At 71.2% G+C, this 55,282-nt stretch carries 54 protein-coding genes and 1 pseudogene (1 of these 55 cut by a window edge); 36 read left to right on the plus strand and 19 right to left on the minus strand.

Annotated elements, in window-relative coordinates:
- Positions 1 to 301: 301 nt before the first annotated feature.
- From AB3M81_RS00005 to AB3M81_RS00020, 4 genes are all read right to left on the minus strand, one after another.
- Positions 302 to 1,765: an amino acid permease gene (locus AB3M81_RS00005; RefSeq protein ID WP_412901848.1), complete on the minus strand. Its 1,464-nt coding sequence runs from the start codon at positions 1,763 to 1,765 to the stop codon at positions 302 to 304.
- Positions 1,766 to 1,871: 106 nt separating this feature from the next.
- The gene (locus AB3M81_RS00010) at positions 1,872 to 3,296 is read right to left on the minus strand and encodes an FAD-binding oxidoreductase (protein WP_412901849.1); all 1,425 of its coding nucleotides are present in this window, start codon (positions 3,294 to 3,296) and stop codon (positions 1,872 to 1,874) included.
- 168 nt (positions 3,297 to 3,464) lie between these two features.
- On the minus strand, positions 3,465 to 5,561 hold the full coding sequence (locus AB3M81_RS00015) for an MMPL family transporter (RefSeq protein WP_412901850.1): 2,097 nt from the start codon (positions 5,559 to 5,561) through the stop codon (positions 3,465 to 3,467).
- A gap of 176 nt (positions 5,562 to 5,737) precedes the next feature.
- Positions 5,738 to 7,387 carry a phosphoenolpyruvate--protein phosphotransferase gene (locus AB3M81_RS00020; RefSeq protein ID WP_412901851.1) on the minus strand — a complete coding sequence of 550 codons (1,650 nt, stop codon included), beginning with the start codon at positions 7,385 to 7,387 and terminating at the stop codon, positions 5,738 to 5,740.
- A gap of 164 nt (positions 7,388 to 7,551) precedes the next feature.
- Here AB3M81_RS00020 and AB3M81_RS00025 point away from each other — a divergent pair, with 164 nt between their 5' ends.
- From AB3M81_RS00025 to AB3M81_RS00055, 7 genes are all read left to right on the plus strand, one after another.
- On the plus strand, positions 7,552 to 8,508 hold the full coding sequence (locus AB3M81_RS00025) for a 1-phosphofructokinase family hexose kinase (protein WP_412901852.1): 957 nt from the start codon (positions 7,552 to 7,554) through the stop codon (positions 8,506 to 8,508).
- Positions 8,505 to 10,559 carry a PTS fructose transporter subunit IIABC gene (locus tag AB3M81_RS00030; protein WP_412901853.1) on the plus strand — a complete coding sequence of 685 codons (2,055 nt, stop codon included), beginning with the start codon at positions 8,505 to 8,507 and terminating at the stop codon, positions 10,557 to 10,559. Before AB3M81_RS00025 ends, AB3M81_RS00030 begins: the two co-directional genes overlap by 4 nt.
- 12 nt (positions 10,560 to 10,571) lie before the next feature.
- Positions 10,572 to 10,829 carry an HPr family phosphocarrier protein gene (locus AB3M81_RS00035; RefSeq protein ID WP_412901854.1) on the plus strand — a complete coding sequence of 86 codons (258 nt, stop codon included), beginning with the start codon at positions 10,572 to 10,574 and terminating at the stop codon, positions 10,827 to 10,829.
- 107 nt (positions 10,830 to 10,936) lie between these two features.
- A complete protein-coding gene (locus AB3M81_RS00040) occupies positions 10,937 to 11,377 on the plus strand; it encodes an OsmC family protein (protein ID WP_412901855.1) in 441 nt (146 codons plus the stop codon).
- A 49-nt stretch (positions 11,378 to 11,426) separates the two neighbouring features.
- Entirely contained in the window at positions 11,427 to 12,098 is a 672-nt protein-coding gene (locus AB3M81_RS00045; RefSeq protein WP_412901856.1) for a nitroreductase, read from the plus strand.
- Complete coding sequence (locus AB3M81_RS00050; RefSeq protein WP_412901857.1) at positions 12,095 to 12,958, plus strand: alpha/beta fold hydrolase; 864 nt, start codon at positions 12,095 to 12,097, stop codon at positions 12,956 to 12,958. The genes AB3M81_RS00045 and AB3M81_RS00050 overlap by 4 nt, the downstream gene beginning before the upstream one ends.
- A complete protein-coding gene (locus AB3M81_RS00055) occupies positions 12,955 to 13,704 on the plus strand; it encodes an enoyl-CoA hydratase-related protein (RefSeq protein WP_412901858.1) in 750 nt (249 codons plus the stop codon). Before AB3M81_RS00050 ends, AB3M81_RS00055 begins: the two co-directional genes overlap by 4 nt.
- 150 nt (positions 13,705 to 13,854) lie before the next feature.
- On the opposite strand, the gene AB3M81_RS00060 is transcribed toward AB3M81_RS00055, so the two are convergent.
- Positions 13,855 to 15,252 carry a hypothetical protein gene (locus tag AB3M81_RS00060; protein WP_412901859.1) on the minus strand — a complete coding sequence of 466 codons (1,398 nt, stop codon included), beginning with the start codon at positions 15,250 to 15,252 and terminating at the stop codon, positions 13,855 to 13,857.
- 71 nt (positions 15,253 to 15,323) lie between these two features.
- On the opposite strand from AB3M81_RS00060, the gene AB3M81_RS00065 reads away from it, so the two are divergent.
- From AB3M81_RS00065 to AB3M81_RS00105, 9 genes are all read left to right on the plus strand, one after another.
- Positions 15,324 to 16,295 carry an NADPH:quinone oxidoreductase family protein gene (locus tag AB3M81_RS00065; RefSeq protein ID WP_412901860.1) on the plus strand — a complete coding sequence of 324 codons (972 nt, stop codon included), beginning with the start codon at positions 15,324 to 15,326 and terminating at the stop codon, positions 16,293 to 16,295.
- Positions 16,295 to 16,963: a histidine phosphatase family protein gene (locus AB3M81_RS00070; RefSeq protein WP_412901861.1), complete on the plus strand. Its 669-nt coding sequence runs from the start codon at positions 16,295 to 16,297 to the stop codon at positions 16,961 to 16,963. Before AB3M81_RS00065 ends, AB3M81_RS00070 begins: the two co-directional genes overlap by 1 nt.
- A gap of 17 nt (positions 16,964 to 16,980) precedes the next feature.
- Positions 16,981 to 17,739 (plus strand): SDR family oxidoreductase, encoded by a 759-nt coding sequence (locus tag AB3M81_RS00075; protein WP_412901862.1) that lies wholly within the window; start codon positions 16,981 to 16,983, stop codon positions 17,737 to 17,739.
- A gap of 115 nt (positions 17,740 to 17,854) precedes the next feature.
- The gene (locus AB3M81_RS00080; RefSeq protein ID WP_412901863.1) at positions 17,855 to 19,363 is read left to right on the plus strand and encodes a long-chain-fatty-acid--CoA ligase; all 1,509 of its coding nucleotides are present in this window, start codon (positions 17,855 to 17,857) and stop codon (positions 19,361 to 19,363) included.
- Positions 19,360 to 20,169 (plus strand): SDR family oxidoreductase, encoded by an 810-nt coding sequence (locus tag AB3M81_RS00085; RefSeq protein ID WP_412901864.1) that lies wholly within the window; start codon positions 19,360 to 19,362, stop codon positions 20,167 to 20,169. The genes AB3M81_RS00080 and AB3M81_RS00085 overlap by 4 nt, the downstream gene beginning before the upstream one ends.
- Positions 20,166 to 20,840 carry an HAD-IA family hydrolase gene (locus tag AB3M81_RS00090; protein WP_412901865.1) on the plus strand — a complete coding sequence of 225 codons (675 nt, stop codon included), beginning with the start codon at positions 20,166 to 20,168 and terminating at the stop codon, positions 20,838 to 20,840. Before AB3M81_RS00085 ends, AB3M81_RS00090 begins: the two co-directional genes overlap by 4 nt.
- On the plus strand, positions 20,840 to 21,589 hold the full coding sequence (locus AB3M81_RS00095; protein ID WP_412901866.1) for an SDR family oxidoreductase: 750 nt from the start codon (positions 20,840 to 20,842) through the stop codon (positions 21,587 to 21,589). The genes AB3M81_RS00090 and AB3M81_RS00095 overlap by 1 nt, the downstream gene beginning before the upstream one ends.
- Complete coding sequence (locus tag AB3M81_RS00100; protein WP_412901867.1) at positions 21,586 to 22,617, plus strand: phosphotransferase family protein; 1,032 nt, start codon at positions 21,586 to 21,588, stop codon at positions 22,615 to 22,617. The genes AB3M81_RS00095 and AB3M81_RS00100 overlap by 4 nt, the downstream gene beginning before the upstream one ends.
- A 46-nt stretch (positions 22,618 to 22,663) precedes the next feature.
- Positions 22,664 to 23,350, plus strand: coding sequence for a TetR/AcrR family transcriptional regulator (locus AB3M81_RS00105; protein ID WP_412901868.1), 687 nt, complete (start codon positions 22,664 to 22,666; stop codon positions 23,348 to 23,350).
- A gap of 3 nt (positions 23,351 to 23,353) precedes the next feature.
- Here AB3M81_RS00105 and AB3M81_RS00110 read toward each other — a convergent pair whose 3' ends face one another.
- Genes AB3M81_RS00110 through AB3M81_RS00120 form a run of 3 tightly spaced genes read right to left on the minus strand, consistent with a single transcriptional unit; the run spans position 23,354 to position 25,538 of the window.
- Positions 23,354 to 24,052, minus strand: coding sequence for a nitroreductase (locus tag AB3M81_RS00110; RefSeq protein ID WP_412901869.1), 699 nt, complete (start codon positions 24,050 to 24,052; stop codon positions 23,354 to 23,356).
- Positions 24,053 to 24,054: 2 nt separating this feature from the next.
- Positions 24,055 to 25,056, minus strand: a complete 1,002-nt coding sequence (locus AB3M81_RS00115; protein ID WP_412901870.1) for an NADP-dependent oxidoreductase — start codon at positions 25,054 to 25,056, stop codon at positions 24,055 to 24,057.
- Positions 25,053 to 25,538 (minus strand): MaoC family dehydratase, encoded by a 486-nt coding sequence (locus AB3M81_RS00120; RefSeq protein ID WP_412901871.1) that lies wholly within the window; start codon positions 25,536 to 25,538, stop codon positions 25,053 to 25,055. Before AB3M81_RS00120 ends, AB3M81_RS00115 begins: the two co-directional genes overlap by 4 nt.
- Before the next feature lie 100 nt (positions 25,539 to 25,638).
- Between AB3M81_RS00120 and AB3M81_RS00125 the strand changes: the two genes are divergently transcribed.
- Both AB3M81_RS00125 and AB3M81_RS00130 read left to right on the plus strand, forming a co-directional pair.
- Positions 25,639 to 26,595 (plus strand): phosphotriesterase family protein, encoded by a 957-nt coding sequence (locus AB3M81_RS00125; protein WP_412901872.1) that lies wholly within the window; start codon positions 25,639 to 25,641, stop codon positions 26,593 to 26,595.
- A gap of 223 nt (positions 26,596 to 26,818) precedes the next feature.
- Positions 26,819 to 28,156, plus strand: a complete 1,338-nt coding sequence (locus AB3M81_RS00130) for a DEAD/DEAH box helicase (RefSeq protein ID WP_412901873.1) — start codon at positions 26,819 to 26,821, stop codon at positions 28,154 to 28,156.
- 18 nt (positions 28,157 to 28,174) lie between these two features.
- On the opposite strand, the gene AB3M81_RS00135 is transcribed toward AB3M81_RS00130, so the two are convergent.
- Complete coding sequence (locus AB3M81_RS00135) at positions 28,175 to 28,981, minus strand: alpha/beta fold hydrolase (RefSeq protein ID WP_412901874.1); 807 nt, start codon at positions 28,979 to 28,981, stop codon at positions 28,175 to 28,177.
- A 221-nt stretch (positions 28,982 to 29,202) separates the two neighbouring features.
- Between AB3M81_RS00135 and AB3M81_RS00140 the strand changes: the two genes are divergently transcribed.
- Entirely contained in the window at positions 29,203 to 30,063 is an 861-nt protein-coding gene (locus AB3M81_RS00140) for an alpha/beta hydrolase family protein (protein WP_412901875.1), read from the plus strand.
- 642 nt (positions 30,064 to 30,705) lie between these two features.
- Here the strand turns inward: AB3M81_RS00140 and AB3M81_RS00145 are convergent.
- From AB3M81_RS00145 to AB3M81_RS00160, 4 genes are all read right to left on the minus strand, one after another.
- Positions 30,706 to 30,978 carry a DUF7218 family protein gene (locus tag AB3M81_RS00145; protein ID WP_412901876.1) on the minus strand — a complete coding sequence of 91 codons (273 nt, stop codon included), beginning with the start codon at positions 30,976 to 30,978 and terminating at the stop codon, positions 30,706 to 30,708.
- Between the two features lie 36 nt (positions 30,979 to 31,014).
- Entirely contained in the window at positions 31,015 to 31,998 is a 984-nt protein-coding gene (gene metX, locus AB3M81_RS00150; protein WP_412901877.1) for a homoserine O-acetyltransferase MetX, read from the minus strand.
- Positions 31,995 to 33,284 (minus strand): bifunctional o-acetylhomoserine/o-acetylserine sulfhydrylase, encoded by a 1,290-nt coding sequence (locus AB3M81_RS00155; RefSeq protein ID WP_412901878.1) that lies wholly within the window; start codon positions 33,282 to 33,284, stop codon positions 31,995 to 31,997. Before AB3M81_RS00155 ends, metX begins: the two co-directional genes overlap by 4 nt.
- A gap of 90 nt (positions 33,285 to 33,374) precedes the next feature.
- The gene (locus AB3M81_RS00160) at positions 33,375 to 34,697 is read right to left on the minus strand and encodes an ATP-dependent 6-phosphofructokinase (protein ID WP_412901879.1); all 1,323 of its coding nucleotides are present in this window, start codon (positions 34,695 to 34,697) and stop codon (positions 33,375 to 33,377) included.
- Between the two features lie 200 nt (positions 34,698 to 34,897).
- Here AB3M81_RS00160 and AB3M81_RS00165 point away from each other — a divergent pair, with 200 nt between their 5' ends.
- From AB3M81_RS00165 to AB3M81_RS00180, 4 genes are all read left to right on the plus strand, one after another.
- On the plus strand, positions 34,898 to 35,839 hold the full coding sequence (locus AB3M81_RS00165) for an alpha/beta hydrolase (RefSeq protein ID WP_412901880.1): 942 nt from the start codon (positions 34,898 to 34,900) through the stop codon (positions 35,837 to 35,839).
- Positions 35,840 to 36,017: 178 nt separating this feature from the next.
- The gene (locus AB3M81_RS00170) at positions 36,018 to 36,620 is read left to right on the plus strand and encodes a TetR/AcrR family transcriptional regulator (protein ID WP_412901881.1); all 603 of its coding nucleotides are present in this window, start codon (positions 36,018 to 36,020) and stop codon (positions 36,618 to 36,620) included.
- Entirely contained in the window at positions 36,617 to 37,420 is an 804-nt protein-coding gene (locus AB3M81_RS00175; RefSeq protein ID WP_412901882.1) for a TIGR03084 family metal-binding protein, read from the plus strand. Before AB3M81_RS00170 ends, AB3M81_RS00175 begins: the two co-directional genes overlap by 4 nt.
- A 143-nt stretch (positions 37,421 to 37,563) precedes the next feature.
- Positions 37,564 to 38,322, plus strand: a complete 759-nt coding sequence (locus AB3M81_RS00180) for a hypothetical protein (protein ID WP_412901883.1) — start codon at positions 37,564 to 37,566, stop codon at positions 38,320 to 38,322.
- 15 nt (positions 38,323 to 38,337) lie between these two features.
- Here the strand turns inward: AB3M81_RS00180 and AB3M81_RS00185 are convergent, their stop codons facing one another.
- Positions 38,338 to 39,027, minus strand: a complete 690-nt coding sequence (locus tag AB3M81_RS00185) for a hypothetical protein (RefSeq protein WP_412901884.1) — start codon at positions 39,025 to 39,027, stop codon at positions 38,338 to 38,340.
- Positions 39,028 to 39,152: 125 nt separating this feature from the next.
- Between AB3M81_RS00185 and AB3M81_RS00190 the strand changes: the two genes are divergently transcribed.
- Both AB3M81_RS00190 and AB3M81_RS00195 read left to right on the plus strand, forming a co-directional pair.
- Positions 39,153 to 39,623, plus strand: a complete 471-nt coding sequence (locus tag AB3M81_RS00190) for a MaoC family dehydratase (RefSeq protein ID WP_412901885.1) — start codon at positions 39,153 to 39,155, stop codon at positions 39,621 to 39,623.
- A gap of 5 nt (positions 39,624 to 39,628) precedes the next feature.
- A complete protein-coding gene (locus tag AB3M81_RS00195) occupies positions 39,629 to 40,855 on the plus strand; it encodes an MFS transporter (protein WP_412901886.1) in 1,227 nt (408 codons plus the stop codon).
- 6 nt (positions 40,856 to 40,861) lie between these two features.
- Here the strand turns inward: AB3M81_RS00195 and AB3M81_RS00200 are convergent, their stop codons facing one another.
- Entirely contained in the window at positions 40,862 to 41,521 is a 660-nt protein-coding gene (locus AB3M81_RS00200; RefSeq protein WP_412901887.1) for a GntR family transcriptional regulator, read from the minus strand.
- A gap of 181 nt (positions 41,522 to 41,702) precedes the next feature.
- Between AB3M81_RS00200 and AB3M81_RS00205 the strand changes: the two genes are divergently transcribed.
- The 11 genes and pseudogenes from AB3M81_RS00205 (at position 41,703) to AB3M81_RS00255 (ending at position 52,679) form a co-directional block, all read left to right on the plus strand.
- Positions 41,703 to 43,856, plus strand: coding sequence for an acetate--CoA ligase family protein (locus AB3M81_RS00205; protein WP_412901888.1), 2,154 nt, complete (start codon positions 41,703 to 41,705; stop codon positions 43,854 to 43,856).
- Between the two features lie 31 nt (positions 43,857 to 43,887).
- Entirely contained in the window at positions 43,888 to 44,868 is a 981-nt protein-coding gene (locus AB3M81_RS00210; protein WP_412901889.1) for a Bug family tripartite tricarboxylate transporter substrate binding protein, read from the plus strand.
- A 73-nt stretch (positions 44,869 to 44,941) separates the two neighbouring features.
- Positions 44,942 to 45,463 (plus strand): tripartite tricarboxylate transporter TctB family protein, encoded by a 522-nt coding sequence (locus AB3M81_RS00215; RefSeq protein WP_412901890.1) that lies wholly within the window; start codon positions 44,942 to 44,944, stop codon positions 45,461 to 45,463.
- A 2-nt stretch (positions 45,464 to 45,465) separates the two neighbouring features.
- Entirely contained in the window at positions 45,466 to 46,998 is a 1,533-nt protein-coding gene (locus AB3M81_RS00220) for a tripartite tricarboxylate transporter permease (RefSeq protein ID WP_412901891.1), read from the plus strand.
- A gap of 7 nt (positions 46,999 to 47,005) precedes the next feature.
- Positions 47,006 to 48,166, plus strand: coding sequence for an acyl-CoA dehydrogenase family protein (locus AB3M81_RS00225; protein WP_412901892.1), 1,161 nt, complete (start codon positions 47,006 to 47,008; stop codon positions 48,164 to 48,166).
- The gene (locus AB3M81_RS00230; protein ID WP_412901893.1) at positions 48,163 to 49,182 is read left to right on the plus strand and encodes an acyl-CoA dehydrogenase family protein; all 1,020 of its coding nucleotides are present in this window, start codon (positions 48,163 to 48,165) and stop codon (positions 49,180 to 49,182) included. The genes AB3M81_RS00225 and AB3M81_RS00230 overlap by 4 nt, the downstream gene beginning before the upstream one ends.
- A 94-nt stretch (positions 49,183 to 49,276) precedes the next feature.
- Entirely contained in the window at positions 49,277 to 50,059 is a 783-nt protein-coding gene (locus AB3M81_RS00235; RefSeq protein ID WP_412901894.1) for an enoyl-CoA hydratase/isomerase family protein, read from the plus strand.
- Positions 50,056 to 50,949 carry an enoyl-CoA hydratase-related protein gene (locus AB3M81_RS00240; protein ID WP_412901895.1) on the plus strand — a complete coding sequence of 298 codons (894 nt, stop codon included), beginning with the start codon at positions 50,056 to 50,058 and terminating at the stop codon, positions 50,947 to 50,949. Before AB3M81_RS00235 ends, AB3M81_RS00240 begins: the two co-directional genes overlap by 4 nt.
- Positions 50,950 to 50,969: 20 nt before the next feature.
- Entirely contained in the window at positions 50,970 to 51,941 is a 972-nt protein-coding gene (locus tag AB3M81_RS00245) for an NAD(P)H-dependent flavin oxidoreductase (protein WP_412901896.1), read from the plus strand.
- A gap of 188 nt (positions 51,942 to 52,129) precedes the next feature.
- A pseudogene (locus tag AB3M81_RS00250) lies at positions 52,130 to 52,338 on the plus strand (toxin-antitoxin system, toxin protein, HicA family).
- The gene (locus AB3M81_RS00255; protein ID WP_412901897.1) at positions 52,335 to 52,679 is read left to right on the plus strand and encodes a type II toxin-antitoxin system HicB family antitoxin; all 345 of its coding nucleotides are present in this window, start codon (positions 52,335 to 52,337) and stop codon (positions 52,677 to 52,679) included. Before AB3M81_RS00250 ends, AB3M81_RS00255 begins: the two are co-directional and overlap by 4 nt.
- A 115-nt stretch (positions 52,680 to 52,794) precedes the next feature.
- Here AB3M81_RS00255 and AB3M81_RS00260 read toward each other — a convergent pair whose 3' ends face one another.
- The 4 genes from AB3M81_RS00260 to AB3M81_RS00275 form a co-directional block, all read right to left on the minus strand.
- Positions 52,795 to 53,457, minus strand: a complete 663-nt coding sequence (locus AB3M81_RS00260; RefSeq protein ID WP_412901898.1) for a potassium channel family protein — start codon at positions 53,455 to 53,457, stop codon at positions 52,795 to 52,797.
- On the minus strand, positions 53,457 to 54,347 hold the full coding sequence (locus AB3M81_RS00265) for a GIY-YIG nuclease family protein (protein WP_412901899.1): 891 nt from the start codon (positions 54,345 to 54,347) through the stop codon (positions 53,457 to 53,459). Before AB3M81_RS00265 ends, AB3M81_RS00260 begins: the two co-directional genes overlap by 1 nt.
- 184 nt (positions 54,348 to 54,531) lie before the next feature.
- Entirely contained in the window at positions 54,532 to 54,681 is a 150-nt protein-coding gene (locus AB3M81_RS00270) for a hypothetical protein (protein ID WP_412901900.1), read from the minus strand.
- Positions 54,682 to 54,794: 113 nt separating this feature from the next.
- On the minus strand, positions 54,795 to 55,282 hold the 3' portion of the coding sequence (locus tag AB3M81_RS00275; protein WP_412901901.1) for a hypothetical protein. It continues 271 nt past the right edge of the window; 488 of the gene's 759 nt are visible here — the last part of the coding sequence; its start codon lies beyond the right edge, outside the window — the gene reads right to left on this strand; the stop codon is at positions 54,795 to 54,797.

Genomic DNA, 55,282 nt, shown 5'->3' on the forward strand with positions numbered 1-55,282 from the left:
CAATCACCACCGACCCCACACCGGCATCGGCGGCCTCACGCCCTCAGACCGCGTTCACAACCTCACGGGGAACTACAGCTAGCGCTCGCCCGGCACTCGATCACCGGGGCGAACCCGGTGGTTGAGTAGCACGCGACGAAGGAGCGGCGTATCGAAACCACCGGCCCTCAGGCGTGATCTCGATACACCGGTCTCGCTGGCGCTCGCCCGGCACTCGATCACTGGGGGGCGAACCCGGTGGTTGAGTAGCTGGCGAGGAACGAGCGGCGTATCGAAACCACCGCACCTCACGCGGGCCGGGCTATTCGGCCACGCGGTCGGCCTGCAGGCCGAGTCGCGCGTGGCGGCGCCCGTAGAGGGCGTAGATCGCGATGCCCAGCACCATCCAGATCGCGAACCGCTCCCACGTCAGCAGCGACAGGTTCAGCATCAGCCACAGGCACGTCAGGATCGAGCCGCCGGCCACGAGGGGCGCGAACGGCACGCGGAACGGACGCTCGAGGTCGGGCCGCGTGCGGCGCAGCACCAGCACGCCCGCCGAGACCAGCACGAAGGCGAACAGCGTGCCGATGCTGACCAGGTGGCTGAGCTCGGCCAGCGGCACGAAGCCCGCCAGCAGCGCCACGAACGTCGACGTGATGATCGTGATCCGGTACGGCGTCCGGTAGGTCGGGTGGACCTTCGCGAGCGGCTGGGGGAGCAGGCCGTCGCGGCACATCGCGAACAGGACGCGCGACTGGCCCAGCAGCAGCACGAGGATCGTCGTGGTCATGCCCGCCACGGCGCCGAGCGAGATCAGGTTGGCGGCCCAGTCGATGCCGTTCGCCGAGAACGCCTCGGCCAGCGGTGCGCCGGTGTTCATCCGGTCGTCGGAGTAGTTGAGCATGCCGGTCACGACGAACGACACGGCCATGTAGAGCACGGTGCAGATCAACAGCGAGCCGAGGATGCCGCGCGGGACGTCGCGCTGCGGGTTGCGCGTCTCCTCGGCGGTGGTCGCGACGACGTCGAAGCCGATGTAGCTGAAGAACACGACCGACGCCGCGGCGATGATGCCCATGACGCCGAACGCGGTCGGCGCCATGCCGAACACCGCCTGGATGAGCGGCTGGTCCGAGCCCTTGACGAGGTCGAGGTCCTCGGCCGGCGGCACGAAGGGCGTGTAGTTCGCGGCCTTGACGAAGAACAGGCCGGCCACGATCACGAAGATCACCACGCCCACCTTGATGAGGACGAAGACGCTGGTGACCGAGCTCGAGAGCTTCGTGCCCGCGATGACGAGGAAGGCCAAGATGGCGACGATCGCCATCGCCGCGACGTCCACGACGGCCTCGTCCCCGGCGACCTGGGTGGGCAGCTCCAGCAGCTCCTGCAGGTAGCCGGACCAGCCACGGGCGACGACGGCCGCGCCGAGCGCCAGCTCCAGCAGCAGGTCCCAGCCGATGATCCACGCGATGAACTCGCCGAGCGTCGCGTAGCTGAACGTGTACGCACTGCCCGCGACGGGCACGGTGGAGGCGAACTCGGCGTAGCACAGGGCCGCGAGCGCGCAGGTCGCGCCGGCGATGAGGAAGCTGATGACGATGGCCGGGCCGGCGTGCTTGTGCGCCTCCTGGCCGGTCAGCACGAAGATGCCGGTGCCGATGATGACGCCGACGCCGAAGACCATGAGGTCCTTGGCGCTCAGGTCGCGCTTGAGCTGGTGCTCGGGCTCGTCGGTCTCGGCGATCGACTGTTCGACGGACTTCGTGCGGAACAGGCTCATGCCCCCGACTCTGGACCGGCGTGCAGGCACCTGCAAGTGACATCGGACGCGACCGAGCCCGCCGGGACCGTCACGGAAGGGTCTCGGCGGGCTCGGGCCCGGATGGTCAGCGCGTCGGCCGGCCGTTCTCGTACAGGCGCGGGATCGCATGGTTCGCCAGGCACACGCCGTCCGGGTCCACGGCAGAGCGGATCGCGGCCAGCTTCGGCCAGGCGTCGGCCGCGTAGCCCGTGCGGGCGTCGGTCGGCTCCTCGGCGAAGTTGAGGTAGGACCGGCCGTTCGCCCACGGCTCGAGCGCCGCGACGGCCTCCTCGCCGAGCGCGGCAACGATCGCTCCCAGCTCCGGCGTCGGGGCGATGCCGCCGCAGATGAAGGCGAACTCGCCCTCCAGGTGCGTCAGCGCGCCGCCGCCCTCGTGCGGGCGGCCGACCGCGCCGCCCAGCTGGCGCAGCTCGGCGACCATGAGCGGCGTCTCGACGCCCGGGCCGAAGAGGGCCAGGAACGCGTCCGCGCCCTCGTCGTCGAGCTCGCGCAGCATCGTGGAGCGCATGACGCCCGGCGCGGGCTCCTCCGGGTCCATGTGCAGGTGCACGAGGGTCTCGGTGGGGACGCGGCCGAATGTGTCGAGCTCGGGCTCGAGCGCCCGCAGCGGGGCCAGGATCTCGGAGGCGCGCTCGTCGGAGGCCATGACCGCGCCGTCGATCACGACGATCGTGCGGCCGCGGACGAAGTCGGGCATCTCGGGGATCGGGGGGATCCGCATGATGCGGAACGAGGTGGTGACCTCGTCGGGGGCGACGGGCGCCCAGGCGCGCCACATGTCGAGCACGCGCGGTGCCATCTCGACGTCCCACATCAGCATGCCGGCGTACGCGGTGCTGAAGTCGTACGCGCGGAACTCGAGGGCCGTGACGATGCCGAAGTTGCCGCCGCCACCGCGGACCGCCCAGAACAGCTCGGGGTTCGTCTCGGCGTCGGCGCGCACCAGGTCGCCGTTCGCGAGGACGATCTCGACGGCCGTGAGGCTGTTGGCGGCCAGGCCCAGCTTGCGGGCGTACCAGCCCATGCCGCCGCCGAGGCTGTAGCCGGCGATGCCGACGTCGACCGACGAGCCGTGCAGGACGGTCAGGCCGTGCTCGGCGGCCGCCTTCACGGCCGGCAGCCACACGGTGCCGCCGCCGACGCGGACGATGCGGCGGTCGGGATCGACGCTCACGTCGTTCAGCTCGCTCGTGCGGACGATGACGACGTCGTCGAGGTCGCCGGCCGCGAGCGGGCCCGCGTTGTGGCCGGTGCTCTGCGGCGCGACCCGCAGGCCGGCGGCGGAGGCGGCGCGCACGATGTGGGCGACGTCCTCGGCGGTGCGGGGGAGGGCGACCGCGGCGGGACGCTGGTCGACAGCCAGGTTCCAGGCGGTGCGCGCGGCGTCGTACCCGGGGTCGCCGGGCAGGTGGACGGCATCGCCGGCCAGTCCGCGCAGGCGGTCCGCCGGGCGCTCGAGCTGGTCCAGGGTGGTTTCGTGGAGGGACACGGTGATGCTCCTTGATGGGTGTTTCGCTTCCGGACTCCGAGAGCGGCGGCGCGGTCCGGTGATACGCCCCGAGACGGCGGTCACGTGGGCCGGCGGGACCGGGAACGCGAAGGTCCCGCCGGCCGCGCAGCGAGTGCGCGACCGACGGGACCCGGGTGTCGAGGGACGTCAGCGAGCGGCGACGACCGGCTCGGAACCTTCCACGTCGACCTGCGGCAGGGCGCGGTCGAGCCAGGCGGGCAGCCACCAGTTCCACCGCCCGAGCAGCGTCATCGTGGCGGGCACCAGGACCATCCGGACGATCGTCGCGTCCAGCAGGACGGCGGTCGCCATGCCGACGCCGAGCATCTTCACGACCAGGTCGCCCTCGGTCGCGAAGCCGAGGAAGACGACGACCATGATCGCCGCGGCGGCCGTGATGACCTTGCCCGAGGCCGACAGCCCGTGCACCACGCTGCCCGTCGGGTCGCCCGTGTCGAGCCACTTCTCGCGGATCCGGCTCAGCAGGAAGACCTCGTAGTCCATCGAGAGGCCGAACAGGATCGCGAAGATCAGGATCGGCACCCAGCTCGACACGGGGGCGGCGTGGTCGATGCCGAGCAGGCTCGCACCCCACCCCCACTGGAACACGGCCGTCATGACGCCGTACGCGGCGCCGATGGACAGCAGGTTCATGACCGCCGCCTTGAGCGGGATCACGACGGACCGGAACACGAGCGTGAGCAGCAGCACCGAGACCGCCACGACGAAGCCGATCACGACCCACAGGCGGTGGGACAGCATCTCGGCGATGTCGGCGAAGAGGGGCGTCTGGCCCGTCACCTCCACGCCGGCCGGCAGGTCGGCGCGCAGCTCCTCGACCAGGTCCGACGTGCGGGCGTCGGCGGAGCCGAAGGCCGGCTCGGCGGTCAGCACGGTGACCGCCCCGTCGGGCGAGGTGACCGGTGGCGAGACGGACACCAGGTCCTCCTCGGCCAGCAGAGTGTCGCGAACGGCCGTGACCTCCGAGGCGGATGTCCGCTCGTGGTCCACGACGACCGTGATCGGACTGGTGGCGCCCGGTCCGAAGGCCTCGGACGTCAGGTCGTACGCGCGCCGCGTGGTGGCCTCGGTCGTCTGGTTCCCGTCGTCCTGCGGCCACGTGCGCATGTCGAGCACGGGCGCCGCGAGGGCGATCATGACGGTCGCTCCGGCCAGGGCCCACAGCAGCGGCCGCCGCGTGACGCGCTCGGCCCAGCGCGCCGTCAGGGACGGGCCGGAACGGGTCCGGCCGCGGCGCAGGCCGCGCGCGAGCACCTTGCGACCCGCGAACCGGCACAGCACCGGCACGAGCGTCAGCGCCGTCAGCATGACGGCGACGACCGCGATCGCGGTGGCCCACCCGAACGTCGAGAACGTCGGCAGTCCGGCGAGACCGAGGCCGAGCAGCGAGATCAGGACCGTGAGCGAGGCGAACACGACGGACCTGCCGGCGGTCGCCAGGCTCCGCCCGGTGGCCTCCTCGACCCGGTGGCCCTGGGCCAGGAACTCGGCGTGCCGGCTCACCAGCAGCAGGGCGTAGTCGATGCCGACGCCCAGGCCGACCATCGACGCCACCATCGGCGCCGACGTGGACACGTCCATCGTCGCGGCGAGCAGGGTGATGCCGGCCGAGCCGACCGCGAGTCCGGCGACCGCCACCAGGACGGGCAGGCCGGCCACGACGGCGGAGCCGAAGGCGATCAGCAGGATCAGGAGCGCGGCGCCGACGCCGATCAGCTCGCCGTACCCCTTGATCGGTGCGGAGGCCGTCGACGGCTGGTCGCCGCCGAGCTCGACCTGGAGGCCGGCGTCGCGCGTGGCCTCGACCGCCTCCTCGAGGGGCTCGACGTCGCCCATGAGGTCGGGATGCGTGACCTCGACGTCGTACGCGAGGTGCACGACCGCGGTGCGCCCGTCGTCGCTGACGCGCGGCGGGGCGACGTCGGACACGTGGGCGACGTCGCGCAGCCGCTCGCCGAGGGCGGTCAGTGCCGCCGCCGGGATGGCCCGGTCGTCGTGGACGACCACGTTGGCCGAGGCGTTGCCGGCGTCGGGCAGGTGGTTGCGCAGCAGCTCGATTCCGTGCTGGGACTCGGCGCCGGGCACGTTCCAGTCGTCCTGGGTCGTGCCGCCGAACGAGGAGCTGACGGCGAACACGGTCGCGGCGACGATCAGCCAGCCGACGAGCGTGCGCCACGGGTGCAGGGCCGTCGTGCGGCCCCACCGGTAGAGCAGGGAGGACATGTGGGTTCCTTCGTGGGAGGTCGGTGTTCCGCGTCCCACGAGCTCGGGCCCGCCCGCGCTGATACCGCCGCCCTGCCCTCCCCGTCACCGCGAGTGGCGCAAGAAGGCCCGCCACTCGACGAGTGGCGGGCCAATCTGCGCCACTCGCGGAGCGGCGGACGGTCGGAGCGGCCGGGTCAGCCCAGGACGTCCTTGGCCGCGTGGGCGGCGGCGAGGTTGTCCGGGGCGGCGAGCGCGGCCTCGGCGGCGGCCTGGCACTGCTCGAGCGTGACCTGGGCCAGCTTCGCGCCGACCGAGCGCACCGCGGTGGCCGCGCACGACAGCGACGTGACGCCCAGGCCGGTGAGCACGCACGCCAGGAGGGGGTGCGCCGCGGCCTCGCCGCACACGCCCACGGGCTTGCCGGCGCGCTGGCCGGCCTGCGCCACGAGCTTGATCGAGGCGAGCAGCGCGGGCTGCCACGGGTCGGTGAGGTCGCTCAGCGTCGGGGCCATCCGGTCGGCGGCGAACGTGTACTGCGACAGGTCGTTCGTGCCGATCGAGACGAAGTCGAGGTGGCGGAACAGGCGGTCGGCCAGCAGGACCGTGGACGGCGTCTCGATCATGATGCCGGCCTGCATGCCGCGGGCCCGGACGCGCTCGGCGAACCACTGCGCCTCGGCCTCGGTGGTGACCATCGGGGCCATGACGCGCACGTCGGCGCCGGTGCGCTCGCGCGCCGCGGCGATGCCGTCCAGCTGCCGGTCGAGCATGTCGGGGTTCGCCAGGCCGATGCGCAGGCCGCGCACGCCCAGGGCCGGGTTGGGCTCGTCGGGCTGCGACGCGAAGGGAAGGGGCTTGTCCGAGCCGGCGTCGAGCGTGCGCACGATGACCTTGCGGTCGCCGAGCGCCTCGAACACCTCGGCGTAGATGTCGGCCTGCTCCTCGACGGTGGGCTCCGTGGCGCGGTCGAGGAAGCTCAGCTCGGTGCGGAACAGGCCCACGCCCTCGATGGGCTCCTGCGCGGCCGCGCGGGCCCCGGCGCCGTCCTGCACGTTCGCGAGGACCTGGATCGGGTGGTCGTCGGCGGTGCGGCCCGGGCCGGTCCAGCCTGCGGCGGCCTCGCGCGAGAGCCGGTCCTGCTCGACCAGCTCGGCGAGGCGCTGCTCGTCGGGGTCGACCGTGACCGTGCCCGCCGTGCCGTCGACGGCGACACGGGCGCCCGCGGGGACCTCGTCGAGGCCCGTCACGGCGACGACGCAGGGGATGCCCAGCTGTCGCGCGATGATCGCGGTGTGGCTCGTCGAGCCGCCCAGGCGCGTCGCGATCGCGACGACGGTGGAGGGGTCGAGGCCGGCGGTGTCGGCGGGCGCGAGGTCGTCGGCGAGCAGCACCGAGGGCTCCTCGGGCAGCGGGATGCCGGGCTCGGGCAGGCCGAGCAGCTCGGCGACGATCCGGTCGCGCACGTCGTAGAGGTCGGTGACGCGCTCGGCCATGAGGCCGCCCGCCGCGGTGAACATCGCGGCGAGCTCGTCGATGGCGGCGGTGGTGGCGGTGGCCGGGCCGGCGCCTTGGGCGGCGTGCTTGCCGACGAAGGTCGCCAGTCCGCGGTCCTCGGCGAGGCTCGCGGTCGCGGCCAGCACCTCGGAGGCGGCGCCGTTGGCGGCCTTGGAGCGCTCGCGCAGGCGGCGGGCGACCTCGGTCGCCGCGGTCGCGAAGGCGACGTTGGTGGTGGACGCGTCGGCGGCCGGCTCGTCGGCGGGGGCCTCGGGTCGCGGGGCCGGTCGGACGACCGGTCCGACGCCGATGCCGGGGACGACGGCGGTTCCGGAGTACTCGGTGCTCACCCTCCGACGGTATCCCGGAGGCTGGAAAGACAGCACAGGCCCATTGACAACGTCCCGCAATGTGACATAAAACCAATGCAAGCAACACCCGAAGTCACACGAAACCACACGGCGAGCAGCGCCGGACCGTGTCACTGTGGGAGCAGGCGCCGGAAGGAGTCGACGTGATCGTCACCGTCACCGCGAATCCCGCGACCGATCGCCTCGTGGGTCTGCTCGAGCCGCTGGAGCGCGGCTCCGTCGTCCGCAGCGAGGCCGCGCACGACGACCCGGGCGGCAAGGGCATCAACGTCGCCCGCGTGCTGCACGCCGCCGGTGTCCCCGTCACGGCCGTGCTGCCCGGCGCGGCGGACGAGCCCCTGCTGGCGGACCTGGATGCGCGCGGACTTCCCCACCGCGCGGTCCCCGTCTCCGGCCGCCTGCGCGTCAACCTGACGCTCGCCGAGCCCGACGGCACCACCACCAAGGTCAACTCGCCCGGCCCGCGCCTCGACGCGAGCGAGGTCGACGCCCTGGCCGAGGCGGTCCTGGCCGCCGCGACGCCCGGCGGCTGGGCCGTCCTGAGCGGCTCGCTGCCGCCCGGCGTCCCGTTCGACTGGTACGCCACGACGACGACGCGACTGCAGCAGGCCGGTGTGCGGGTGGCCGTCGACGCCTCCGGCGCCGCGCTGTCCGAGGCCGTGCGCCACGCCTCGCCGCAGCTGCTCAAGCCCAACGCGGACGAGCTGGCCGAGCTGCTCGGCTGCGAGGCCGACGAGATCGAGCAGGACCGCCACGAGGCCGTCCGCCGCGCGCAGGAGCTGCGCGAGGCCCACGGGGTCGAGACGGTCCTGCTGACGCTGGGCGGCTCGGGCGCCGTCCTCGCCACCCCGACCGGCTCGTGGTTCTGCCCGCCGGTGCCGATCACGGTGCGCAGCACCGTGGGCGCGGGCGACTCGTCGCTCGCGGGGTACCTGATCGCCGAGGTCGCGGGCCGGTCGCCGGCCGAGTGCCTCGCCAGCGCCGCCGCGCACGGAGCCGCGGCGGCCGCCCTTCCGGGATCGGCGCTGCCCGCGCCGGACGATCTCGCGGATGTGCCGGAGGCGGTTCCCGTCGAGCCGGCCGGATGGAGGAGACCATGACCGAACTCATCACCGCGGACCTGGTGGCGCTCGACGTCGACCTCGGGTCCGACGCCTCCGGCGTGATCGACGCGCTCGCGCAGCGCGTCGCCGCGTCGGGCCGCGCCGCGTCCGCCGACGACCTCGCGGCGGCCGCCAAGGCCCGCGAGGCGCAGGCGGCGACGGGCGTGCCCGGTGGCATCGCGATCCCGCACTGCCGTGCCGCGACCGTCACGGAGCCCACGCTCGCGTTCGCGCGGCTGTCGAACCGCGCCGACTTCGGCGCCCCCGACGGGCCCGCCGACATCGTGTTCATGATCGCCGCGCCCGAGGGTGCCGGTGACGCGCACCTCAAGCTGCTCTCGTCGCTGGCCCGCTCGCTCGTCCGCGCGGACTTCACGAAGGCGCTGCGCGAGGCGACCACGCCGGACGAGATCATCGCGCTCGTCGACCAGGCGACCGGGGGAGTCCTCCCCGCACCGGCTGCGCAGTCCGCCCCCGCGGCACAGCCCGCGCCGGCCGCCCCGGCGGCGCAGGCCGAGGCGGAGCCGCGCCGGCTCGTCGCGGTCACGGCGTGCACCACCGGCATCGCGCACACCTACATGGCGGCCGACGCGCTCGCGCAGGCCGCCAACGACGCGGGCGTCGACCTGGTCGTCGAGCCGCAGGGCTCCTCGGGCAGCTCGCCGCTCACCCGCGAGCAGATCGCCGCCGCCGACGCGGTCATCTTCGCCACCGACGTGGGCGTCAAGGACCAGGCCCGGTTCGCCGGCAAGCCCGTCGTCCGCAGCGGCGTCAAGCGCGCCATCAACGAGCCGCGCGTCATGATCGACGAGGCCCTTGCGGCCGCGAACGACCCGGGCGCGCGCCGCGTCGAGGGCGACGCCGACACCGCCACCGCGGACACCGGCGACGAGAGCGTCGGTCGCAAGCTGCAGCGCTGGCTGCTGACCGGCGTCAGCTACATGATCCCGTTCGTCGCGGCCGGCGGCCTGCTGATCGCGCTCGGCTTCCTGCTGGCGGGGTACGACGTCGACGCCAAGGCCGTCATGGACGAGTACTCCCTGGCGAACCTGCCCCAGGCCGGCGAGCACGCCCTGTTCGGCAGCGGCCTGCTGTACTACCTCGGCGCGCTCGTCCTGCTGCTCGGCCAGTGGGCGTTCAGCTTCCTCGTGCCGGCGCTGTCGGGCTACATCGCGTACGCGATCGCCGATCGTCCGGGCATCGCGCCGGGCTTCGTGATGGGCTACGCGGCCACCCAGATCGGCGTCACCGAGACCAACCCCAACGGCGCGGGCTTCATCGGCGGCATCGTCGGCGGCCTGCTCGCCGGCCTCGTCGCCGGCTGGTTCGCCCGCCGCGGCGTGCCCCGCTGGCTCGCCGGCCTCATGCCGGTCGTGATCATCCCGCTGGTGACGACGATCGTCGTCGGCATGGCGATGATCCTCGTGCTGGCGAAGCCGCTGGCCTGGGTCAACGAGGCGCTGGTCGACGGGCTCAACAGCATGACCGGCAGCTCGGCGATCGTCCTGGGCGCCGTGCTGGGCCTGATGATGTGCTTCGACCTCGGCGGTCCCGTCAACAAGGCGGCCTACGTGTTCGCCGTGACCGGCCTGTCGACGGCCGGGGCGCTCGAGGTTGGCTCCTCGCAGTCCAAGATCATGGCGGCCGTCATGCTGGCCGGCATGGTGCCGCCGCTGGCGCTGGCCTTCTCGACCGCGATCCGCCCGCAGCTCTACGCCCGCGAGGAGCGCGAGAACGGCAAGGCCGCGTGGCTGCTGGGCGCCTCGTTCATCAGTGAGGGCGCGATCCCGTTCGCGGCGGCCGACCCGTTCCGCGTCATCCCCGCGATGATGGCCGGCGGCGCCGTCACGGGCGCCTTGTCCATGGCGACCGGCGTCACCCTCGTGGCTCCGCACGGCGGCATCTTCGTCTTCTTCGCGGTCGACAAGGTGCTGTGGTTCTTCGTCTCGCTGATCGTGGGGATGCTGGTGGCAGGATTCCTCGTGACCGCTCTCAAGGCCGGCCGCAGCAAGAAGGCGGCCCCGGCCGCCGAGACCCTCACCGTCTGAAAGGACTTCCCCATGCCGAGCAAGACCGTCACCGTCGGATCCGCCGTCGGCCTGCACGCTCGCCCCGCCGCCGAGATCGCGGCCGCCGTCACCGAGGCCGGCGTCCCGGTCACGCTGGCCGTCGTGGGCGGCGAGCCCGTCGACGCGGGCTCCGCGCTGCTGATCATGACCCTCGGCGCGTCCCAGGGTACCGAGGTCGTCGTCGAGAGCGACGACGCCGCCGCGGTCGAGAAGATCGCCGCGCTCGTGGAGTCCGACCTGGACGCCTGAGCGGCCCCCGCACTTCCACTTTTGGAAGCGGAACCACGTCCTCTCACATCGGTGCCGTGGAACCGCTTCCAAAAGTGGGGACACTCGCGCGGGTCTACTGTCGTGGCATGAGCGACGAATCCTCGACCCTGCGCAGCGTCCACCTCACCCGGACCGGCCCGATGGAGTACCGCGCGGAGAACTCCCGCGGCGGTGTCATCTCGTTCGGTGAGGGCCAGAACATCGACTTCACGCCCGTCGAGCTGCTGCTGGTGGCGCTCGGCGGCTGCAACGCGATCACCGTGGAGGCGCTGACGAAGCGCGCCGAGCCGCGCCGCTTCGACGTCTCGGCCGAGGGCCACAAGGTCAAGGACGCCGAGGGCCGGTCGATCCTGGAGAACATCACGATCACCCTCGACATCACGTTCGACCACGACGAGGCCGGCACCGCGATGGCCGAGCGCGTGCCGGACGCGATCGAGAAGTCGCACCACCGGCTGTGCACCGTGAGCCGCACGGTCGAGGAGGGCACGCCCGTCCGCGTCGTGCAGGTGCGCGAACCGCACTGAAAAACCGTCAGAGTTGACCGGAAATGGCGCCCCGCCTACCGTGAGCGCCATGGAAGACCCCCGCGACGCCGAGGTCCTCGACCGACTCCTGGCGTCCCGATTCAGCTGCCGAGGGTTCACCGACGAGCCGGTCGCCGACGACGAGATCCGGGCGATCCTGGCCTCCGCCTCGCGCACGCCGTCGTGGTGCAACGTGCAGCCGTGGCACGTCGACGTCGTCTCCGGTGACGCTCTCGTGCGGCTGCGCCGCGACATCATGGCCGACACCTCGGCGGGCTCCGACCTGCCGTTCCCGCCCGGCTACACCGGGGTGCACGCCGAGCGCCGGCGCGAGGTCGGCTGGCAGCTCTACGAGGCCGTCGGCGTCGCGAAGGGCGACCGGGACGCGTCCGCTCGCGAGATGCTGCGGAACTTCGAGTTCTTCGGCGCCCCGCACGTCGCGATCGTCTCCGCGCCGGGTCCGCTCGGCGTCTACGCGGCGATCGACTGCGGCCTGTTCGTGCAGTCGTTCCTGCTGGCCGCGCAGGCGCGCGGCGTCGCGACCGTCGCCCAGGCGGCGCTGGCGCAGAAGGCCGACTTCCTGCGCGGCTGGCTCGGCCTGCCGGACGATCGCGTGATCGTCTGCGGCATCTCGTTCGGGCACGCCGACCCCCAGCACCCGGCCAACTCGTTCCGCGCCTCGCGGGTCGAGGTCGACGAGCTCGCGAGGTTCCACGCGTGACGCCCGAGTGGTTCCGCTGGGCGCTCGAGCAGAGGCCCCAGCACCTCGAGATCGAGGTCGAGGGTGCGCCGATCCACTACCGCGCGTGGGGCGATCCGGGCGATCCGGTGGCCGTCCTCGTCCACGGCGGCGCCGCGCACAGCGGCTGGTGGGACCACGTCGGCCCACACCTGGCCGTGGGTCACCGCGTGCTCGCGCCGGACCTCTCGGGGCACGGCGACAGCGGCCGCCGCGACGCGTACTCGCTCGAGGGCTGGGCCCGCGAGATCCTCGCGGTCGCGCAGGCCGAGCACGGTGACAAGCCGGTCGTCTTCGGCCACAGCATGGGCGGGTTCGTCGCCCTGACGGCGGCCCGCGAGCACGGCCACGACCTGCTCGGTGCGGCCGCGATCGACTCGCCGGTGCAGGCGGTCTCGCCCGAGGCGCGGGAGTGGCGCAAGGACCGGGCCGACCTCACGATGCCGGTCTACCCGGACGCGGCCACGATGGTCTCGCGCTTCCGCACGCTGCCCGAGGACGACTCGTCGCTGCCGTACGTGCGCGAGCACATCGCGCGCGGCTCGATCCGCCGCGTCGACGGCCCGAACGGCTCGGGCTGGTCGTGGAAGTTCGACCCCCGCGTCTTCCTGCGCTCGTCGATGACGCCCGACGACGTCACCCGCGCGGCGTGCGAGGTCGCCCTGCTGCGCGGCGAGCGCGGCATGGCGACCACCGACATCACCGAGGAGATCCGCTCGCGATTGGGCGGCGCCGTACCCGTTACGGTGATCCCGGACTCGGGCCACCACATCATGCTGGACCAGCCGACGGCACTGATCGCGGTGCTGCAGACCCTGCTCGGACAATGGAGGAAACGATGACCGATCTCCTGGTCGACCGCACCGACGGCGTGCTGCGCCTGACGCTGAACGCGCCGGACCGGCTCAACTCGGTCACGACCGACATGTTCGAGCAGATGAGCGACGAGCTCGAGCAGGCCGACGGCGTCCGCGTCGCCGTCCTGACCGGCGCGGGCCGCGCGTTCTGCTCCGGCGCGGTCATGGCTCCCGGCGCCACGAACACCGGCATCCTCGAGGCGGCCGACCGCCTCATCCACCTGCTGACCGGCTCGCCGTTCCCGGTCGTCGCGGCGCTCAACGGCCTGACGGCCGGCATCGGCTCGTCCCTGGCGCTGGCGTCGGACTTCCAGGTGGCCAAGGAGGACGACTACTTCCTGCAGGCCTTCGTCAACGTGGGCCTCATGGGCGACGGCGCCGCGCACGAGCTCCTCGCCGCCTCGGTCGGGCGCGCCCGCGCGACGCGCCTGCTGATGCTGGGCGAGAAGCTGCCGAACCGCGAGGCGTTCGAGGCCGGCCTCATCACGCACTGCGTGGGCGCCGACGAGTGGCAGGCCACCGTCGACGGCCTGGTCGACAAGCTCAAGTCCGGTCCCACGCTGGCCTACGCGCAGATCAAGGCGACGATCAACGCCGCCGCGCTGTCCCACCTCGACCGCACCCTGCAGGCCGAGACCGCCGGACAGAAGGTGCTGGGCGCATCCGACGACTTCGCCGAGGGCGTCGCCGCCTTCACCGAGAAGCGCCGGGCCAACTTCACCGGCCGCTGAGCCGTCCCGCCACCCGCTGAGCCCTGCCGCCCGCTGACCGCGAGTGGCGCAAAAGTGCCCGCCATTCGACGAGTGGCGGGCATCTTTGCGCCAGTCGCGACCCCGGTTCGCGCCACTCGGCGAGGGAGACCGACGGGCTGGGCCAAGCCCTCACCCGCGCGAGGACGCCAGCCCGAGCACCGCGGCGAGGCCGAGGGCCGAACGCGGGTGGTACGCCGCGGTCCACAGCCCGCCGTGCGCCGCGCCGTAGGCCTCCTCGCGCCACGGGTCCCGCAGCGGCGTGCGCGGCGAGCGCAGGTCGTGGACGAGCATCGCGGCCATGAGCACGTTGCTGGTGGCCGGCTCGAACACCTCCACGCCGAACCGGTGCGCGCCGGCGTAGGCCGCCGCGAGCGCGCGGTTCTTGACGACCGAGGCCGTCCGGGTCGCGGGCGCCACGTTGAGCGAGACGCGCGTGCCGGCGTCGCGGGCCGCGGCGGCGCGCCAGCGCTGCACCCGCTTGGCGAGGGCGTAGTTGGGGCCCTGCTGCGGGACGAGCGAGTCGCACACGCCGATCTCGACGCCGGGCGGGTAGTTGCGCTGCAGGAGCCGCCCGCCGCTCACGAGCCGCAGCGATCCGCGCAGCATGCGGCGGCCGCCGTCGTAGGCCTCGTTGGCGGTCGTGACCGCCCCGGCGGGCACGGCGAAGACGTCGGTCGGCGTGGCGAGGTAGGCCAGCGCGGTGTCGGGACGCTGGGCGACGACGTGGGCCGAGATCGCGTCGGCCGCCATCGACACGCGCACGTGCGTCGCCCCGTCGGCGTAGCAGTACGTGCCGAGCACGAGCCGTCCGTCGAGCCCGCCGATCCACGTCTCGAGGTCGCGCAGCGAGTGCAGCAGGTCGGCGCCCGTCTCGTCGCCGTCGGCGGGAAGGAGCACGCGCCCGGCGCCCTCCTCGGCCTGGGCGCGGATGCGCTTCTGGATGTCCGCGCGCGGCAGGTCCACCGCCGCGACGGTCGCTCCCCAGCGCAGCAGTGAGCGGTACGGGCCCATCTCGGCGCCGGCACCCAGCACCACGACCGTGTCCCCGTCGAGCCGGAGCCACTCCGGGTGGTCGCGCACTTCGCGGATCGCGTCCGCGAACGTCGGCTCGACGACGCCGCGCGCGACCCAGTCGTCCAGCTGCTCGTCGAGCTCGGCCCCGGCGAGGCGTCGCCCGCGGTACGGGACGGTCAGCTCGGTCTCGGGCGCGGCGGCGCCGGCGACCTCGAGCGTCGTCCAGGTCGACCGCGCGGGCCGCTCGAAGGCGGTCGCCAGGGGCCCGTCGTCGAACAGCATCTGCTCGTGCAGGCTGCGCAGGCCCTCGTTCGCGATCGTGACCGCGTCCTGCGGCGATCCGAGCCCCGCCTCGACGAGCCGCGCGAAGTGCTGCAGGTAGCCGCGGCGCCAGTTCGTCTCGCGCTCGGCCTCCCGCGCGCCGACGGGATCGACGAGCTGCAGCGCGTCGGTGACGGCGCGGCGAGCGGTCGCCGTCGAGCTCTCGGTGGGGAAGCGGACTCCGGTGGCCATGAACGTGAGGATAGCCTCAGGTCGTGGGACACCGCCTAAGCAAGCGCTTAGGAATCGGCTACAGTCGGCGCATGCGAGCGATCCAGATCACATCGCTCGACGGTCCCGAGGCCGTCGAGCTCGTCGACATCGAGTCCCCGGCGCGCGGAGAGGACCAGGTCCTGATCGACGTCAAGGCCGCCGGCGTCGCGTTCCCCGAGCTGCTGCAGAGCCGCGGCCTGTACCAGCTGAAGCCCCCGCTGCCCTTCGTCCCCGGCGCCGAGATCGCGGGCGTCGTCGTGGAGGCGCCCGAGGGCTCCGGCTTCGCGCCGGGCGACCGCGTGGCCGCGCTGCCCATGCTGGGCGGCTTCGCCGAGCAGGTCGTCGCCGACGTGCTGCTGACGTTCCCGCTGCCTGACGAGGTCTCCTTCGCCGAGGGCGCCTCCTTCATGTTCAACTACGGCACGGCGTACTTCGGCCTCGTGAACCGCGGCCAGCTCGCCGAGGGCGAGTCCGTCCTCGTGCACGGCGCCTCCGGCGGCGTGGGCACCGCCGCGATCCAGGTCGCCAAGGCGTTCGGCGCCGGCCGCGTCATCGCCGTGACCTCGACGGACGCCAAGGGCGAGATCGCCGTGCAGGCGGGCGCCGACGAGTACGTGCTCTCCGAGGGCTTCAAGGACGCCGTCAAGGCATCCGGCGGCGTCGACATCGTCGTCGACCCGGTCGGCAACCCGCCCGGCGGCGACCGCTTCACCGACTCGCTGCGCTGCCTCAAGGACGACGGCCGCGTCCTCGTCATCGGCTTCACCGCCGGCGAGATCCCCAAGATCCCCGCGAACCGCCTGCTGCTGAACAACGTCTCGGCCGTCGGCGTGGGCTGGGGCGCCTACGCGATGAAGCGCCCGGGCCTGATCAAGCAGCAGTGGGAGGCCATGGCCGACCACCTCGCCTCGGGTGCGCTCAAGCCGATCGTCGGCGAGTCGTTCCCGTTGGAGAAGGCGTCCGAGGCGCTGCTGACGCTCGACCGGGCGCAGGCCACCGGCAAGCTCGTCCTCGAGGTCTGATGGGGACCCTGCACCTGGTCCGTCACGGCCAGGCCTCGTTCGGCTCGGACGACTACGACCAGCTGAGCGAGCTCGGCACCCGCCAGTCCGCCTCCCTCGGCCAGGCGTGGGAGGCGGGCGGCGCGGTCTTCACCGACGCCGTCGCGGGCTCCATGAAGCGCCACGCCCAGACCGCGATCGCGGCGATCGACGCGAGCGGCCTCGGCGAGGAGGACGCGGACCCCGGCCTGTCGGGCTACGACATCGACGCCGGCTGGAACGAGTACGACCACCTCGCGATCGCGAACGCGCACGACCCCGCCGCGATGACGCGCGACGCGAAGGCGTTCCAGGCCTCGCTCAACGAGGCGCTCGCCGCGTGGCGCGAGGGCAAGGGCAACTTCACCGAGACGTACGCCCAGTTCCGCGACCGCGTCATGGGCGCGTTCGCGGCGGCCACCGAGATCGCCGCCCAGAAGGGCCGGCGGGTGCTGGTCTTCACCTCGGGCGGCCCGATCGCGATGGTCGCGTCCCACCTGATCGCGGGCGACGACTCGGCGTTCCAGCGGCTCAACGACGTGATCGTGAACTCCAGCGTCACGACACTCATGGTGGGTGCCACCGGACCGCGTGTCCTGACGTTCAATGACCACGGGCACCTGCCCGCCGCGGACGTCACGTTCCGCTGAACCTCACGAGGAGCCGCATGCGACGCAACACCCTGATCACCGGCGCCAGCTCCGGCCTGGGAGCGGGCATGGCCCGTCACCTGGCCGCGTCCGGCCACCATCTCGCGATCACGGCCCGCCGGGTCGAGCGCCTCGAGGCGCTGCGCGACGAGCTGGTCGCCGCGCATCCCGGCATCCGGGTCTCGGTGCACGCCCTCGACGTGAACGACGACGAGGCCGTGTTCCGTGTCTTCGGCGAGGCGGCGGCCGAGCTGGGCGGCCTCGACCGCGTGGTCGTCAACGCGGGCCTGGGCAAGGGCGGTCGCATCGGCACCGGCAAGTTCGCCGCGAACCGCGAGACCGCGATGACGAACTTCGTCGCGGTGCTGGCGCAGTGCGAGGCCGCGATGGAGCACTTCTACGAGCGCCGGGCCGGGCACCTGGTCGTGATCTCGTCGATGTCCGCCATGCGCGGCATGCCGTCGTCGATGACGACCTACGCGGCGACGAAGGCGGGCGTGGCGCACCTCGCCGAGGGAATCCGGTCGGACCTGATCGGCCGCAAGGGGCACGACATCAAGGTCACGACGCTCTACCCGGGCTACATCGCCAGCGAGATGAACGAGCAGGTCGAGCAGGAGCAGCGGCTCATGGTCGACACCGAGACCGGCACCGCCGCGATGGTGAAGTACATCGAGAAGGAGGTCGTCGACGCCGCCGTCCCCGCATGGCCGTGGGCGCCGATCGGCCAGGTCATGAAGCACGCCCCGCTCTCGGTGGTGCGCAAGCTCGTCTGAGCGGCCTCAGCGGCCAACGATGGCGGCGAGGACCGGACCGGGCATTGAACCTGAGCGCAGGTTCAATTAGGGTGGTGACGCAGGTCACCTCCATTCCTCGGAAAGGCGCCACCACATGGTCAACATCGCCACGGATGTCTGGGCGAACGCCGAGACCGATCCCGATCGGCTCGCGATCCGCTCGCCCCGCACGATCACGTACGGCGAGCTCCGCCGCACGAACCAGCAGGTCGCCGGGGCCATCCGGGCCGCCGGCATCGCGCCGCTGGATCGCGTGCTGTTCATCGCGCCGACCATCCCCGAGTTCCCCGAGGTCTACTACGGCCTGCACGCGGCCGGCGTCACCGTCATCACGATGAACACGATGTCGACGGCGCCCGAGATCGACTACGTGCTCGAGGACTCCGGGGCGTCCCTGGTGATCGCGTGGCACGAGAACGCCGCGAACGCCGAGCAGGCCGCCGCCGAGCGCAACGTGCCGTTCTGGCGGATCGAGCCGGGCTTCTCGTTCGACGCGGAGCCGCTGACGCAGCCGCACGAGCACGACCGCCTCGACACCGCGCTGATCCTCTACACCTCGGGCACGACCGGCCGGCCCAAGGGCGCCGAGCTGACGGCCGCCAACCTGGTCGACACGGTCGCCTCCTTCAAGCCCGTGCTCGAGCTGACCGAGGACGACCGGTTCGGCACGGCGCTGCCCCTCTTCCACGTCTACGGCCAGTGCGTCTGCATGAACACGGCCCTCTCGCTGGGCTCGTCGTTCTCGACCGTCCACCCGTTCAGCCCCAAGGCGATGCTCGACGTGATGGTGCAGGACCGCCTCACGTCGATGGCGGGCGTGCCGACGATGTGGAACGCCATGCTGCACGTCGAGGGCGACTACACGCCCGAGGACTTCTCGGCCCTGCGGATGGCCAGCTCGGGTGGCGCCTCGCTCCCCGTCGAGGTCATGCGCGCGTTCAAGGAGCGGTTCGACTGCGCGATCCTCGAGGGCTACGGCCTGACCGAGACGGTCGGCGCGGCCACCTTCAACGACATCAACCGCGAGCAGAAGACCGGCACCGTCGGCCCGCCGCTGCCGGGGACCGTGGTCGAGATCCGCGACGGCGAGGGCAACGTCCTCGGCCCGAACGAGGCCGGTGAGGTCTTCGTCAAGGGGCCCACCGTCATGAAGGGCTACTGGAACCGCCCCGACGCCACGGCCGCCGACCTGCGCGACGGCTGGCTCAAGACGGGCGACATCGGCATGCTCGACGAGGACGGCTACCTCAGCATCGTCGACCGCGTGAAGGACCTGATCATCCGCGGCGGCTACAACGTCTACCCGCGCGAGGTCGAGGAGGTGCTGTACGAGCACCCCGAGATCGTCGAGGTCGCGGTCGTGGGCGTCCCCGACCCGCACTACGGCGAGGAGATCGCCGCGGTCACGGTGCTCGAGCCCGGCTCGGACGCCACTCCCGAGAGCATCCGCGCGTGGGCCAAGGAGCGCCTGTCGGCGTACAAGGTCCCGCACCTGTTCGCCTTCGTCGACGCGCTGCCCAAGGGCGCCACCGGCAAGATCCTCAAGCGGGCGATCGACCGGGACGAGCTGCGCTCGCTCGCTGCCGAGGGGGTCCGCGCATGAAGCTCGACGGAAGCGTCGCGATCGTCACGGGCGCCGGCGGCGGCATCGGCGCCGCCCTGTGCCGCCGGTTCGTCGAGCACGGTGCGCGCGTCGTCGCGACCGACCTCGACGAGGGCCGGCTCAAGGCCGAGGTCGACGCGATCGCCGCGGACCACCCGGGCGCGATCGCGGGCCTGGCCGGCGACTGCGCCGACACCGACCACATCCGCGCCACGATCGAGCTGGCCGAGTCGTCCTTCGGGCCGGTCGACCTGTACGTCGCCAACGCCGGCGTCGGCCTGGGCGACGGCCTGGACGCCACGCCGCGCGACTGGCAGGTCTCGATCGACGTGAACCTCATGGCCCACGTGCGCGCGGCCGAGCTGCTCGTGCCGGGTTGGCTCGAGCGCGGCAGCGGCCACTTCCTGTCGACGGCGTCGGCCGCCGGTCTGCTCACGCAGATCGGCTCGGCGACCTACTCGGTCACGAAGCACGCGGCCGTGGCGTTCGCCGAGTGGCTGTCGGTCACGTACGGCGCGCGCGGCATCGGCGTCAGCTGCCTGTGCCCGATGGGCGTCAACACCGCGATGCTCAACGGCGGCGCGGAGTCCGACAGCGCGATCGCGCGCCAGGGCGCGAAGGCGGTCACCCAGGCCGGCCTGGTGCTGGAGCCGCTCGAGGTCGCCGACCTCGTCGTCGAGAAGCTCGGCACCGACGAGTTCCTGATCCTGCCGCACCCGGACGTGCTGGAGTTCTTCCGCCGCAAGTCCTCGGACTACGACCGCTGGCTGCGGGGCATGCGGCGCTACCAGGAGACGCTCGCGTGACCGTGGTGGCGCCCGCCGAGCAGCCCGAGGCCGTGCTGTTCGACTTCGGCGGCGTCCTCACCAGCAGCGTCCTCGACGGGTTCTCCGACTTCAGCGAGTCGATCAGCGGCGACCGCCGGCTCGTGCTCGGCCTGTTCAGCCGGGACGAGGAGGCCAAGCGCCTGCTCGTCGAGCACGAGGAGGGCCGGCTCGACCACGACGGCTTCGAGGCCGGCTTCGCGGCCAGCCTCGCCGCCGCGGGCGTGACGGTCGAGACGGACGGCCTCATCGGACGGATGCAGGCGCACCTGCGTCCCGATCACGACATGCTCGCCCTGCTGCAGGCCGTCCGCGACGCGGGCTTCCGCGTCGGCCTGGTCTCGAACTCGCTCGGCCGCGACTGCTACGCGGGGTTCGACCTCGACGCGCTGTTCGACGCGAAGGCGATCTCGGGCATCGAGGGCGTCCGCAAGCCGTCGCGCCGGCTCTACGAGATCGCCTGTGAGCGTCTCGGCGTCCCGACGACGCGGGCCGTCATGGTCGACGACCTCGCCCAGAACATCACCGCGGCGGAGCGGCTCGGCATGGGCGGCATCGTCCACACCGACGCGGCCTCCACCGCCCGCGCCGTCGGCGGACTGCTGGGCCTCGACCCGGCCGTCCTTCACCCGCTCGCACCCCAGGAGATCTGATGGACCTCGGACTGACCGGCCGGACCGCCGTCGTGACGGGCGCCTCGCGTGGCATCGGCCTCGCGATCGCCCGGACGCTGCGCGACGAGGGCGCCAACGTCGTGCTGACCGCGCGCAAGCAGGAGGACGCGCAGGCCGCGGCCGACACGATCGGCGACGGTGCGATCGGCATCGGCGCGCACGTCAGCGACGAGGACGCGGCGCAGGCCTGCCTGGAGCGGACGCTCGAGGAGTTCGGCAGCATCGACGTCCTGGTGAACAACGCCGGGACGAACCCGGCCTGGGGCTCGCTCGTGAAGCAGGAGAAGTCGCGCTTCATGAAGACGCTCGACGTGAACCTGTGGGGCCCGGCGATGTGGACCCAGATCGCGCACGACCTCTGGATGGGCGAGCACGGCGGCTCGGTCGTGCACACGGCCTCGCTCGGCGGCTTCGTCGTCGGCCGCGACCTCGCGGTCTACCACGCGTCGAAGGCGGCCCTGGTCCACCTGACGCGCCACCAGGCGCAGGAGCTGGGCCCGCGGATCCGGGTCAACGCGATCGCCCCCGGCGTGGTCCGCACGCGCCTGGCCGAGGAGCTGTGGAAGGAGCACGAGGAGGCCGTCGCCGACACGACGCCGCTGGCCCGCATCGGCGAGCCCGAGGACATCGGCCCGGCCGTCGCGTTCCTGGCCGGCTCCGCCGCCTCGTGGATCACCGGCGAGACGCTCGTGATCGACGGCGGCCAGCGATGGGGGACCGGGCGATGACCGTCGCGCTCGACCTCGCCACCCTGGCCACCTGGCTGCGCGACCGGGGCGTCGAGATCGACGGCGAGCTCACCGGGACGCGCGTCGGCCGGGGCCAGTCCAACCTCACGTACCGGCTCGAGGACGAGGCCAAGCGCTCGTGGATCGCGCGCCGCCCGCCGCTCGGCGAACTGCTGGCCTCGGCGCACGACGTCGTCCGCGAGGCCCGCATCCTGGCCGCGCTGCAGGGCACCGAGGTGCCGGTGCCGCGGCTCGTCGGGGTCTGCGAGGACCCCGCGGTCGCCGACGTCCCGGTGGTCGTGATGGAGCACGTCGACGGCATCGTGCTCGACCGGATGGAGGTGGCCGAGTCCCTCGACCCCGCCGTCCGCCGTGAGCTCGGGCTGAACCTCGCGCGCACGCTCGCGCACATCCACGCCGTCGACGTCGACGCGGTCGGCCTGGGCGACCTGGCCTCGCGCTCGCCGTACGCCGAGCGCCAGCTCAAGCGCTGGTCCCGCCAGTTCGAGGCGAGCCGCACGCAGGAGCGGCCCGACCTCGACGAGCTCACCGAGCTGTTGCGGGCCAACGTGCCGCCGCCGGGCGACCTGTCGCTCGTGCACGGCGACTTCCACATCCGCAACGTGATCGTCGACGGCGAGCGCGGCGGCCTCAACGCCGTGCTCGACTGGGAGCTGTCCACGCTCGGCGACCCCCTCGCCGACATCGGCAGCACGCTCGCGTACTGGCCGCAGGCCGGCGAGGCGGCGAGCGGCCTGTTCGCCGCGTCGACCCTGCCCGGCTTCCCGACGCGTGACGAGCTGGCGGGGGAGTACCTCGAGGCCTCGGGCCGCGACGGCGAGGCGCTGGCGTTCTGGCACACGCTGGGCGTCTGGAAGATCGCGATCATCAGCGAGGGCGTCTACCGGCGCACGCTCGACAACCCGGCCAACACGGCCGAGGGCGGCGCGCCGACGCCGGAGCGGATCCAGACCGTGATCGACCACGCCTGGCACATCGCCCGCACGACAGGGCTCGCCGGACGGTGAGAGAACCGCGCGAGGCAGGCTACCGGGCAGTAAGGTCGGACGCGCCATGAGCGAACCCGACCTGCAGGACCAGCGCGACCTCCCGACCCTCGTGGACCCGTCCAAGCTCCGCGAGATGCCCACGACCGCCCGGGGCGTGCGCACGCGCGAGGCCCTCGTCGCGGCCGCGCGCCGCGTCTTCGAGCGCGACGGCTTCATCAACTCGCGGCTGACGGACATCACCGCCGAGGCCAAGTGCTCGATCGGCTCGTTCTACACGTACTTCGAGAGCAAGGACGAGATCTTCGCGGCCGTCATGCAGGCTGCGCAGGACGACATGCTGCACCCGGGCCTGCCGCGCGTGGACTCCGACCCCAGCAACGTCGCGGCGATCCTGGACGCCAGCAACCGGGCGTACGTCGAGGCCTACAAGCGCAACGCGAAGCTCAACCTGCTGCTGGAGCAGGTCGCCACGATCGATCCCGAGTTCCGCAAGCTGCGCGTCGCGCGCGGCGCTGCGTTCGCCGAGCGCAACGCCCGCTGGATCAAGCGACTGCAGGACGAGGGCTACGCCGATCCCGAGCTCGACCCCTACATGACGGCGCGCGCCCTCTCGCCGATGCTGGGCCGCATGGCGTACCACGCGTTCGCGCTCGAGGACGACAGCCTGGACGAGGACGCGATCGTCGCCACGGCCACGGTCGTGTGGATGAACGCCCTGGGCATCCCCAAGGACGGCACGAAGCGCGCCTGAGCGCTACTCGAACCCCACGAACCGCGCGACGTCGTCGACCGACTCGCGCGCGGACCGCACGTGGTTCGCGGCGAAGTCCTCGTCGGGCCAGCCCATCGCCACGGCCGTGAAGATGACGTGGTCGTCCGGGATCTGCGCCTCGCGGCGGACCACGGCGCCCTGCATGATGCCCTGGCTGTTGATGACCGTGCCCAGCCCGCGGGACCACGCCGAGAGCACGAGCGCGTGCACGACGGCCCCGAGGTCGAAGTGCGCGATGGGCGCGATCGGCTCGAGGCTGCGGTCGTGGGCGATCACGATCGACACGGGTGCGTCGAACTGGCGGAAGCCCCGCATCGTCCAGTCGAGCCGGCGCTGCTGGTCATGGCGCTCGATCCCCATGGCGGCGAACAGCCGCTTGGCGATGTCGACCTGCCTCTCGCGGTGCACGCCCTCGTAGCGCTCCGACACGACCACGTCACGCTGCACGGGCGCGCCGCTGAGCATGAGCCGCGTGTTCTCCTCGCGGATGCGGTCGAGCACGTCGCCGGTGAGCACGTGGAACTTCCACGGCTGGGTGTTCATCGACGAGGGCGCGAGGACCGCGTCCGCGAGGACCTCGCGGATCAGGTCCGCGGGCACCGGATCGGGCCGGTACCCGCGGACGCTGCGGCGTCCACGCAGGAGCTCGCCCAGGGGCGCGTCGACACCGGGAGCCTGCATCGTCAGGCGATCTTCAGGACGAGCTTGCCGGTGTTGCGGCCCTCGAACAGGCCCAGCAGGGTCTTGCCGAAATCCTCGACGCCGCCCTCGACGATCGTCTCGCGCGCGACGAGGCGGCCCGACTGGATGAGCTCGGACATGTCGGCGATCGCGGCCGCGTCCTTGTCCGGGTAGTCGAAGACCAGGAAGCCCTGCATCTTCGCGCGGAACACGAGCAGCGACATGTAGCGGCTCGGCCCGGGGGCCAGCTTCTCGTCGTTGTACGTCGAGATCGCGCCGCAGATGATGACGCGGGCGCCGCGACGCAGGTTCGCCAGCGCGGCGTCGAGGATGTCGCCGCCGACGTTGTCGAAGTAGATGTCGATGCCCTTCGGGGCGATCTCGCGCAGCCGCTTGAGCACGTTCTCGCTCTTGTAGTCGATGACCTCGTCGAAGCCGATCTCCTTGAGCCAGGCGCACTTCTCCGGGCCGCCGGCGACGCCGATGACCGTGCAGCCCTTCGCCTTGGCCAGCTGGCCGGCGACGCTGCCGACCGCACCCGCGGCGGCGGAGATGAGGACGGTGTCGCCCTCCTTCATCTCGCCGACCTCGTGCAGGCCGTGGTACGCCGTGAGGCCGGGCATGCCGAGGGCGCCGAGCCACGTGGCGGGACCGGCGACGGAGGTGTCGATCTTCTGGACGCCGGTGCCGTCGGTGATGACGTACTCGGTGACCCCGAGGGTGCCGGTGACGGCGTCACCGACCGCGAAGTCGGGGTGGTTCGACTCGACGACCGTGCCGGTGACGGCGGCTCGCATGACCTCGCCGATCTGCACGGGCGGCAGGTACGAGCGGACGTCGTTGAGCCAGCCGCGCATGGCCGGGTCGAGGGAGATGTGGTCGACCTTGACGAGGAGCTCGCCGTCGGCGGGCGCGGGGAGGTCGACCTCCTCGGTCGCCCACGTGCTGTCGTCGGGGAGTCCGGAGGGACGCTGGGCCAGGGTGATGCGCTTGGTGGTGGTCACGCTTCACGACCGTACTCGGTGAACCTGCCGATGGACTCGGCCACGCAGACGGGCTTGGGCAGGCCCTCGCCCTCGAAGACCTGCGTCGTGACGATCTGCGCCGAGCCGTTGCCGTCGGGCGTGACCTTCGTGATCGTGGCGCGCATGCGCACCTTCGAGTTCACCAGGCGCGGGTGGGGGAAGCGGACCTTGTCGTAGCCGTAGTTCAGGCTGTGCGCGAAGCCGTCGAACGCCATGAGCTCCTCCATGAAGGCGGGGCCGAGCGAGAGGGTCAGCAGGCCGTGGCTGATCGTCGTGCCGAACGGGCCGGCGGCCGAGCGCTCCTCGTCGACGTGGATCCACTGGTGGTCGCCGGTGACGTCGGCGAACGTGTTGATGTCGGCCTGGCTGAGCGTGTGCCACTCGGTGGGCCCGAGCTCCTGGCCCTCGAGGGCGATCAGCTCGTCGATCGTGGTCGGTCGGACGCGTGACGTGGTGGTCATGGAACCCCTTCGGAAGAATGTATTGAATCCGATCTCAAATTCAGTATGGTGATCCTAGGCTGTGACCGGCAGCACATTCAAGAGAGCACCAGGAGGGCGCATGGCGACCGTGCAGACCGTGAAGGGTCCCGTCGACAGCAGTGAGCTGGGTCGGACGCTCGTCCATGAGCACGTGTTCGTGCTGGGCGAGGAGTTCCGGCTGAACTACGAGGACTGGGACGAGGAGCAGAAGGTCGCCGATGCGGTGCGTGACCTGAACGACCTCAAGGCGGCCGGGATCGACACGATCTTCGATCCGACGGTGCTGGGCCTGGGCCGGTACATCCCGCGGATCCAGAAGGTCGCGGCGCAGACGGACCTGAACATCGTGGTCGCCACCGGGCTGTACACGTACAACGACATCCCGCACCAGTTCGAGCACCGTGGCCCGGGGCTGTTGTTCGACCAGCCCGAGCCGCTGGTGGAGATGTTCGTCAAGGACATCACCGAGGGCATCGCCGACACAGGGGTGAAGGCGGCGTTCCTCAAGTGCGTGATCGAGGAGCCGGGCCTGACCCCGGGCGTGGAGCGGGTCATGCGCGCGGTCGGCCAGACCAGCTCGCAGACCGGCGCGCCGGTGACGGTCCACACGAACCCGCACACCCGCTCGGGCCTGGTCGCGCTGAAGGTCCTGGGTGAGGAGGGTGTGGCGCCGGAGAAGATCGTGCTGGGTCACTCCGGTGACTCCGACGACGTGGACTACCTGACCGAGCTGGCCGAGAAGGGCGGCCTGTTGGGCATGGATCGTTTCGGGCTGGACGTGTACCTGTCGACCGAGAAGCGGGTCGACACGATCGTGGAGCTGGTGCGGCGTGGCTACGTCGACAAGATCACCCTCGCGCACGACGCGTCGTGCTACATCGACTACTTCGACCCGAAGCAGAAGGCGGAGATCCAGCCGAACTGGAACTTCCGTCACATCCCCGACGACGTGGTCCCGATGCTGCTGGACAAGGGCGTCAGCGAGGACGACGTGGACACGATGCTGGTGAAGAACCCGCGCCGCTACTTCGAGTGATCCTCCCACTCGAGACGCGAGGGCCCCGGCAGCGCCGCCGGGGCCCTCGTGTGTCCGGGGTGGGCGGACTCACCCCGCCGCGGCTTGGCCCGGGTGGGGTACCGACTGTTAGGCTGACAGGACGCGAACGCGCCGAGACCGAAGCGCTGTTTCCCGGCCCGACGATGATGCGCCCTCTTCGCGCTCCCTGGCACGCGGGCACCCCGCTTAGTGATGAGATTCTGTGACCCTGCTTGAACGCAGCACTGTGCTGCCCACGTTCGACGCTCTTTCCCTTCCCGACTCCCTGGTGCGCAAGCTCGCCCAGCAGGAGATCGTCCACCCCAGCCCCATCCAGGAGGCCGTGATCCCCGCGGCCCTCGCCGGCCGTAACGTCCTGGGCCGCGCCCGTACCGGCTCGGGCAAGACCCTCGCGTTCGGCCTGCCCGTCCTGGCCGCGCTCGCCGGCCGCACGAGCCGTCCCAAGGCGCCGCGCGCGCTGATCCTGCTGCCCACGCGTGAGCTGGCGACCCAGGTGCACACCGCCCTGATGCCGCTCGCGCAGAAGGTCGGCCTGAAGCACACCACCGTCTACGGCGGCGTGCCGATCAACAAGCAGATCAACGTCCTCAAGGGCCAGATCGACATCGTCGTCGCGACCCCCGGCCGCCTGATCGACCTGCTCGACCGCCGCTGCCTGACGCTCGACGACATCGAGATCACCGTCCTCGACGAGGCCGACCACCTGTGCGACCTGGGCTTCTTCAAGCCGATCGACAAGATCCTGTCGATGACGCCCCCGCAAAGCCAGCGGCTGCTGCTCTCGGCCACCCTCGACGGCGACGTCGACAAGCTGGTCAAGCGTCACCTGCCCGACCACCGCCTGTTCGAGGTCGACCAGGTCGAGGACCAGGTCGAGACGATGGAGCACCACGTGCTCGTCACGGCCCCGACCGAGAAGACGGCCACGGCGCTGGAGCTGCTGCGCGCCAACCCGCGCAGCATCGTGTTCACCCGCACCCGCCGCGGCGCCACGCGACTGGCCCGCCAGCTGACCCAGAAGGGCCTCGAGGCGGTCGACATGCACGGCGACCTCTCGCAGCGGAACCGCGAGCGGAACCTCGCCCGGTTCACGCGCGGCGAGGCCTCGGTCATCGTCGCCACGGACGTCGCCGCGCGTGGCATCCACGTCGACGGCATCGGCCTGGTCGTGCACTACGACGCCCCCGCCGAGCACAAGGCGTACATGCACCGCTCGGGCCGCACGGCGCGCGCCGGCGAGTCGGGCTCGGTCGTCACGATGACCACGCCCGAGTCGCTCCGCGACGTCATGGCGCTGCAGCGCAAGGCCGGCGTCACCGCCCGGCACCACCACGTCGCCACGGCGCCCTCGCCCATGACGGCGGCGGCGCTGTCGACCTCGGGCACCGAGGCCCCGGCCGAGCCGGCCGGTGGCCAGCGCCAGGCGCGCTCCGGTGGTGGGCGCGGTCAGGGCGGCCGCCCGCAGGGCTCCGGTCGTCCCTCGGGCAACCGGAACCGCAACCGCCGTGGTGGTTCGCGCCCCTCGGCGCGCACCAGCTGATCCGACCGCGGCGGCGCGTCAGGCCGGGGCCACCTCCGCGAGGTGACGCTCCAGCACCGCGTTGACCGCCTCCGGGTTCTCGAGGGCGTGCACGTGCCCGGTGTTCTCCATGACGACGAGCTCGGCATGGGGGACGCCGGCGACGATCTGCTCGGACTTCTCCGGCGGGTACGTCGCGTCCTCGGTCCCGGCGACGACGACGAGCGGCACCCGGATGTCGCCGAGCTCGTCGAGCACGCCGGGCCGGTGCGCGATGTTCCACGCGGCGTCGGCGGTCTCGGGCCCGCGGCTCAGCAGCAGCTCCCGGACGCCCTTCAGCACCTCGGCGCGTGACGGGTCGGTCAGCGTGGTGGTGCCCATCATGAACTGCAGGACCCCCTCGAGCACCGGCTCCATGCCGTGCGCGGCGAGGACCTCGATGAGGGCGTCCATCTGGTCGGCCTGCTCCTCGACGTCGGCCGACGTGCCCATCACGACGACCGACCGCAGGAGGTCGCCGTGGCGGGCGGCCAGGCGCAGGCCGATGAACCCGCCCATCGAGTTGCCGACGAACACGACGGGCGCGAGGCCGAGCGCCTCGATGAGCGCCACGACGTCGGCCGTGTGCGTGTCGTAGTCGAGCTGCTCCCGCGGTGCGCGGGCGCTGCGGCCCTGGCCACGGTGGTCGTAGCGGACGACGCGGTAGCGGTCCGCGAACCGGTCGGCCTGGGCCTGGAACATCCGCGCGTCGAAGAACATCGAGGGGCTCATCAGCAGGGCCGGCGCGTCGCGCGGTCCCTCGTCCTCGTAGTACAGCGTGGTGCCGTTGACGTCGATCGTGGGCATGGGGGACTCCCGTCGCAACTGAAATTGAACTCACCTTAGCAAGATGTGACGCGGCTCACATCCACCTCTTGACAGGCTCCCGGGCGGTCCCGCATGGTGGGTCCACAAACTATGTGCACTGCCTGTGCAGATACCTTGGATCGGCCCGTCATCGGGGGGCAAGCAGCGTGTTTGGACGAGCTCGTCCCGCGGTTCGATCCTGACCGTCGAAGGAGACGAGCATGAAACTGTCCAGACTGATCGCGATGGCGTTCGCCGGCGCGGCCCTGACCGCGGGCACGGCGATCCAGCCGGTCGTCGCGGCCGAGAACCCTTACGAGCGCGGCCCGGCCCCGACGAACAGCAGCATCGAGGCCACGCGCGGTCCGTACGCCGTCAGCACCAAGACGATCTCGTCGCTGGCCGCGCGCGGGTTCGGTGGCGGCACGATCTACTACCCGTCCACGACCGCCGACGGCACGTTCGGCGTCGTGGCGATCTCGCCCGGCTACACGGCCGCGCAGTCCACGATCCAGTGGCTCGGCCCGCGCATCGCGTCGCAGGGCTTCGTCGTCATCACGATCGACACGAACACCCGGCTCGACCAGCCGGCGTCGCGTGGCGACCAGCTGCTGGCGGCGCTCGACCAGACGATCGCCGACACCACGGTCCGGTCTCGCGTGGACGCGTCGCGCCAGGCGGTGATGGGCCACTCGATGGGCGGCGGCGGCACGCTGGAGGCCGCGAAGGACCGCCGCTCGCTCGAGGCCACCATCGGCCTCACGCCGTGGAACCTCGACAAGACGTGGCCCGAGGTCGAGGCGGCCTCGCTCGTGATCGGCGCCCAGAACGACACGGTCGCGCCGGTCTCGTCGCACTCGATCCCGTTCTACAGCTCGCTGTCGAACGCGGAGCGCCGCTCGTACCTCGAGCTGCGCGGCGCCAGCCACTTCGCGCCGAACACGAGCAACACGACGATCGCAAAGTACTCGATCGCCTGGCTCAAGCGGTACGTCGACAACGACACCCGCTACGAGCAGTTCATCAGCCCCGGGCCGAGCCCCTCGCTGCTGAACGGCATCTCGGACTACCGGATCGACTGACCCCCCGGAGTGGGCAGTGGCCCCTCGCCCCGTGGGCGGGGGGCCACTGCCGTTCGCGATACGGTCGCCGGGTGTCCACGCCCGATGCCCTCCCGGTCCGTCCCGCCACGGGAGACGAGCTCGCCCGCCTCGCCGGCGTCCTGGCAGACGCCTTCGCCGACTACCCGTGGACCCGCTGGACGGTCCCCGGCGACGACGCGCGGCGCCGCCTCGCCGAGCTCCAGCTGCTCTACCTCGACCACGCCCTTGCCCACGGTGGGCGGATCTGGACCACGCCGGACCTCGACGTCGTGGCCGTGCTGATCCCGGCGGCGATCCCCGATCCGTCCGAGGCGACGTTCGGCCGCGTCGTCGCGCTGCACGGTGACGGCTGGCAGCGGGTCGTGGAGCACGAGGAGACCGTCGCGGCACGGCGTCCGTCCGCGGACTGGGTGCTGGCGACCGTCGGCGTCGCGCCCGCCCGCCACGGAAGGGGCCTGGGCTCGGCCGTCCTGCGCACCGCGCTGGCCGACCCTGGGCACGGAGAGCGTCCTGCTCGAGACGTCCTCGCCGGCCAACGTGCGGCTCTACGAGCGACTCGGGTTCCACGTCGCCGAGCACGTGCGCGGCGCGGGTCCCGACGTGTGGATCATGCTGCGCTGATCAGGAGTTGCGCAGCATGTCGATCAGCTCGGACTTCTTCTTGCTCGAGTAGCCGGACAGGCCGATCTCCTTGGCGCGCTTGCGCAGGTCGTCGACGGTCCAGTCCTCGTACGAGCCCGACTCGCCGCCGCGCTTGCCGACGGTCTTCTTCCCGTCGCGGGCCGCGGCGTTCGAGATCCGGGCCGCCTTGGACTTGGACGCGCCGTCCTCGCGCAGCTCCTCGTACATGTCCGGGTTCTTGATGCTCGACGGAGCCTTCTTCTTCGGGGCCATGGCTCCACGACACCACGAGCCGCCGCGGTCCGCGACTCAGCGCGACAGCAGGTCGCGGGCGAGCGCGCCCACCTGGTCGTGCTCGATGAGGAAGCCGTCGTGACCGTGCGGCGAGTGCACCACGGCCAACGGGTCGGCGTTCGGGATGAGGTCGGCGAGCTCCTGCTGCTGGTACGGCGGGTACAACCGGTCGGAGTCGATCGCCGCCACGACCGTCCGCGCGGTGACCCGCGCGAGCGCGGCCTCGACGCCGCCGCGGTCGCGGCCGACGTCGTGGCTGTTCATCGCGTCGCCGAGCGTCACGTACGACCAGGCGTCGAACCGCTTGAGCAGCTTCTCGCCGTGGTGCTGCAGGTACGAGGTCACGGCGAAGCGCCCGTCCGGCTGCACCTCGCGCCCGAACCGCTCGGCCAGCTCGGCCTCGCTGCGGTACGTGGTGTGGGCGATGCGGCGGGCGAGCTCGAGTCCGGCCTCGGGCCCGGCCGCGCGGATGATGTCGGCCTGCGTGGTGGTCCACGCGATCTGCTCGGCCGAGGCGTACGCCGACGAGGCGAGCAGGAACAGCCGCTCGACCCGCTCGGAGTGCATGATCGCCCACTCCACGGCGCGCATCCCGCCGGCCGAGCCGCCGATGACGGCGTGCCAGCGGTCGATGCCGAGGTGGTCGGCCAGCATCGCCTCGGCGGCGACCTGGTCGCGCACCGTGACGGCGGGGAAGCGGCTGCCCCACACCCGGCCGTCCGGTGCCTCGGAGGCGGGGCCCGTGGTGCCCTTGCAGCCGCCGAGGATGTTCGCCGCGACGACGAAGAAGCGGTCGGTGTCGACCCCCAGGCCGGGGCCGACGACGCGGTTCCACCAGCCGTCGGGCCCGGCGACGAGCGAGTCGCCGGTCAGGGCGTGCAGGACGAGGACGGCGTTGTCGCCGGTGAACTCCCCCCACGTGTCGTACGCGACCTCCAGACGCGGGAGGACCTCACCCCCTTCGAGGGTGAGGTCTCCCAGCGGCTGGATCGTGGTCACTTGGCGGCTCGGAACCCGGCGTCCAAGTCGGCGAGGATGTCGTCGATGCCCTCGAGGCCGATCGCCAGGCGGACCAGGCCCGGGGTGACGCCGGTGGCGGCGTGCTCCTCGGGCGTGCCCTGCGAGTGCGTCGTGCTGGCGGGGTGGATCGCCAGCGAGCGGACGTCGCCGATGTTGGCGACGTGGCTGAACAGCTCGAGCGCGTCGATGAAGCGGCGGCCGGCGTCGACGCCGCCGGGCAGCTCGAACGTCAGGATCGCGCCGGAGCCGCGCGGCGTGTACTTGTCCGCGAGCTCCTTGTAGGGGTTGCCGTCGAGCGATGCCCACGTGACCTTGGCGACGTCCTCGCGCGCCTGCAGCCACTCGGCGACCTTGCGCGTGTTCTCGACGTGACGCTCGATGCGCAGGCTCAGCGTCTCCAGGCCCTGCGCCAGCAGGAACGCGTTGAACGGGGCGACGGCGGGACCGACGTTGCGCAGGTACTGGACGCGCAGCTTCGTGATGAACGCGGCCGGGCCGAGGGCCTCGGCGAACACGAGGCCGTGGTAGCTCGCGTCGGGCTGCGTGAAGCCGGGGAACTTGTCGCCGTGGGCGCCGTAGTCGAACGTGCCGCCGTCGATGACGACACCGGCGATCGCGGTGCCGTGGCCGCCGATGTACTTCGTGGCCGAGTGGATGACGGTGTCGGCGCCGTGCTTGAGCGGGTTGAGCAGGTACGGCGTGGCGACGGTGTTGTCGACGATGAACGGGACGCCGACCTCCTTCGCGACGGCGCTGATGGCCTCGAGGTCGAGGATGTCGCCCTTGGGGTTGCCGATCGTCTCGCCGAAGAACGCCTTGGTGTTCTCGCGCGAGGCGGTGCGCCACGCGTCGGGGTTGTTGCCGTCCTCGACGAACGTCACCTCGATGCCGAGCTTCGGGAACGTGTGGCGCAGCAGCGAGTCCGTGCCGCCGTAGAGGCTCGCGGAGGCGACGATGTGGTCGCCGGCCTCGGCGACGTTGGTCAGCGCACCCGTCGTGGCGGCCTGGCCCGAGGCGACCAGCAGCGCGCCGACGCCGCCCTCCAGCGCGGCGAGGCGCTCCTCGACGACGCCCTGCGTGGGGTTCATGATGCGCGTGTAGATGTTGCCCGGCTCGGCCAGGCCGAACAGGTCGGCGGCGTGCTGGGTGTCGCGGAACTGGTACGAGGTGGTCTGGTAGATCGGCAGTGCCCGCGCGCCCGTGGTGGGGTCGGGCGTCTGGCCGGCGTGGATCTGCTTGGTCTCGAACGACCAGTTCTCGCTCATACGTGCTCCTTCGACGGGGTGACTCTCACGAGCGTCCCATCGTTCACACCAGGTGGACGGCCGTCTCAGGATCCGGACGTGGCCGTCCGGTCAGGACATGGAGAACGGCTGCGCCGTCGACTCCTGCACCGACAGCCACAGGTCGCCGTCGGGGTTCACCCGCTGCTGGTTGCGCACGACGACCGAGATCGGCACGTGCGCGAAGCGGTGGCGCGGGCGGCCGATGACCATGTCGGTGCGGCCGGCCATCGCGGCGTGCACGGCCGCCTGCGCGAGGCGCGTGCAGTAGACCGAGTCCGCGGGGTCCGCCGGCACCGAGCGGATCATGTAGCCGGGGTCGAAGTAGCGCAGCGTGAGCGGCTCGTCGTGGTCCTTGAAGTCGCGCGCGATCTGGGCGCGCAGGAAGCCGGCGAAGTCGCCCAGCACGGTGTTGCCGCTGGCGTCGGTGCGGCGGCTGGCGGGGATGAGGTCCTGGCCCGCGCCCTCGGCCAGCACGATGACGGCGCTGCCGCGCTCCTTCACGCGCTTGCGCAGCGTGGCCAGCAGGCCGTTCTCGCCCTGCAGGCTGAACGGCACCTCGGGGATCAGCACGAAGTCGGCCTCGTGGTTGGCCAGCGCGGCGTAGCAGGCGATGAAGCCGGCGTGACGGCCCATGACCTTGACGACGCCGACCCCGCCGATGGCCGCCTCGACCTCGACGCGGGCGCCCTTGATGGACTCGGCCGCCTTCGCGTACGCGGTCTGGAAGCCGAAGCTGGTGCCGATCAGCGGGATGTCGTTGTCGATCGTCTTGGGCACGCCGACCACCGCGATGGGCAGGTTCCGCGCGAGGGTCTCCTCGGCGATCGCGTGGGCGCCGCGCATCGAGCCGTCGCCGCCGATCACGAACAGGATGTCGATCTCGCGGTGGACCAGGTTGTCGACGATCTGCGGGATGCTCTGGCTGCCGCGCGAGGAGCCCAGGATCGTGCCGCCGCGGTCGGTGATCGTCTCGACCACCGAGGGGGTGAGGTGGATCGGGTCCGGCGCCTTGCCCGGGACGAGGCCCGCGTAGCCATTCTTGAAGCCGGTGACGTCGGTGACGCCGTAGTGCTCGAACAGCTCCAGGACGAGGGCGCGGATCACGTCGTTGAGGCCGGGGCACAGGCCGCCGCACGTCACGATGCCGACCTTCGTGTTCGCGGGGTCGAAGAAGATCTTGCGCCGCGGGCCACCCGGCTCGAAGGAGGGGACCTCGCTCAGTGGGATGTCCCCGCGCGAGGCCAGCAGCGAGACCGTGTCGTCCACGAGGACGCGGTCGGTCTCGGCGACGTAGTACGCGTTCGTCTGACGGTTGGCGACGTAGTCGGCCAGCGGCGAGTCGTAGGTGCACTCGCCGAGGGTGCGAACCTGCAGCTCCTCGAGTGTCAGCACGCTCTCAGGCTAGCGGAGCGCGGTGCCGGGTGTCCCGCGCGTCAAGGGGCGGATGACCGCAGCCGACCTAGACTGGCTCCGTGCCCAGGAGTGCGCATTCCGGCCGGAAACGCGGTCGGCAGATGAGGTCGGTCCATGCGACCGCCACGTTCCACGACGCTCCGTCGCCCCGCGCGCGCCTCGTCGGGCGCGGTGCCCGCATGACGATCAAGCCCCTGCTGAGCCTGGCGCCCGTGGACGAGCGGACGATGCGGCGCATCCAGCGGTGGGCCGGTCGCGTGGCCCGGCCGGGCTCGGACGACGTCGAGGTCGAGGTCGGCGAGATCGGCGGCGTGCCGGGCGAGATCCTCACGCCCGTGGACGGTCCGGCCTCGGGACTGACGCTGCTCTACCTGCACGGCGGCGGCTTCTTCACCGGCAGCATCGCGACGTACCGCGCCCTGCTCGAGGCGTTCGTGCGGGCGACGGGCGGGACGGTGTGCGCCGTCGACTACCGCCAGCTGCCCGAGCACTCGGTGGCCGAGTCCGTCCAGGATGCGATCAGCGCGTACGCGGACGTGCTCGACCGGGCCGTCGACCCCGACAAGGTGGTCGTGGCGGGCGACTCGGCGGGCGGCTACCTGACGATGAAGGTCGCCGAGCTGGCCACGCTGCGGGGCCTGCGCTCGCCGGCGGCGCTCATCGGATTCTCGCCGCTGCTGAGCCTGCACCCGGACCGTCCCGACGAGAACGTCATGCGGATCGACGCCGTGCACGAGGCCGTGCTGCCGGTCCGCCGCATCGCCGCCCTGCGTGCGCTGTGGCTGCCCGACGGCGCCGAGATCGAGGGCAGTCCCGACCCGCTGCGCGCCACCGAGCACATCGACTCGCCCACGCACCTGGTGGCCGTCGAGGACGAGTTCCTGCGCCCCGAGGTCGAGGCGCTCGCGCTGCTGCTCGAGGATCGCGGCGTCGAGGTCGACGTGCACCTGTGGCGCGGTCAGGTGCACGCGTTCCCGCTGCTCGCGGGCCGGCTGCCGGACGCCGACCTCGCGATCGAGCTCGCGGCGGAGTTCGCGCTGCGGCACGTGGGCGAGTCGCCCGCCGTCGAGGTCGAGGACGCGTCCGCGCGGACCGAGCCGCTGGACGGCGAGCTCGCGTGACGGTTTCCCCGGTTAAGTAGGTTACCTGTCACTTCGCGTGGGTCGCTTTCCACGCGAAGTGAGGGTTTCCCCGCTTAACCGGGGAAACTTCGCCCGCCGGCCGACGGACCTCCACGCACGAGGAGCGCAAGAAACCAACAGACTTGACTGTTTCTTTCGCCGCGGTCATGCTGTCCGGGTGACGGACACCCCCACCCGCACGCCGCAGCCGGAGCGCACGCGGCTCATGCGCCAGCGCCTCATGGAGGCGACGGTCGAGTCGATCGTCGAGGTCGGCTGGGCCGGCACGTCGACCACCGTGGTCAGCCAGCGCGCCGGGGTCAGCCGGGGCGCGCAGCTGCACCACTTCCCGAGCAAGCACGACCTCGTGGTCGGTGCCGTCGAGTACGTCGCCGAGCGCCGCCGCGAGGAGCTCGAGGTCGACACCTCGTCGCTGCCGCAGGAGGGCCGCACGCGCGCCGTGCTGGAGCTGCTCGCCGGCCAGTTCACCTCGCCGGTCTTCGTCGCCGCGCTCGAGCTGTGGGTGGCGGCCCGCACCGACCCGGACCTGCTCGAGAAGGTCGCGCCGCTGGAGCGCCGTGTCGGCCGCGATGCGCACGCGCAGGCCGTCGCCCTGCTCGAGGTCGACGAGTCGCGCGGCGCGAACCGCCAGCTCGTGCAGGCGACCCTCGATCTCCTGCGCGGCCTCGGGCTCGCGGCGACCCTCTCCGACGACTCCACCCGCCGGGCCTCGATCCTCGACGCCTGGGCCGACACCCTCGACCGGGAGCTGGAACGATGAGCACACTCGACACCGTCCTCGACGACCTCGCCGCCGAGTCGGCGCAGCTGGACACGTGGGTCGCCACCCTGACGCCCGACCAGTGGACCACCGTCACGACGCCCGAGGGCTGGACGGTGGCGCACCAGATCGCGCACCTGCACTGGACCGACGTGACGTCCACGTACGCGATCAACGACAAGGAGGCCTTCGACGCCCTGATCGTGGCGGCGTTGGAGAACCCCGAGGGCTACATCGACCAGGCCACCGACGAGCTGGCACAGGAGCCCCCGGAGGCGCTGCTGCCGGCGTGGCGCCAGGGCCGAACGAGCCTCGTCGAGGCGCTGCGGTCGGTGCCGGACGGCACCAAGGTCCCGTGGTTCGGCCCGCCGATGAGCCCGGTGTCGATGGTCACGGCGCGCCTCATGGAGACGTGGGCGCACGGCCACGACGTCGCCGAGGCGCTCGGCATCTCGGTGCCGCGGACCGACCGGGCCAGGCACGTGTGCCACATCGGCGTGCGGACCTTCGCGTTCACGCACCAGATGCGCGGCGAGGAGGTCCCTGACGTGCAGGTCCGCGTCGAGCTGACGGCGCCCTCGGGCGAGCTGTGGACGTGGGGCCCCGAGGATGCCGCCGAGCGGGTGACCGGCGACGGCTGGGACTTCGCGCTGCTGGCCACGCGCCGGCGCCACCGGTCGGATGTCGACGTCCACGCCGAGGGCGCGGCCGCCGACCACTGGCTCGACATCGTCCAGGCCTTCGCCGGCCTGCCCGGCAACGACCCGAAGCCGCTCGCCGAGCGCACCCCGCTGACCTGAGCGACGCACGACGATGCATCTGGGTACCTGAGCGGGGACAGATGCATCATCGTTCGTCCCTCCCGGGACGCCAGGGGGACGCATCTCGCGGACCGCAGGTCCGAGCGGTTTCCGTCCCGCGGTGGCGGCCCTAGCCTGAGGTCATGTCCCTCACGGACCCGGTGCTGCCGACGTGGGCGCGGATCGCCGGCGCCCTGCTCGGCCTCGGCGTGCTGGTGGCCGGGGGCGTCGCCGTGTTCGAGACGGACAACGAGCTCGGCGCGACGGCCCTCGTCGCCGCCGGGGTCGCGATCGCGGGCGTGTCGGTGTTCGGCAACCGGATCGAGGCGCTCGAGGCCGGTGGGGTGCGGGTCGAGCTCGAGCGGCAGGCGATGACGGCTCGCCGCCAGGCGCGCCGGGCCCGCGCCGCCGGTCGCACCGAGCGCGCTGAGGCGCTCGAGCGCAAGGCCGAGGGCCTGCTCGCCGCCGCGACCATGGTCGGCTCGCGCTACGAGGACCTGCGCTCGACCGAGCCCTCCGGCTGGGAGCGCACCTCGCGGATGGAGGGCCTGCTGAGGGAGGCCCGCGCCCTCGACACCGACGTGCTCGGACCCTCCGACGTCGCGCAGATCTTCATGCGCGGCAGCGACGGCGGCCGCATCGCGGCCCTCGCGCTGGCCGAGGCCGACCCGCGCCTGGCGACGGTGGGCATGCTGATCAGCGCCGTCAACGAGAGCCGGTCGAGCTTCGAGCAGTACCACGGCCTGCTGGCGGCCGAGGCCGCGCTGCCGCACCTCGACGACGAGGACCGCCACCGGCTGGGCGCGGTCGTCGACGCCCTGCTCGCCGGCCCGCTGGGCCAGCGCTCCTCGGACCGGCGCACGGTCGCGCGGCGCATCCTCGACCGGCTCAGTCACTCCTGACGCAGGCTGCCAGGGCTAGTTCGCCGCCTTGATCTTGGTGACCGCGGTGCGAGCCACGGTCTCGAGATCCTCCGCCGGGAGGCGCTTCTTGATGCCGGCCGACGCGAGCAGCATGAGGTTCTGGTCGACGCGGACCACGATGAGCGGGGCGACGACCCTGATCCCGGCCGAACGGGCGCTCAGGCGCAGGGCGACCGTGTCGTCGCCGAGCGACGGGAACGCCATCGGCGAGACCTTGAACGTGACCTTCGTCCCGTCGTCGCCCGTCTCGGTGAACGAGTCGCACGTCTCGAACGCCGTGCGGAAGGCCTTCACCGACTTCTTCGCCTCGTTGCCCTCGAACGAGGTGATGGATTGGAGGAGGAACGGGCCCCGCTTGCTCTTGCGGAACGTCGCCTCACCCTCGCCGACCGGCGTGGCCCCGGAGTCGTCGTCCGCCTCCATGGCCGCCACTAGTAGGTCACACTCGGGGCTGTCGGAGCTCGTCTTCGAGTCGTCCCCGTCGTCGCTTCCGTCCGGGTCGACGGACCAGCCCGCGGGAAGGTCGTCGACCGTGAGGAGGGCGTCGTCGATGTCCGCGTAGGTCAGCGGGCCGGCGAGGATTCGCTCGACGAAGCCGGTCTTGCCGGCAGTGTTCGAGTCGCTGGCGCAGCCGGTGAGCAGGAGGGCGGACGCAGCCGCGAGGGCGAGGAGCGAACGCTTCATGGTCCGGATCCTAGGAGCCGGGACCGGAGTTTGGTCCACGGTCGAGGAGAAAGACGGGACATCACGCCGTGCCCGGAGGGCGAGGCCTCGTGCTAGAGTCCGAATCGTATACAAAAAAGTATCAGATGGAGGAGAGTCCCATGCGCGTGTTCTCGGGTCCCGAGGAGCTCAAGGCAGCGGTCGGCGAGGAGATCGGCGTCAGCGACTGGCTCGAGATCACCCAGGAGCGCGTGAATCTCTTCGCCGAGGCGACCGGCGACCACCAGTGGATCCACGTCGACCCCGAGCGCGCGGCCGAGGGCCCGTTCGGCACGACGATCGCGCACGGCTACCTCACGCTCAGCCTCATGGTGCCGTTCATGCTGCAGGTCTACCGCGTCGAGAACCGCAAGCACGCGGTCAACTACGGCCTGAACAAGGTCCGCTTCACCTCGCCGGTGCCCGTCGGCTCGCGCCTGCGCGGCCGCCTGACGCTCGCGAGCGCCGAGGAGGTCAAGGGCGGCGGGCTGCAGCTGACGTGGGCCGCGACGATCGAGCGCGAGGGCGAGGAGCGCCCCGCCTGCATCGCCGAGAACATCACGCGCGTGTACTTCTGAGCGGCGTGAGCACCACGCCGCCACCCCGCTCGACCTGGGGCCTGCTGGCCGACCGCCGGTTCGGTCCGTTCGTCCTGGGCAAGGGCCTGGCCTTCACGGGCGTGTGGATCCACCACGTCGTCACGGCGGTGCTGGCGTGGCAGTTCACTCACTCGGCCGTGTGGGTCGCGGCGGTCAGCGTCGTCCACTTCATCCCGCAGGTCGTGCTGGCGCCGGTCATCGGGCCGCTGTCCGATCGCTCGAGCCGAGGGCGACTCGTGGCCTACGGTCGGCTGTTCTGCATCGCGGGCACCGGAGGCCTCGGTCTGTGGCTCTGGCTCGCAGGCGCCGAGCGCACCGGGATCACCGGCGTCCTCCTCTTCTCCCTGGTCGCGGGCATCGGCTTCGCCGTCAGTGGTCCGGCGATGCAGGCGATGGTGTCCGACCTGGTGCACCCGAACGAGGTCGGCCGGGCGGTCGCGATCGATACGATGCCCACGATGTTCGGCCGGGCCGCGGGGCCCGCGATCGGTGCGGTCCTGGCCGCCGCGTTCGGCCCGGCGCCCGCGCTGGGGGTGGCGGCCTGTGGGCACGTCGTGTTCGGCATCGTCTCGGTCCTCATCGCGCGCGGCGACGGGCCGATCGCGGCCACGAGTGCCGGGGGCAGCTTCCGTGCGGGTCTGGGCTACATCCGCCGCAACCCCGTCGTCGCGATGCTGCTGCTGGGCGTCACCGCCGTGGGCCTGGGCGCCGATCCTGTGGTCACGCTGGCCCCCGCGATCGCGCACGACCTCGGCGTCTCCGAGGCGTTCGTCGGCTACATCGGCTCGGCGTTCGGCGTCGGGGCGCTGGTGGGCAGCGGCGTCTCCACGGTCTTCAACGGCGGACTGCGCGTGCAGAGCGCACCCGCGATCGGTCTGACGGGTCTGGCGCTGGGCTCGCTCGCGGTGCCGCTCCTGGATTCGGCGACCTCGGTGTGCGTGGCGTTCTTCCTCGCCGGCATCGGCTTCACGGTGGCGTTCTCGGGCTGCACGGCGATGCTGCACCACGTGGTCCCCGCCGACATGCGTGGCCGGGTGATGTCGTTGTGGGTGATCGCGTTCATGGGGTCGCGCCCCCTGGCGTCGGTGCTCAACGGCGTCGTCGCCGACACGCTGGGCGCGGACTGGGCCATGGTGATGATGGCCGTGATCGTCGGCGCCATCGCGGTCAGCTCGCTGCCGGTGGTGCTGCGCCGCCTGACGCGCGACTGACCGGAGTCAGCGAGGGCGCGACCAGCCGAGGCGCTGCGTGAGCAGGTTCTCGGTGGAGCCGCGGTGCTCGTCGGAGACCTTGATGAGGGCCTCGTTGTCCTGCGCGCGCACGGCCTCGATGATGCGGCCGTGGTCCTCGCAGACCCGCAGCTGGGTGTCGGCCTGCTGGATGTAGAGCGAGCGGTAGAAGCTGGACATGTACCAGAGCCGGCGGATCTCCTCGCGCACCAGCTTCAGCGGGCTGGGGTCGAAGATCAGGAAGTGGAAGTCGAAGTTCACCGACTGCCACTCGTCGGGTTCGGTGGCGGCGCTGAGCGTGCGGAGGTGTTCGTTCAGGCGCTGCAGCTCATCGACGTCGACGACCGAGAGGTCGACCGTGCGGACGACCTCGGTCTCCAAAAGTCGGCGCATGAGGTAGATCTCGGCGAGGTCCTCGCCGCTGAAGCGCGCTACCGTGAATCCCGTGTTGGGCCTGTAGTCGAGCACGCCCTCGGCCTGCAGGGTCGACAGTGCCTCGCGCACGGGGATGCGGCTGACGTCGAGTTGGGCCGCGATCTCGCCCTGGTGCACCTTCTGGCCGGGCAGGAGGGTGCCGGAGATGATCATCTGCCGGATCTCGGTCAGGCAGCGCTGCACTCCCGTCGCGGTCGGGGTGGTCTTCGCCATCGGAACGGCCTCTCAGCAGGTAGGTCGGTCGGTGGTCGGTGCATTCCGAAGCGTATACATGGCCTCGGGACACCTTCCCATACGCAAGGATATACATTCTTGCATGTCATTACGCATTCATGGTTGAATGCCTAGCGTGTGGTCCAAGCCACACCCCGAGACGTGATGGAAGGACGTCCCCGTGCCCCACCCTGTTGTCGAAGCTCCCGCCACGGCTGCCAACACCCGTGGCCTCGACGCGCTGTTCGATCCGCGCGGCGTGGCGATCCTGGGTGCCTCGTCCGATCCGACGAAGATCGGCGGCCGTCCGCTGCGCTTCCTCAAGGAGTCGGGCTTCGCCGGGGGCATCTACCCGATCAATCCCAAGTCCGACGAGGTGCAGGGCGTCAAGGCCTACGCCTCGATCGAGGACGTCGACGGCATCGTCGACCTGGCCGTCGTCGCGCTGCCCTCCCATCACGTGCTCAGCGCCGTGGAGTCCTGCGGCCGGCAGGGCGTCAAGGTCGTGACGATCTTCTCCGCCGGCTTCGCCGAGATGGGTGCCGAGGGAGCCGCCCTGCAGGACCAGGTCCTCGAGATCGCCGGTCGTCACGGCATGCGCGTGCTCGGTCCCAACTGCATCGGCAGCATGAACGCCGCGAACGGCGCCGTCGGCACCTTCGCCGCCTCGGTGGGCGTGCCGTTCGCGGTCGAGCCGCTGGCCAAGGTCGCCCTCGTCAGTCAGAGCGGCGCGATCGCCAGCGAGTGGGTCGTCAACGGCAAGCAGACCGGCCTGAACTTCGATCCGTGGCTGTCCACGGGCAACGAGGCCGACATCCAGCTGGCCGACGTGCTGGCCCACCTGGCCACCGACGACTCGGTCGGGGTGATCGCGGCCTACCTCGAGGGCTGCCGCGACGGCCAGCGCCTGCGCGAGGCGTTGGCGGTGGCGCAGGAGAACGGCAAGCCGGTCGTCGTGCTGAAGGTCGGTCGCTCCGAGGTCGGCGCCACCGCCGCCGCCTCGCACACGGCCTCGCTCGTCGGCTCCGACCAGGTCTTCGACGCGCTCTTCGAGCAGTACGGCGTCATCCGCGTGGATTCGATGGCCGAGCTCTTCGACGTCTGCTACGCCCTCTCGGTCGGCCCGCTGCCCCAGGGCGACCGACTCGGCATCCTCACCGGCTCGGGCGGCATCGGCATCATCGCCGCCGACGAGGCCGAGGAGCAGGGGCTGCGGGTCCCGACCCCGTCGCAGCAGCTGCAGGACCAGCTCAAGACCATCTGGCCGCCGGCCGGCGTCGGCAACCCGATCGACCTCACGGCCCAGCTCATGAACGACGAGCACCTGCTGCCGTCGTTCGTCGACGCGTGCCTCGACGACGGCGCGTTCGACTCGATCGTCATGGGCCTGACCTACATGGGCCTGCTCGAGCCGTGGACCGACCTGGTCGTCCGCGCCCTGAAGCTGGCGCGCGAGGCCCACCCCGACGCGCCCATCTACGCCACCACGCTGTCGACCCCCGCGGTCAAGCGCGCCATCGAGGAACTGGGCATCCCGGTCTTCGACGACATCACGAAGGCCGTCCGGATCCTGGCCCGCGTCACCGACTACGCGATGCGCCGCCGGCGCTTCGAGGAGTCGCGCGAGCGGGCGGCCGAGGCCCCGGCCGTGGCCGTCCCCCCGCTGCCCGAGGTCTTCACCGAGGTCACCGCCAAGGCGTTCCTCGCCGAGGCAGGCGTCCCCGTGGCCCCCGAGGTCGTCGTGACGTCGGCCGCCGAGGCCGCGGCCGCCCAGGAGCGCATCGGCGGCCCCGTCGTCCTCAAGGTGGTCTCGCCGGACATCGCGCACAAGACCGAGGTCGGCGGCGTGGTCCTGGGTGTGGCCAGCGCCGATGAGGCGGCCGCCGCCCACGACCGGATCCTGGACTCGGCCCGACGCCACGAGCCCGACGCCCGGATCGACGGCGTGCTCGTGGCCCCCATGATCACCGACGGCATCGAGACGATCCTGGGCGTCGTGGACGATCCCACGTTCGGCCCCGTCGTGATGTTCGGCCTCGGCGGCATCTTCGTCGAGGTCCTCAAGGACGTCACCTACCGCCTCGCCCCGTTCGGTCGGGAGACCGCACGCGAGATGATCCGCGAGATCCGCGGCTCGGCGATGCTCGACGGCGTGCGGGGCGCGGCCCCGGCCGACGTCGACGCACTGGCCAGCGCCCTGGTCGCGCTGTCGCACGTGGCCGCGGAACACCGCAGCCGATTCGACAGCATCGAGGTCAACCCGTTCCTCGTGCGCCCGCAGGGCCACGGCGCGGCGGCCCTCGACGCGCTCATCACCGAGCGCGTCACCCCCTGATTTTCCCCCCAACCCTCACAGGAGAGACACGATGAAGAAACTCACCTTCGGCGCCCTCGCCGGCGTGCTGGCATTCTCGCTGGCCGCGTGCGGCAGCTCGGACTCCGGCGACGACGCCGCAGAGTTCCCCTCCGGCGACATCACGATGGTCGTCGCGTATGCCGCCGGCGGGCCGACCGATCTGGCGGGTCGCGCCGTCTCGAAGTACTTCGAGAAGGACCTCGGCGTCTCGGTCGTCGTGGAGAACCTCGAGGGTGCCTCCGGCGCCGTGGGCTCGGCGAAGGTCATCAACGCCAAGCCCGACGGCCTGACGCTGGGCACCACGACCGCCTCGGCCATCAGCCGCGTGCCCACCATCGAGAAGGTCGGCTTCGAGGCCGGCGACGGCACGCCGATCGGCGTCGTCACCGAGTCGCCGGGCATCTTCTTCGTCAAGAAGGACTCGCCCTACAAGTCGATCGAGGACCTCGTCGCCGCCGCGAAGGCCAAGCCGGGCAAGATCACGGTCGGTGCCGCGGGCGCGCAGACCCCGCAGGCCGTCGAGATCCTGCGGATGGCCAAGGAGTACGGCGTCGAGTTCAAGCTCGTCCCGTTCCAGGGCGATGCCCCGGCCCTCACGGGTCTGCTGGGCGACAACGTCGACGTCATCGTGCCGTCGTACAACGAGCAGGTGCGTGGCCAGCACGAGTCCGGCGCGATCGTGCCGCTCGCGACGATGGGTCCGAAGCGACTGTCGTACCTCGAGGACACGCCGACCCTCGCCGAGTCGGGATTCGACCAGCTGACGTACGGCATCTCGTCGTTCATCGTCATCGCGCCGAAGGGCACGTCGGAGGAGATCGTCTCCCGGCTGGAGGCCTCCCTCGAGGCGGCGCTGAAGGATCCCGCGACCCGCAAGGCCGCCGGCGAGCTGAACGTGCCGAAGGAGTTCATCGGCTCGAAGGAGCTGCAGGCGCGGATCGACGACGAGGTCGAGACCCTGACGCCGGTCCTCAAGGACCTGTTCGGCTGATCAGCCGCGGTGGGTCCGGGTCGTCCGCGATCCGGACCCACCTTCCCGATTTCCCCCCTGACAGGACCACCTCATGACCGACCTGACCCACGAGCAGAGTGCCCCGCCGGGCGCGACGCCTGACCGCGTGCGCGGCACCGGCTGGATCGCCTCGAAGGTGCCACTGGCCGTCGCGATCGCGATCGCCTTCGTCTTCCACCTGCAGACCAAGGAGATGGAGGTCGGCTCACTCACCGAGGCCGGCCCCGGCTTCTGGCCGCGCGTGCTGATCGTGGCGATCATCGTCATCTCGGTGCTCGGCTTCTTCATCGACATGCGCGACGGCATCGAGGTCTTCGAGCTGGGCAGCACGGTCCGCGTGATCGCGGGCTTCGCGGCGCTGGCCGTCTTCACGCTCATGTTCGAGCAGACCGGATCGATCCTGGCCGGCTTCGTGTTCCTGATGCTGTGGCTCAAGGGTCTCAACGGCGAGAGCTGGCGCATGTCGCTGGCGATCTCGGTCGTCGCGCCCCTGGCCAGCTACCTGCTGTTCGTCTCGGCGCTGGGCGTCCGCCTGCCCGAGGACATCGTCGCCAGCCTCTGGGGAGGTCGCTGAGCATGGACTCCCTGACCAACCTCGCCTCGGGCTTCGGCGTCGTCTTCGCCCCCGAGAACCTGCTGTTCGTCTTCCTCGGCGTCACGATCGGCACCGTCATCGGCGTGCTGCCGGGCCTGGGCCCGACCGCCACGATCGCGCTGCTGCTGCCGATCACGTACTCCATCTCGCCCGAGGCGTCGATCATGATGCTGGCCGGCGTCTACTACGGCTCGATGTACGGCGGCACGATCACGTCCGTCCTGCTGCGCATCCCCGGCGAGGCCGCCTCGGCGATCACCGCGCTCGACGGCTACGAGATGACCAAGCAGGGCCGCGGCGGCCCGGCGCTCGGCATCGCCGCGATCGGCTCCTTCATCGGCGGCACGATCTCGATCGTCGGCCTGGCGCTCATCGCCCCCGCGGTCGCGACGGCCGCGCTGCGGTTCGGCCCGCCCGAGTACGCCGCCATCACGATCCTCGGCCTGGTGCTGGTGACCTACCTGGGCACGAAGTCCACGGTCAAGAGCGTCATCGCCGCGCTGTTCGGCCTGCTGCTGGCGGCCGTCGGCCCCGACCCGATCCAGGGCACGTCGCGCTTCAGCTTCGACATGCCCGAGCTGATCTCCGGCCTCGACCTCGTCGCCATCGCGATGGGCATGTTCGGCATCGGCGAGATCATGTACAACCTCGAGCAGCGCGTGAAGGGCTCCGGCACGATCGGCGCCATCAACCGCATCCTGCCGACGCGCGACGACTGGAAGGCCTCGCGCGGGCCGATCGCCCGCGGCACGATCCTGGGCTTCCCGATCGGCGTGCTGCCCGGTGGCGGCGGCGTCATGAGCTCGCTGGCCTCGTACGCCGTGGAGAAGAAGGTCGCCAAGGAGCCGCAGCGCTTCGGCAAGGGCGCCATCGAGGGCGTCGCCGGTCCCGAGACCGCGAACAACGCCTCGTCGATCTCGGCGTTCATCCCGCTGCTGACCCTGGGCCTGCCGTCCAACGCCGTCCTCGCGCTGATCCTCGGCGCGCTGATGATGCAGGACATCACGCCCGGCCCCACGATGATCAACGACCACCCCGAGCTGTTCTGGGGCGTCATCGCGTCGATGTTCATCGGCAACCTGATCCTGCTGGCGCTGAACCTGCCGTTCGTCGGCCTGTTCGTCCAGCTGCTGCGTGTGCGCATCGGCATCATCGGCGGCGTCGCGCTGCTGATCACGCTCATCGGTGTCTACACGATCAGCTACACGCAGTTCGACATGTGGGTCATGATCATCGCCGGCTTCGTCGGCTACCTCATGCGCAAGACCGGCTTCGAGCCCGCGCCGCTGGTGCTGGCGTTCGTGCTGGGCAGCGTGCTCGAGGTGGGCTTCCGCCAGTCGCTGCTGATGTCGGACGGCTCGCTCTCGATCTTCGTCACCCGCCCGATCTCGGGCACCATCATCGCCGTCGTCGCGGTCGTGATCCTCGCCTCGGTCGTCGGCGCGATCCGCCGCCGCCGCGGCAAGGGCAACGGCTTCATCGACATGACCAAGCAGCTTTCCGCGGAGGACTGACACCCGAATGGACCTGAACTTCACCCCCGAACAGCAGGCGTTCCGCCGTGAACTGCAGGAGTGGTTCGCGGCGAACGGCCCCAAGGAGCGGCTCGACAGCCCCTACTCCGAGCCGGGCTTCAGCCAGCACCTGGAGTGGGAGCGCGCGCTCTTCGAGGCCGGCTACGCCGCGCCCGGCTGGCCCAGGGAGGTCGGCGGCATGGGCGCCGACGCGTGGGACCAGCTGATCTACGACGAGGAGTACGCGCGGTTCCGGCTGCCCGAGCGCCTCAACAAGATGGGCCTCGTGCACGGCGGCCCGACGGTCGAGGCGCACGGCACGGACGAGCAGAAGCAGCGCTTCCTGCCCGGCATCCTCAACTGCGAGGACATCTGGTGCCAGGGCTTCTCCGAGCCCGGCGCCGGCAGCGACCTGGCCGCGATCCGCACCACGGGCCGCATCAACGGCGACACGATGGTGGTCGACGGCCAGAAGATCTGGACCTCGCAGGGCATCATCGCCACGACGATGTTCGCCCTCGTGCGGACCGACCCGGCCTCGAAGGGCCACAAGGGCCTGACGTTCGTCATCATCGACCTGCGCTCGCCCGGCGTGGAGATCCGGCCGCTCGGCCAGCTGCACGGCAACCCGGGCTTCGCCGAGGTGTTCTTCTCCGGCGTCGAGGTGCCGATGGAGAACGTGATCGGCGAGGTCGGCGACGGCTGGCGCGTGGCCGGCACGTCCCTGCAGCTCGAGCGGGGCACGGGCCGCGGCACGCACACCCGCCTCGAGCAGGCGCTCGTCGACCTGGCGCGCGACACGGCCGACCTCGGCACCGAGGCGCAGGTGGAGAGGCTCGGCGAGCTCGCCGCGTGGACGTTCGCGTACGAGCAGGCCACCTACGCCTCGACGCACGAGATCGCCACCGGCCGCACGGGCCCGGACTTCTCGAGCATCCTCAAGCTGCGCTACACCGAGATCCACACGGCGGTCCACGAGCAGCACCTGGTCGTGCTGGGCGCGGACGCCGAGATCATGACCGACCACGGTCCCGACGGCGAGATGTTCGGCATGCGCCGCAACTACTGGCACGGGCGCGGCGCCGAGATCTACGCCGGATCGAACGAGATCCAACGCAACATCATCTCCGAGCGGATGCTCGGTCTGCCGAAGGAGCCGCGCGGATGAAGATCGCATTCGAAGCCGAGCAGAAGGACCTGGCGACGTCGTTCGACCAGGCCGTCGCGTCCGAGGTCGACGTCGATGCCCTGCGGGCGCTGTGGACCACCGAGACGGGGCGCTCCGAGAAACTGCGCACCACGATCGCGAACCTGGGCCTGACCACGATCCTCGTGCCCGAGCGGTTCGAGGGCTACGGCGGCACGCTCGTCGACCTCGCGCTCGTGCTGGAGCGGGTCGGCTACCACGCGGTGCCGGACGCGCTGGTCGAGTCGCTCGTGACCGCGCCGGTCGCGCTGACGGTGGCCGGCACGCCCGAGCAGCAGGCGGCGTGGCTGCCGAAGCTGGCCGACGGCTCGGCCACGGCGACGGTCGCGCTGCGCGGCCTGGACTCCGTGCCGGACGTGCACGTCGCGGACGTGCTGATCTACCTCGACGGCTGCCGGCTGAAGCTGGTCGAGACGTCGAGGTGCGAGCTGACCGCGCTGCGCTCGATGGATCCCTCGCGCCGCCAGTTCCGCGTGACGGTGCCCGAGGGCGCCGCCGAGGACCTGCCGAACGGCGACCCCGACACCGTGCTGGCGCACGAGGCCGCGGCCTCGGCCAGCGTCCTGATCGGCCTGAGCCGCCGGATGCTCGACGAGACCGTCGCGTACGTGAAGGTGCGTGAGCAGTTCGGTCGCGTCATCGGCTCGTTCCAGGCCGTGAAGCACCAGCTGGCCGACGCGGTCGCGAACGTCGAGCTGGCCGCCTTCGCGGTGCACGCCGCGGCGGCCAAGGTCGCCGACGGTGCGCCCGATGCGACGACGGCCGCGCTCGCCGCGCGCATCGTCGCGATCCAGGCCGAGTTCGAGGCGAACCGCGCGTCCCTGCAGCTGCACGGCGGCATCGGCTTCACGTGGGAGCACCACCTGCAGCTGTGGCTCAAGCGCGGCAAGGCCCTCGAGCAGGCCCACGGCGGCCTCTCCGAGCTGGCCGAGGCCCTCGGCCAGGCCACCATCGCCTCCGCGCGGGGCGCCGCATGAGCGTCCCCCGCCTCGCCGTGGCGAATGCCGGTGATCGAGTAGCAGGCGAGCGAAGCGAGACGCGTATCGAGATCACGTCGAAGGGAACGCAGGCATGAGCGACGACATCCTCCTCGACATCGAGGGCCCGATCGCGACGATCACCCTCAACCGTCCGCACCGCAGGAACGCGCAGACGGCCGAGGGCTGGGCGCTGCTGTACGACCACCTCCGCACGGTCTCCTACAACGACGAGGTGCGTGCGGTCGTCCTCACCGGTGCCGGCGGCGCGTTCTGCGCGGGTGCCGACATCGGCGGCGGCCCGGCCGGCGGTCACCCGCTGACGCGCGTGCGCAACATCAGCCGCACCCCGGAGATGCTCTACAGCCTCAACAAGCCCACGATCGCCAAGGTCGAGGGCGCGGCGGTCGGCGCGGGCTTCAACATGGCGCTGTGCTGCGACTTCGTGGTGGCCTCGTCGACGGCGAAGTTCTCCGAGATCTTCTCCAAGCGCGGGCTCAGCATCGACTTCGGTGGCGCGTGGCTGCTGCCGCGGCTCGCAGGCCTGCAGCAGGCGAAGCGGCTGGCCTTCCTGGCCGAGTTCGTGACGCCGCAGGAGGCCAAGGAGCTCGGCCTCGTCACGTGGGTCAAGGAGCCCGACGAGATCGACGCGTTCGTCGACGACCTCGCCGGCCGCCTCGCCAAGATGCCGCCGATCGCGATCGCGCAGAACAAGGACCTGCTCCACAACGGCGTGGTGCAGTCGTTCCGCGACGTGCTCGACAACGAGGCGCGCGCCCAGGCCATCAACTACGCGACGGACGACGCGCCGGCCGCCTTCAAGGCGTTCGCCGACAAGACCGAGGCGGAGTTCACCGGGAAGTGGTCGATCAAGTGATCCCCGAGTTCGAGCAGATCACCCTGTCGCTGGCCGACCGCGTCCTGGAGCTGCGGCTGAACCGCCCCGACCGGATGAACGCGTTCACGCCGGTCATGCGTGCCGAGATCGTCGAGGCTCTCGACTGGGCCGAGGCGAACGAGGACGTGCGCGTCGTCGTCGTGACGGGGGAGGGGCGTGCGTTCTGCGCGGGCGCCGACCTCGGCAGCGCGGGCGACAAGCCGTTCTCGTACAGCGGCGAGGGCATGCGCAACTCGACGTCCGACGCCGACGAGATCGCGGGTCTGCCGCGTGACGGCGGCGGCGTTGTGACGCTGCGCCTGGCCTCCTTCCCCAAGCCGGTGATCGCCGCGATCAACGGTGCCGCGATCGGCGTGGGCATCACGATGACGCTGCCGATGGACATCCGCATCGCGTCGACGAAGGCGAAGTTCGGCTTCGTGTTCGCGCGCCGCGGCATCGCGCCCGAGGCGGTCTCGAGCTGGTTCCTGCCGCGGGTCGTCGGGATCTCGCAGGCGGCCGAGTGGGCACTGACGGGGCGCGTCTTCGACGCCGAGGAGGCCCTGCGCGGGCGCCTCGTGTCGCGCGTCGTCGAGCCCGACGAGGTGCTCTCGACCGCTCACTCGATCGCGCGCGAGATCGCGGACAACACGTCCGGCGTCGCGGTGGCGGCGACCCGGCGGATGCTGTGGTCGCAGCTCACGCAGGACGACCTGTGGGAGACGCACAGGCTCGAGACCCAGACGATCGCCGCGCTGAAGCAGGGACCGGACGCCAAGGAGGGCGTCTCGTCGTTCCTGGAGAAGCGCGATGCCGTGTTCACCGGCCGGCTCGACACCGACCTGCCCGACTCCGTTCCCGACTGGCCGGTCCGCCCGGCCGCCGACTGAATCCCCCCGAAGGAGCACCCATGCTGAAGACCCGTTTCACCGAGACGTTCGGTGTCACCCATCCGATCGTCCAGGGCGGGATGCAGTGGGTGGGGCGTGCCGAGCTGGCCGCCGCCGTGTCCGAGGCGGGCGCCCTGGGCATCATCACCGCGCTGACGCAGCCGACGCCCGAGGCCCTCGCGGGCGAGATCGCGAAGGCGCGCGAGCTGACCGACAAGCCGTTCGGCGTGAACCTGACGATCCTGCCGTCGATCAACCCGCCGCCGTACGACGAGTACCGCCAGGCGATCGCCGAGTCGGGCGTGAAGATCGTCGAGACCGCCGGCGCGAACCCCGAGCCGCACATGCCGTTCTTCAAGGACAACGGCATCAAGGTGCTCCACAAGTGCACGAGCGTCCGGCACGCCCTGCGCGCCGAGAAGGTCGGCGTCGACGGCGTCTCGATCGACGGCTTCGAGTGCGCCGGCCACCCGGGCGAGGACGACATCCCCGGCCTCGTCCTCATCCCGGCCGCCGCCGACCAGCTCTCGATCCCGATCATCGCCTCGGGCGGCATCGCCGACGAGCGCGGCCTGGTCGCGGCGCTGGCCCTCGGTGCCGACGGCGTGAACATGGGCACTCGCTTCATGAGCACGCAGGAATCGTGGATCCACCAGAACGTCAAGGACCGCATCGTCGAGGCCACCGAGCGCGAGACCTCGCTGATCTTCCGGCCGCTGCGCAACACCGCGCGCGTGGCCCGCAACGAGGTCAGCGTCAAGGTCGTCGAGATGCTCAACGAGGGCGCCCAGTTCGAGGACGTCCGCGACCTCGTCGCCGGCGTCCGCGGCCGCGAGGTCTACGAGTCCGGCGACCTCGACGCGGGCATCTGGTCCGTCGGCATGGTCCAGGGCCTCATCCAGGACGTCCCGTCCGCCCGCGAGCTCGTCGAGCGCATGGTCGCCGGCGCCGAGGAGATCATCAACGGCCGCCTGAAGGGCTTCATCGCCTGACACCCCGGTGGTTGAGTAGCTGGCGAGGAACGAGCCGCGTATCGAAACCACCATCGACGACGGAGGGCCCGGCGGATGCGGCCGGGCCCTTCGGTTCTCGGGACACTGGACGTTGAGATTCGGTACCGTGGGTAGTACCGTTTCGGGTGTGGCGTCCATCGAGAAAATCGTGAAGGCGCTGCGCAACAATCCGCAGAACGTCGCCTTCGCAGACCTGCACAAGGTGTGCGAGCACTATTTCGGAGAGCCGCGGCGACGGGGGACGTCCCACGCGGTCTTCAAGACCCCGTGGCCGGGAGACCCCCGGGTGAACATTCAGGACGACAAGGGCAAGGCGAAGGCGTACCAAGTCCGCCAGGTTCTCGCCGCGATCGACAAGAAGGAGGCCATGTCATGAGCACGCTGGAACGACCGAACGTCGCGCACTACACCTATCGAGTGACGTGGTCCGCCGAGGATGACGAGTACGTCGCCACGTGCCTTGAGTTCCCGTCGCTCTCCTGGTTGGCGGAGTCTCGCTCGGACGCGATCGACGGCCTCGAGGCGCTCGTGGCCGACATCGTCCAGGACATGCAAGAGAATGGCGAGACGGTTCCCCAGCCGATTGCCGAGCGTAGGTACTCGGGGACCTTCAACGTCCGCATCGGCGAGAACCTGCACCGTGACCTTGCGATGCACGCCGCCGAGGAGCACATGAGCCTCAACCAGTACGTGGTGCGCAAGCTCGCCGCTGGCTGACTCGCGGCAATCCCTTCGTTCTCACCTGCCACACCTAGATAAGGATCCGCGCAGATCCTTATGTAAGGACGCCCGTTGGAGAAGGATCACGAGTGCCGTCCGAGCGCACGGTGCTTCAGCTCGTCCCGGTCTCGGCTCGACTCATGAGCCATGTAGCCACGGATGCGGTCACCGCTCCCACCACGCCGATGCCGACGATCATCAGCACCACGGCTACGGCACGTCCTTCTAGCGTCACTGGATATTGGTCGCCGTAGCCCACGGTCGTCACCGTCGTGCAGGCCCACCAGAGCGCGTCGCCGAAGGTGGTGATGTTGGAGTCCGCTGCATCCTGTTCCGCGTCCAGGACGGCGATCGCTCCGAGCCCCACGGCCATCGCCGCGCTGCCGGAAACGTAGACGAGCACCCGCCCGGCGAGGGAGTTCGATGCCGAGCGATCGAGGATCCGTACGAGCGCAAGCAACCGGAGAAGGCGCAGCGGGCGGAGCATCGGCACCACGATCAGTGCGACGTCGTACCAGTGGCGGACCGCGTACTCGCCGCGATTCCCCGACCCGGCGAGCGCCAGTCGCACAATGAAATCCGCCGCGAACGCGGCCCAGACGGTCCACGTCACTGCGCTGAGGACGGTGAGCAGATCAGCGTCGAGGCGCGGGTCGAGCACCGGCCACGCGTAGGCGACGAGAAAGGCCAACGCGAGCGCGACGAGAGGGACTTCCGTCCGACGTTCCCACTGCTCGACACGCGAGTCGGTGGTGGCTGATGCGTGCGCGATCATCAGTTTCGATTCAGTCCGAACTCGCGCGTCAGCAGACTCTCCTTGAAGTGCGACTCCGCAGCATTGACCTCGGACGCTGGCGTGCTCGGACCGAACACGCGCAGGACGCTGAAGACGAAGTTCCGGGCGTGATCCGTCTTCACGACACCGCCTCCGACGCTCTCGAAGGCGAGTTCGCGCAGTGCGACGTTGCCGCCGTGACCGTCCTTCGCGTATGTGGACCAGCGGCCGAGGAGGCGCTCGGCTCCGTCGGCCTTGCCCACATACTGCTTGCCATTCGTGGAGTCGGTGATCAGGTAGATGCCCTGCACTTCCCGGAGGGCGGCCCGCCAGTCCTCGTAACGGTGGCTCTCGACCATCTCGCGCAGTTCGTGGAACGTCAGCCGAACACCGTCGAACCCGGGAAACGGGACCTTATCGCGGTCGGCGATCTCGAGAACAGGGAGGTTCGCGGCGCGCGTCCCGCGACTGTGCCAGTTGATGGGGCTGTCCCACTCGATGACGAGCCGGTCCGTGAGGGGCGCGAGGAAGTCGTTGGGGTGCAGATCGAAGGTGCGGTAGGTGTCGTCGCGAAGCTCAGGCAGCTCGCCGCGGTTCTCGAACGTGCCGAAGAGGCGGGAGCGCCTTTGCCCGTCCGCGACCAGGATCACCCAGTAGCGCGGAGGCTCTGCCGGGAAGCGCCTGGTCAGCACGCTCTGCTGACGCGTGTAGGCGATGACTCGCTCTACACCTAGGTCTTCGGGCCCTCGCAGTCCGTCGTGCGAACCGGGGTTGAAGCTGTGCCGGATGACGTGGATGTTCTCGAGTCCGATCGGTGGGTCGTGCTCGGCGCCCAGTCCGACGAGGATGTGGCCAAACTTCAAGGGAACCGTCTGCGAGGGGTCGAGCACGCCGTCAGGCTAGTCGGCGGTCGCTCGCTTGACGGTCACTTCCGCGAGTAAGGGCTCGTCACTCGACGGGAGCAGTCGTCAGGCGTCGCGCTTGGACATCGCGCCCCACAGCAGGGTGACGACGATGGCGCCGAGGAAGGAGCCGATGAGTCGCTCGGGTGCAGCTCCAAGCCGTCGCCCGCGATCAGGCTGGCGGCGGGGCCTCCCACAGTGAGCCGATGAGGGCCGGTGCGATGGCGAGCGTCCAGTTCACCGACTGCATCTTTCGGCCGAGCGCCATCTGCGCCAGGCCGCCGACCAGGATTCCGAACACGATGATCGCGAGGATGAGCATGGCGCCACGCTAGAGCGTCGGCGACGCCCACGCCCCGTCCGTTTTGGATGAGGATCGCAGGCGACAGGTCACTGGCGAGGACCTTCATCGTTCGCGGCTTACCGGGCGTGCCGTCAGGGACAGAGCAGCTGCTTCGCCTTGGAGACGAGCTTGTCCTCGTTCCCAGGGCCGATGACCGTCGCGAGGACCTGCCTGCCGCGTCCGTCGTCGAGGTGACCACCGCACGCGAGGGCCGCGAGCGCCCGGTGTTCGTCCTCGGATCCGATCGCCCCGGGCCATTCGGCCTCCGCGAAAGCGACGAGCTGGTCGGCGCCCGCGCCCACGTCGGGGACCGTGAACAACAGGAGGTCCCGGCGGTACTGCGGGCACTCACGCGCCGCGTCGTCGAGCACGGCGCGGATCTCCGCCGCATCGGCGCTGCGCTTCTCGAGCGAGTCCACGAGCTCGAGCGGGTTCTTCATTCCCATCTCGAAGGAGTCGCATGCTCCGGTGGCGAAGTCGGCGCGGATCTTCTTGCGGATGGGGTGGGACTCGGGAAGCGGCAGCTCAAGAACGGTCGGGGTCACCTGCGTGAAGACGCGCGGATTCGTCATCGCAATGG

The organism is Aeromicrobium jepli (genome assembly GCF_047246605.1).
Lineage (GTDB): Bacteria > Actinomycetota > Actinomycetes > Propionibacteriales > Nocardioidaceae > Aeromicrobium.

What these genes read in the sequence shown, in the direction of transcription:
- AB3M81_RS00005 (WP_412901848.1), bottom strand. Translation starts at nt 1,765, where the DNA reads ATGAGCCTGTTCCGCACGAAGTCCGTCGAACAGTCGATCGCCGAGACC.
- AB3M81_RS00015 (WP_412901850.1), bottom strand. Translation starts at nt 5,561, where the DNA reads ATGTCCTCCCTGCTCTACCGGTGGGGCCGCACGACGGCCCTGCACCCG.
- AB3M81_RS00030 (WP_412901853.1), top strand. Translation starts at nt 8,505, where the DNA reads ATGACCGAACTCATCACCGCGGACCTGGTGGCGCTCGACGTCGACCTC.
- AB3M81_RS00035 (WP_412901854.1), top strand. Translation starts at nt 10,572, where the DNA reads ATGCCGAGCAAGACCGTCACCGTCGGATCCGCCGTCGGCCTGCACGCT.
- AB3M81_RS00040 (WP_412901855.1), top strand. Translation starts at nt 10,937, where the DNA reads ATGAGCGACGAATCCTCGACCCTGCGCAGCGTCCACCTCACCCGGACC.
- AB3M81_RS00045 (WP_412901856.1), top strand. Translation starts at nt 11,427, where the DNA reads ATGGAAGACCCCCGCGACGCCGAGGTCCTCGACCGACTCCTGGCGTCC.
- AB3M81_RS00055 (WP_412901858.1), top strand. Translation starts at nt 12,955, where the DNA reads ATGACCGATCTCCTGGTCGACCGCACCGACGGCGTGCTGCGCCTGACG.
- AB3M81_RS00060 (WP_412901859.1), bottom strand. Translation starts at nt 15,252, where the DNA reads ATGGCCACCGGAGTCCGCTTCCCCACCGAGAGCTCGACGGCGACCGCT.
- AB3M81_RS00065 (WP_412901860.1), top strand. Translation starts at nt 15,324, where the DNA reads ATGCGAGCGATCCAGATCACATCGCTCGACGGTCCCGAGGCCGTCGAG.
- AB3M81_RS00070 (WP_412901861.1), top strand. Translation starts at nt 16,295, where the DNA reads ATGGGGACCCTGCACCTGGTCCGTCACGGCCAGGCCTCGTTCGGCTCG.
- AB3M81_RS00075 (WP_412901862.1), top strand. Translation starts at nt 16,981, where the DNA reads ATGCGACGCAACACCCTGATCACCGGCGCCAGCTCCGGCCTGGGAGCG.
- AB3M81_RS00080 (WP_412901863.1), top strand. Translation starts at nt 17,855, where the DNA reads ATGGTCAACATCGCCACGGATGTCTGGGCGAACGCCGAGACCGATCCC.
- AB3M81_RS00085 (WP_412901864.1), top strand. Translation starts at nt 19,360, where the DNA reads ATGAAGCTCGACGGAAGCGTCGCGATCGTCACGGGCGCCGGCGGCGGC.
- AB3M81_RS00095 (WP_412901866.1), top strand. Translation starts at nt 20,840, where the DNA reads ATGGACCTCGGACTGACCGGCCGGACCGCCGTCGTGACGGGCGCCTCG.
- AB3M81_RS00100 (WP_412901867.1), top strand. Translation starts at nt 21,586, where the DNA reads ATGACCGTCGCGCTCGACCTCGCCACCCTGGCCACCTGGCTGCGCGAC.
- AB3M81_RS00105 (WP_412901868.1), top strand. Translation starts at nt 22,664, where the DNA reads ATGAGCGAACCCGACCTGCAGGACCAGCGCGACCTCCCGACCCTCGTG.
- AB3M81_RS00110 (WP_412901869.1), bottom strand. Translation starts at nt 24,052, where the DNA reads ATGCAGGCTCCCGGTGTCGACGCGCCCCTGGGCGAGCTCCTGCGTGGA.
- AB3M81_RS00120 (WP_412901871.1), bottom strand. Translation starts at nt 25,538, where the DNA reads ATGACCACCACGTCACGCGTCCGACCGACCACGATCGACGAGCTGATC.
- AB3M81_RS00125 (WP_412901872.1), top strand. Translation starts at nt 25,639, where the DNA reads ATGGCGACCGTGCAGACCGTGAAGGGTCCCGTCGACAGCAGTGAGCTG.
- AB3M81_RS00135 (WP_412901874.1), bottom strand. Translation starts at nt 28,981, where the DNA reads ATGCCCACGATCGACGTCAACGGCACCACGCTGTACTACGAGGACGAG.
- AB3M81_RS00140 (WP_412901875.1), top strand. Translation starts at nt 29,203, where the DNA reads ATGAAACTGTCCAGACTGATCGCGATGGCGTTCGCCGGCGCGGCCCTG.
- AB3M81_RS00145 (WP_412901876.1), bottom strand. Translation starts at nt 30,978, where the DNA reads ATGGCCCCGAAGAAGAAGGCTCCGTCGAGCATCAAGAACCCGGACATG.
- AB3M81_RS00155 (WP_412901878.1), bottom strand. Translation starts at nt 33,284, where the DNA reads ATGAGCGAGAACTGGTCGTTCGAGACCAAGCAGATCCACGCCGGCCAG.
- AB3M81_RS00165 (WP_412901880.1), top strand. Translation starts at nt 34,898, where the DNA reads ATGACGATCAAGCCCCTGCTGAGCCTGGCGCCCGTGGACGAGCGGACG.
- AB3M81_RS00175 (WP_412901882.1), top strand. Translation starts at nt 36,617, where the DNA reads ATGAGCACACTCGACACCGTCCTCGACGACCTCGCCGCCGAGTCGGCG.
- AB3M81_RS00180 (WP_412901883.1), top strand. Translation starts at nt 37,564, where the DNA reads ATGTCCCTCACGGACCCGGTGCTGCCGACGTGGGCGCGGATCGCCGGC.
- AB3M81_RS00185 (WP_412901884.1), bottom strand. Translation starts at nt 39,027, where the DNA reads ATGAAGCGTTCGCTCCTCGCCCTCGCGGCTGCGTCCGCCCTCCTGCTC.
- AB3M81_RS00190 (WP_412901885.1), top strand. Translation starts at nt 39,153, where the DNA reads ATGGAGGAGAGTCCCATGCGCGTGTTCTCGGGTCCCGAGGAGCTCAAG.
- AB3M81_RS00200 (WP_412901887.1), bottom strand. Translation starts at nt 41,521, where the DNA reads ATGGCGAAGACCACCCCGACCGCGACGGGAGTGCAGCGCTGCCTGACC.
- AB3M81_RS00210 (WP_412901889.1), top strand. Translation starts at nt 43,888, where the DNA reads ATGAAGAAACTCACCTTCGGCGCCCTCGCCGGCGTGCTGGCATTCTCG.
- AB3M81_RS00215 (WP_412901890.1), top strand. Translation starts at nt 44,942, where the DNA reads ATGACCGACCTGACCCACGAGCAGAGTGCCCCGCCGGGCGCGACGCCT.
- AB3M81_RS00220 (WP_412901891.1), top strand. Translation starts at nt 45,466, where the DNA reads ATGGACTCCCTGACCAACCTCGCCTCGGGCTTCGGCGTCGTCTTCGCC.
- AB3M81_RS00225 (WP_412901892.1), top strand. Translation starts at nt 47,006, where the DNA reads ATGGACCTGAACTTCACCCCCGAACAGCAGGCGTTCCGCCGTGAACTG.
- AB3M81_RS00230 (WP_412901893.1), top strand. Translation starts at nt 48,163, where the DNA reads ATGAAGATCGCATTCGAAGCCGAGCAGAAGGACCTGGCGACGTCGTTC.
- AB3M81_RS00235 (WP_412901894.1), top strand. Translation starts at nt 49,277, where the DNA reads ATGAGCGACGACATCCTCCTCGACATCGAGGGCCCGATCGCGACGATC.
- AB3M81_RS00245 (WP_412901896.1), top strand. Translation starts at nt 50,970, where the DNA reads ATGCTGAAGACCCGTTTCACCGAGACGTTCGGTGTCACCCATCCGATC.
- AB3M81_RS00255 (WP_412901897.1), top strand. Translation starts at nt 52,335, where the DNA reads ATGAGCACGCTGGAACGACCGAACGTCGCGCACTACACCTATCGAGTG.
- AB3M81_RS00260 (WP_412901898.1), bottom strand. Translation starts at nt 53,457, where the DNA reads ATGATCGCGCACGCATCAGCCACCACCGACTCGCGTGTCGAGCAGTGG.
- AB3M81_RS00270 (WP_412901900.1), bottom strand. Translation starts at nt 54,681, where the DNA reads ATGCTCATCCTCGCGATCATCGTGTTCGGAATCCTGGTCGGCGGCCTG.